This window comes from Pseudomonas sp. PB103, from assembly GCF_009764635.1.
Lineage (GTDB): Bacteria > Pseudomonadota > Gammaproteobacteria > Pseudomonadales > Pseudomonadaceae > Aquipseudomonas.
Genome location: NZ_RWIL01000130.1, coordinates 52,927 through 110,597 on the forward strand (window position 1 = coordinate 52,927; position 57,671 = coordinate 110,597).

At 60.3% G+C, this 57,671-nt stretch carries 49 protein-coding genes and 1 pseudogene (2 of these 50 only partly in view); 25 read left to right on the forward strand and 25 right to left on the reverse strand.

Going from position 1 to position 57,671, the window contains the following annotated elements; all coding sequences use genetic code 11:
* From EJA70_RS24010 to EJA70_RS24025, 4 genes are all read right to left on the reverse strand, one after another.
* Positions 1-125, reverse strand: the 5' portion of a protein-coding gene (locus EJA70_RS24010) for an FUSC family protein (RefSeq protein ID WP_178116969.1). Its footprint begins 916 nt before the window's first position; only the first 125 of its 1,041 coding nucleotides appear in the window; the start codon lies at positions 123-125; its stop codon lies off the left edge, out of view.
* 61 nt (positions 126-186) lie between these two features.
* The gene (locus EJA70_RS24015) at positions 187-1,146 is read right to left on the reverse strand and encodes an HlyD family secretion protein (protein ID WP_064391030.1); all 960 of its coding nucleotides are present in this window, start codon (positions 1,144-1,146) and stop codon (positions 187-189) included.
* A 5-nt stretch (positions 1,147-1,151) separates the two neighbouring features.
* Positions 1,152-1,502, reverse strand: coding sequence for a DUF3302 domain-containing protein (locus EJA70_RS24020; protein ID WP_158834014.1), 351 nt, complete (start codon positions 1,500-1,502; stop codon positions 1,152-1,154).
* Positions 1,503-1,632: 130 nt separating this feature from the next.
* Positions 1,633-3,258, reverse strand: coding sequence for an NADP-dependent glyceraldehyde-3-phosphate dehydrogenase (locus EJA70_RS24025; protein WP_158834016.1), 1,626 nt, complete (start codon positions 3,256-3,258; stop codon positions 1,633-1,635).
* Between the two features lie 369 nt (positions 3,259-3,627).
* On the opposite strand from EJA70_RS24025, the gene EJA70_RS24030 reads away from it, so the two are divergent.
* The 13 genes from EJA70_RS24030 to EJA70_RS24090 all read left to right on the forward strand — a co-directional run bounded on the left by EJA70_RS24030 (position 3,628) and on the right by EJA70_RS24090 (position 17,168).
* Positions 3,628-3,984 (forward strand): cytochrome c5 family protein, encoded by a 357-nt coding sequence (locus EJA70_RS24030; RefSeq protein ID WP_158834018.1) that lies wholly within the window; start codon positions 3,628-3,630, stop codon positions 3,982-3,984.
* Positions 3,985-4,060: 76 nt separating this feature from the next.
* A complete protein-coding gene (locus EJA70_RS24035) occupies positions 4,061-5,389 on the forward strand; it encodes a D-arabinono-1,4-lactone oxidase (protein ID WP_178116972.1) in 1,329 nt (442 codons plus the stop codon).
* Positions 5,390-5,463: 74 nt separating this feature from the next.
* Entirely contained in the window at positions 5,464-6,672 is a 1,209-nt protein-coding gene (locus EJA70_RS24040) for a DSD1 family PLP-dependent enzyme (RefSeq protein WP_178116974.1), read from the forward strand.
* Positions 6,673-6,954: 282 nt separating this feature from the next.
* Complete coding sequence (locus EJA70_RS31430; RefSeq protein ID WP_007915478.1) at positions 6,955-7,566, forward strand: transposase; 612 nt, start codon at positions 6,955-6,957, stop codon at positions 7,564-7,566.
* A 56-nt stretch (positions 7,567-7,622) separates the two neighbouring features.
* Positions 7,623-9,221: a ShlB/FhaC/HecB family hemolysin secretion/activation protein gene (locus tag EJA70_RS24050; RefSeq protein WP_158834024.1), complete on the forward strand. Its 1,599-nt coding sequence runs from the start codon at positions 7,623-7,625 to the stop codon at positions 9,219-9,221.
* A gap of 14 nt (positions 9,222-9,235) precedes the next feature.
* Positions 9,236-11,032, forward strand: coding sequence for a DUF2341 domain-containing protein (locus EJA70_RS24055; RefSeq protein WP_158834026.1), 1,797 nt, complete (start codon positions 9,236-9,238; stop codon positions 11,030-11,032).
* Positions 11,033-11,043: 11 nt separating this feature from the next.
* Positions 11,044-11,469, forward strand: a complete 426-nt coding sequence (locus EJA70_RS24060) for a biopolymer transporter ExbD (RefSeq protein WP_007915482.1) — start codon at positions 11,044-11,046, stop codon at positions 11,467-11,469.
* Positions 11,470-11,472: 3 nt separating this feature from the next.
* Positions 11,473-12,177 (forward strand): energy transducer TonB, encoded by a 705-nt coding sequence (locus EJA70_RS24065; RefSeq protein WP_158834028.1) that lies wholly within the window; start codon positions 11,473-11,475, stop codon positions 12,175-12,177.
* 52 nt (positions 12,178-12,229) lie between these two features.
* Positions 12,230-13,933 (forward strand): putative porin, encoded by a 1,704-nt coding sequence (locus EJA70_RS24070; RefSeq protein WP_158834030.1) that lies wholly within the window; start codon positions 12,230-12,232, stop codon positions 13,931-13,933.
* Between the two features lie 17 nt (positions 13,934-13,950).
* Complete coding sequence (locus EJA70_RS24075) at positions 13,951-14,580, forward strand: DNA repair protein (protein ID WP_158834031.1); 630 nt, start codon at positions 13,951-13,953, stop codon at positions 14,578-14,580.
* A 30-nt stretch (positions 14,581-14,610) separates the two neighbouring features.
* Positions 14,611-15,081 (forward strand): YbjN domain-containing protein, encoded by a 471-nt coding sequence (locus EJA70_RS24080; protein WP_008081531.1) that lies wholly within the window; start codon positions 14,611-14,613, stop codon positions 15,079-15,081.
* Positions 15,078-16,025 (forward strand): peptidylprolyl isomerase, encoded by a 948-nt coding sequence (locus EJA70_RS24085; RefSeq protein WP_158834033.1) that lies wholly within the window; start codon positions 15,078-15,080, stop codon positions 16,023-16,025. The genes EJA70_RS24080 and EJA70_RS24085 overlap by 4 nt, the downstream gene beginning before the upstream one ends.
* A gap of 162 nt (positions 16,026-16,187) precedes the next feature.
* Positions 16,188-17,168: a LysR family transcriptional regulator gene (locus EJA70_RS24090; RefSeq protein WP_158834035.1), complete on the forward strand. Its 981-nt coding sequence runs from the start codon at positions 16,188-16,190 to the stop codon at positions 17,166-17,168.
* A 43-nt stretch (positions 17,169-17,211) separates the two neighbouring features.
* On the opposite strand, the gene EJA70_RS24095 is transcribed toward EJA70_RS24090, so the two are convergent.
* On the reverse strand, positions 17,212-18,003 hold the full coding sequence (locus EJA70_RS24095; protein WP_158834037.1) for a hypothetical protein: 792 nt from the start codon (positions 18,001-18,003) through the stop codon (positions 17,212-17,214).
* 244 nt (positions 18,004-18,247) lie between these two features.
* Between EJA70_RS24095 and EJA70_RS24100 the strand changes: the two genes are divergently transcribed.
* Positions 18,248-18,766 carry a GNAT family N-acetyltransferase gene (locus EJA70_RS24100; RefSeq protein WP_158834039.1) on the forward strand — a complete coding sequence of 173 codons (519 nt, stop codon included), beginning with the start codon at positions 18,248-18,250 and terminating at the stop codon, positions 18,764-18,766.
* Position 18,767: 1 nt separating this feature from the next.
* Here the strand turns inward: EJA70_RS24100 and EJA70_RS24105 are convergent, their stop codons facing one another.
* From EJA70_RS24105 to EJA70_RS24120, 4 genes are all read right to left on the reverse strand, one after another.
* The gene (locus tag EJA70_RS24105) at positions 18,768-19,460 is read right to left on the reverse strand and encodes an aspartate/glutamate racemase family protein (RefSeq protein WP_158834041.1); all 693 of its coding nucleotides are present in this window, start codon (positions 19,458-19,460) and stop codon (positions 18,768-18,770) included.
* Between the two features lie 115 nt (positions 19,461-19,575).
* Positions 19,576-20,031, reverse strand: a complete 456-nt coding sequence (locus EJA70_RS24110; RefSeq protein ID WP_158834043.1) for a DUF2599 domain-containing protein — start codon at positions 20,029-20,031, stop codon at positions 19,576-19,578.
* Positions 20,028-20,996: a halovibrin HvnC gene (locus tag EJA70_RS24115; RefSeq protein WP_158834045.1), complete on the reverse strand. Its 969-nt coding sequence runs from the start codon at positions 20,994-20,996 to the stop codon at positions 20,028-20,030. The genes EJA70_RS24110 and EJA70_RS24115 overlap by 4 nt, the downstream gene beginning before the upstream one ends.
* Before the next feature lie 74 nt (positions 20,997-21,070).
* Positions 21,071-22,459, reverse strand: coding sequence for a hypothetical protein (locus EJA70_RS24120; RefSeq protein ID WP_158834047.1), 1,389 nt, complete (start codon positions 22,457-22,459; stop codon positions 21,071-21,073).
* A 211-nt stretch (positions 22,460-22,670) separates the two neighbouring features.
* On the opposite strand from EJA70_RS24120, the gene EJA70_RS24125 reads away from it, so the two are divergent.
* Positions 22,671-23,162: a hypothetical protein gene (locus tag EJA70_RS24125; RefSeq protein WP_158834049.1), complete on the forward strand. Its 492-nt coding sequence runs from the start codon at positions 22,671-22,673 to the stop codon at positions 23,160-23,162.
* A 148-nt stretch (positions 23,163-23,310) separates the two neighbouring features.
* Here the strand turns inward: EJA70_RS24125 and EJA70_RS24130 are convergent, their stop codons facing one another.
* Both EJA70_RS24130 and ccoN read right to left on the reverse strand, forming a co-directional pair.
* A complete protein-coding gene (locus tag EJA70_RS24130) occupies positions 23,311-23,529 on the reverse strand; it encodes a cbb3-type cytochrome c oxidase subunit 3 (protein WP_158834051.1) in 219 nt (72 codons plus the stop codon).
* A gap of 18 nt (positions 23,530-23,547) precedes the next feature.
* A complete protein-coding gene (ccoN, locus tag EJA70_RS24135; RefSeq protein ID WP_008081554.1) occupies positions 23,548-24,975 on the reverse strand; it encodes a cytochrome-c oxidase, cbb3-type subunit I in 1,428 nt (475 codons plus the stop codon).
* A gap of 262 nt (positions 24,976-25,237) precedes the next feature.
* Here ccoN and EJA70_RS24140 point away from each other — a divergent pair, with 262 nt between their 5' ends.
* From EJA70_RS24140 to EJA70_RS24150, 3 genes are all read left to right on the forward strand, one after another.
* Complete coding sequence (locus tag EJA70_RS24140) at positions 25,238-26,911, forward strand: nitrite/sulfite reductase (protein WP_158834053.1); 1,674 nt, start codon at positions 25,238-25,240, stop codon at positions 26,909-26,911.
* Positions 26,908-27,387 (forward strand): DUF934 domain-containing protein, encoded by a 480-nt coding sequence (locus EJA70_RS24145; protein ID WP_158834055.1) that lies wholly within the window; start codon positions 26,908-26,910, stop codon positions 27,385-27,387. The genes EJA70_RS24140 and EJA70_RS24145 overlap by 4 nt, the downstream gene beginning before the upstream one ends.
* Positions 27,388-27,608: 221 nt before the next feature.
* The gene (locus tag EJA70_RS24150; RefSeq protein WP_008079337.1) at positions 27,609-28,583 is read left to right on the forward strand and encodes a hypothetical protein; all 975 of its coding nucleotides are present in this window, start codon (positions 27,609-27,611) and stop codon (positions 28,581-28,583) included.
* A 150-nt stretch (positions 28,584-28,733) separates the two neighbouring features.
* On the opposite strand, the gene EJA70_RS24155 is transcribed toward EJA70_RS24150, so the two are convergent.
* Positions 28,734-31,097 (reverse strand): tetratricopeptide repeat protein, encoded by a 2,364-nt coding sequence (locus EJA70_RS24155; protein ID WP_158834057.1) that lies wholly within the window; start codon positions 31,095-31,097, stop codon positions 28,734-28,736.
* Between the two features lie 212 nt (positions 31,098-31,309).
* Here EJA70_RS24155 and EJA70_RS24160 point away from each other — a divergent pair, with 212 nt between their 5' ends.
* Positions 31,310-31,987: a DUF3313 domain-containing protein gene (locus EJA70_RS24160; RefSeq protein WP_158834059.1), complete on the forward strand. Its 678-nt coding sequence runs from the start codon at positions 31,310-31,312 to the stop codon at positions 31,985-31,987.
* A gap of 133 nt (positions 31,988-32,120) precedes the next feature.
* Here the strand turns inward: EJA70_RS24160 and EJA70_RS24165 are convergent, their stop codons facing one another.
* The 12 genes from EJA70_RS24165 to EJA70_RS24220 form a co-directional block, all read right to left on the reverse strand.
* Positions 32,121-34,625, reverse strand: a complete 2,505-nt coding sequence (locus EJA70_RS24165; RefSeq protein WP_158834061.1) for a fused MFS/spermidine synthase — start codon at positions 34,623-34,625, stop codon at positions 32,121-32,123.
* A 182-nt stretch (positions 34,626-34,807) separates the two neighbouring features.
* On the reverse strand, positions 34,808-36,388 hold the full coding sequence (locus EJA70_RS24170) for an arylsulfatase (protein ID WP_158834063.1): 1,581 nt from the start codon (positions 36,386-36,388) through the stop codon (positions 34,808-34,810).
* A gap of 73 nt (positions 36,389-36,461) precedes the next feature.
* Entirely contained in the window at positions 36,462-37,484 is a 1,023-nt protein-coding gene (locus EJA70_RS24175; protein WP_158834065.1) for an HAD family phosphatase, read from the reverse strand.
* Entirely contained in the window at positions 37,481-38,923 is a 1,443-nt protein-coding gene (locus EJA70_RS24180) for a BatD family protein (protein ID WP_158834067.1), read from the reverse strand. Before EJA70_RS24180 ends, EJA70_RS24175 begins: the two co-directional genes overlap by 4 nt.
* Complete coding sequence (locus EJA70_RS24185; protein WP_158834069.1) at positions 38,920-40,500, reverse strand: VWA domain-containing protein; 1,581 nt, start codon at positions 40,498-40,500, stop codon at positions 38,920-38,922. The genes EJA70_RS24180 and EJA70_RS24185 overlap by 4 nt, the downstream gene beginning before the upstream one ends.
* Before the next feature lies 1 nt (position 40,501).
* On the reverse strand, positions 40,502-41,494 hold the full coding sequence (locus EJA70_RS24190) for a VWA domain-containing protein (RefSeq protein ID WP_158834071.1): 993 nt from the start codon (positions 41,492-41,494) through the stop codon (positions 40,502-40,504).
* Entirely contained in the window at positions 41,481-42,056 is a 576-nt protein-coding gene (locus EJA70_RS24195) for a DUF4381 domain-containing protein (protein WP_158834073.1), read from the reverse strand. Before EJA70_RS24195 ends, EJA70_RS24190 begins: the two co-directional genes overlap by 14 nt.
* On the reverse strand, positions 42,053-42,988 hold the full coding sequence (locus tag EJA70_RS24200) for a DUF58 domain-containing protein (protein ID WP_158834075.1): 936 nt from the start codon (positions 42,986-42,988) through the stop codon (positions 42,053-42,055). The genes EJA70_RS24195 and EJA70_RS24200 overlap by 4 nt, the downstream gene beginning before the upstream one ends.
* The gene (locus EJA70_RS24205; protein WP_158834077.1) at positions 42,985-43,965 is read right to left on the reverse strand and encodes a MoxR family ATPase; all 981 of its coding nucleotides are present in this window, start codon (positions 43,963-43,965) and stop codon (positions 42,985-42,987) included. The genes EJA70_RS24200 and EJA70_RS24205 overlap by 4 nt, the downstream gene beginning before the upstream one ends.
* Before the next feature lie 23 nt (positions 43,966-43,988).
* The gene (locus EJA70_RS24210) at positions 43,989-44,939 is read right to left on the reverse strand and encodes a transporter (protein WP_158834079.1); all 951 of its coding nucleotides are present in this window, start codon (positions 44,937-44,939) and stop codon (positions 43,989-43,991) included.
* Between the two features lie 12 nt (positions 44,940-44,951).
* Entirely contained in the window at positions 44,952-46,364 is a 1,413-nt protein-coding gene (locus EJA70_RS24215; RefSeq protein WP_158834081.1) for a DUF1254 domain-containing protein, read from the reverse strand.
* A 10-nt stretch (positions 46,365-46,374) separates the two neighbouring features.
* The gene (locus tag EJA70_RS24220; protein WP_158834083.1) at positions 46,375-47,163 is read right to left on the reverse strand and encodes a hypothetical protein; all 789 of its coding nucleotides are present in this window, start codon (positions 47,161-47,163) and stop codon (positions 46,375-46,377) included.
* 647 nt (positions 47,164-47,810) lie between these two features.
* Here EJA70_RS24220 and EJA70_RS24225 point away from each other — a divergent pair.
* Positions 47,811-48,122, forward strand: a pseudogene (locus tag EJA70_RS24225) (DUF6124 family protein); the annotation flags it as partial.
* Between the two features lie 244 nt (positions 48,123-48,366).
* Here EJA70_RS24225 and EJA70_RS24230 read toward each other — a convergent pair.
* The gene (locus tag EJA70_RS24230; protein WP_158834085.1) at positions 48,367-48,792 is read right to left on the reverse strand and encodes a YciI family protein; all 426 of its coding nucleotides are present in this window, start codon (positions 48,790-48,792) and stop codon (positions 48,367-48,369) included.
* 132 nt (positions 48,793-48,924) lie between these two features.
* Here EJA70_RS24230 and EJA70_RS24235 point away from each other — a divergent pair, with 132 nt between their 5' ends.
* The 5 genes from EJA70_RS24235 to EJA70_RS24255 all read left to right on the forward strand — a co-directional run.
* On the forward strand, positions 48,925-49,368 hold the full coding sequence (locus EJA70_RS24235; RefSeq protein ID WP_158834087.1) for a polyketide cyclase: 444 nt from the start codon (positions 48,925-48,927) through the stop codon (positions 49,366-49,368).
* A 217-nt stretch (positions 49,369-49,585) separates the two neighbouring features.
* Entirely contained in the window at positions 49,586-50,086 is a 501-nt protein-coding gene (tpx, locus tag EJA70_RS24240; protein WP_008086450.1) for a thiol peroxidase, read from the forward strand.
* A 186-nt stretch (positions 50,087-50,272) separates the two neighbouring features.
* Positions 50,273-51,580: an MdtA/MuxA family multidrug efflux RND transporter periplasmic adaptor subunit gene (locus tag EJA70_RS24245; protein ID WP_008086448.1), complete on the forward strand. Its 1,308-nt coding sequence runs from the start codon at positions 50,273-50,275 to the stop codon at positions 51,578-51,580.
* A complete protein-coding gene (locus EJA70_RS24250; protein ID WP_158834089.1) occupies positions 51,577-54,678 on the forward strand; it encodes an MdtB/MuxB family multidrug efflux RND transporter permease subunit in 3,102 nt (1,033 codons plus the stop codon). Before EJA70_RS24245 ends, EJA70_RS24250 begins: the two co-directional genes overlap by 4 nt.
* 142 nt (positions 54,679-54,820) lie before the next feature.
* Positions 54,821-57,671: the 5' portion of an efflux RND transporter permease subunit gene (locus EJA70_RS24255; RefSeq protein WP_158834091.1), read on the forward strand. It continues 257 nt past the right edge of the window; 2,851 of the gene's 3,108 nt are visible here — the first part of the coding sequence; it begins with the start codon at positions 54,821-54,823; its stop codon lies beyond the right edge, outside the window.

The following is a 57,671-nucleotide window of genomic DNA, read 5'->3' on the forward strand; positions in this document are numbered from 1 at the left end:
TTGATGCCGGTGGTCAGCAGGATCGTTGCCAGCAACCCGAGGGCAACGCGCACCGCATGAATCAGCCGCGCGTGCCGGTAGCGTCGATAAGGATCAAGCAACGGACGCAGGACACGGCGCAGCAAGGGCGGAAGTCGATGGGTGCTGTAAGTACTCAGTGCGGGCCTCTCGTGATTGGGCTTCAGATCAATGGAAAGGGAAAATGTAATTCATCCATGCTGCCATACGCAGGAGGATTTTGCGCATCGTGCCAATGTGGTGGAAATGCTGACTGTACAACGCGGCCTGCCCGTAAGCACCGCCCGGCATTAGCTTGCTGTATTGGGCGAATTCCGGATCGGTGATTTCGATGATCACCGGCACACGCCCGGCCGGCGGCGAACCGGTATAGCCGATCAGTGTGCCGGAAGGTTGCACCTGACCTTCGGCAATCACCCCGATGACGTTTTTCACCCGTCCGGCGAACACCTTGCCGGGAATGCCGTCGAACGCGACTTCCGCCTCGTCGCCGACGGTCAGGCGCAGGAGGCTGTTCTGGCGCATCCACGCGGCGAAGTATTGGCCTTCCTCGGGAATGAACACCATTGAGGGACGCAACGGCAACTTGCTCGCCATCATCCCCGGCCTTAGCGAAACATGGGTGACGAAGCCTTTGCTCGGCGCGCGGACGGTGGTGTTGTCCAGCTCGAACTGGGCGTTATCCAGTTGCGCCTGCAGATCATCGGTGCGGGCGATGGCGGCGTCCAGCTCTCGCTGGGTGCCGAAGTTGCGCCGGATCAGTTCGGTGATGCGATAGCGATCACCCTTGGCGGCCACCAGTTGCGCTTTGAGCGACTTCATGCGGTTTTCAAACGGTGTGGGGTCGATGCGAAACAGCACATCGCCTTTTTCCAGCGGCTCGTTACCCTTCACCGGCACGTCGATCACCTGGCCGCTGACGATGGGAATCACCGGCACAGACACGAAGTAAGTGCGCGCCACCTCGGAGTAGGGATGGTTGTAGTTCATGGTGAAAATCAGGGCGCCGATCATCAGGATGCCGCCCAGTACGGCGGTGGGCACCGTCCATTTGTTCAGCGGGATACGGAAGATCTTGAACACTGCGACGCAGAACGCGGCGTAAGTCAGGATGAGCAGCAGATCCATGGCGTTCAGCCCTCCCGGTTTTGGGGGGCGGTGGCATTCAGCGCTTCGAGTCGTTCGAGGCGTCCTTGCAGTTCGACCACCTGTTGCTCCAGGCGAACCACATGGTTTTGCACGGATTTACCGTCACCGAAGCCCCAACCGCGATCTTCTCGATAGGCCATCGCCCAGATCCACAGGAAAGGCCAGAGCGCATGCAGCGTGAACAGACTGACCCAGCCAGTGGCATGGATTGCATCCTGATGCGGGTGGTTACGATGAACGGCAATCTCATAGGGAATGTCGTGCAACACGATGATCCCGTAAAACAGTACGAGCCCGGCAAACACCAAAACCCCTAGCGCAAAGTAATCCAGCATGGTCAAGCTCCCGGCATCCAGCACAGTGCTGGGATCAGTGTAGACACTGATTGGCCGGGCGCTTGGCCACTTTGGATCATAATCGGACGCTGTCTCCTTTTTGCTTATTTGCGATCCGGGCGACGGTTGCTCAGAAAATATAATCGGTGGTCAGGAAGCTCGAATCACGGCCGCGAATGATCTCGCTGATCAAATCCTTGTTGCTGTCCTGGAACTTGGTTGCCACCAGCGTACGGATCGAGAATACCCGCAACGCATCGTGTACCGAGAGCGTACCTTCGGCGGAGTTCTTGCGCCCGTTGAACGGGTAAGTGTCCGGGCCGCGCTGGCACTGGGCATTGAGGTTGATCCGCCCGACCTGGTTGGCGAACGTATCGACCAGACGACCCACCGCCACCGGGTTGGTGCCGAAGATGCTCAACTGCTGACCGAAGTCCGACTCCAGCACGTAGTCGATCACGGTGTCGAGATGACGATAGGGCACGATCGGCACAACCGGGCCGAATTGTTCTTCCTGATACACGCGCATCTGCGGGTTCACCGGGTACAGCACCGCCGGGTAGAAGAACGACTCGCGGGATTCGCCACCATTGGGGTTGACCACTTCGGCACCTTTGGCGCGCGCGTCGGCCACCAAACCATGCAGGTAATCGACCTTGCCCGACTCCGGCAATGGCGTCAGCGACACGCCGCTGTCCCACGGCATGCCCGGCTTCAGCGTGGTCAGTTTGGCGTTGAATTTCTCGATGAAACTGTCGACGACATCTTCGTGGACGAAGAGGATTTTCAGCGCGGTGCAGCGCTGGCCATTGAATGACAGCGAACCGGTGACGGCTTCGCTGACGGCGTTGTCGAGATCGACCTCCGGCAAGACGATGCCCGGATTTTTCGCATCCAGACCCAGCGCTGCACGCAAGCGGTGTGGTTTGGGGTGCAGCTTTTTCAGGTCGCTGGCGGCCTTGTTGGTGCCGATAAACGCGAAGATGTCGATCTTGCCACTGGCCATCAGCGCGCTGACGGTTTCGCGGCCACTGCCGTAGATGACGTTGATCACGCCGGTCGGGAAGCTGTCGCGGAACGCTTCCAGCAACGGACGAATCAACAGCACGCCGAGCTTGGCCGGTTTGAACACCACGGTGTTGCCCATGATCAGCGCCGGGATCAGCGTAGTGAACGTCTCGTTAAGCGGATAGTTGTAAGGGCCCATGCACAGCGCGACGCCGAGCGGGACGCGGCGGATCTGGCCGAGGGTGTCCTGTTCCAGCTCGAAACGGCTGGAACGGCGGTCGAGTTCCTTGAGCGCATTGATGGTGTCGACGATGTAATCGCAGGTGCGATCAAACTCTTTTTCCGAGTCCTTGAGGTTCTTGCCGATTTCCCACATCAGCAACTTCACCACCGCGTCACGTTGCTGACGCATGCGCCCGAGGAACGCTTCGACGTGCTGGATGCGTTCGGCCACGCGCATGGTCGGCCACAGGCCCTGGCCACGGTCGTAGGCGCGCACGGCGGCGTCAAGGGCGGTGAGCGCGGTGTCGGCGTCGAGCAGCGGCGTACTGCCGAGGATGACTTGTTCGTCGCCGTTTTCGCCGTGCAGATAGACAGGGCTGCGCACGGTGGCGAGCGGGCCGTCCCAGCGGCGCAATTGGCCGTCGACGAGATAATCGCGTTGCTCGACCTGACCGTCGAGGCGGTATTTTTCCGGGATGTCGCTGACAGAAGGGAACAGGTTGCCAAGGATGTTTGCTGTGGTCATGTCGCTACCCCGTGTTGATGTCCGCATGCAGAGCTAAAAGTCTTTACAGGTTATACGCCTGAATGCGCCGAAATTTAAACCCGCAAATGTCACCCGAATGTCACGCAAACGCGCACAGCAGAGCGGGCAGCAACACCGCAAACTCTGTGGGAGCTGGCTTGCCAGCGATGTGGCCGGTACTTTCAATACTTTCAGTGCCTGACACACCGCTATCGCTGGCAAGCCAGCTCCCACAGGGTTTTTGTGTTTGTAGCCGATTCTAAGGTAAATCCTGCCTGGCCCCGTTTGCCCCCCTCACTGTCCCGCAATGCCCTCAACCCGCTGTTGTCGCTGCCTTAAGGTGTGGGCATAACAACAAGCGAGGCTTTTATGCGGGCAATCCGACTCACTTTGCTGCTGGCCTTGGCCATGGCGCTGCCTGGCTGCGGCGAAGACCCCAAACCCCCAGCCAGCGCCAACAGCAACGCCATGCCCAAAGACCCGGCGCTGGCACAGATCTACGCCAACAGTTGCCAGTTGTGCCACGCCAACCCCGCCGCCAACGCACCGCTTACCGGTGACCGCAAAGCCTGGGAGCCGCGCATTCAGCAGGGCACCGACACGCTGCTCGACCACGCCATCAATGGCTACAACGGCATGCCGCCGATGGGCCAGTGCGTCGAGTGCAGTGAAGAACAATTCCTGCAATTGATCGGCTTCATGGCCGACCAGCCCCTCCCACAATAAGGTGCCCGGCATGACCATGGATCTGACACGGCGTCAGTTGTTGCAACGGGCAAGTATTGTTGGTGCGTTCAGCGCATTGGCGAGCCATCCGGCATTGGGCCAGTTGATGCGCGCGCCACGCCTGATCCCGTGGCGCAATTGGTCGGGCGGGCAGAATTGCCTGCCGGCGGCGCGGCTGGCACCGAAGAATCTCGACGAGCTGACGACGATCATCAAACAGGCGCAAGGCAAGATTCGCCCAGTCGGTTCGGCGCATTCGTTCAGTGCGCTGGTGCCCACCGACGGCACGCTGTTGTCGCTGAGCTACTTCAACGGTTTGCTCGAGCATGACGCGAAAACCCTGCAAGCCGAATTCGCCGCCGGCACGCCGATGTCACGCATGGGCGTGCCGCTGAAAGATATTGGTCAGGCCCTGCAAAACATGGCCGACATTGATTACCAGACCCTCGCCGGGGCGATCTCGACCTCGACCCACGGCACTGGCAAAAACTTCCAGTCCTACTCGGCCCACGTCTGCGGCATGCAACTGGTAACGGCCAGTGGCGAGGTGCTCGACTGCGATAGCCAACGCCATCCCGAAGTATTCAGCGCCGCGCGGGTTTCCCTTGGCGCCCTCGGTGTGGCGACGAAAATCCGCCTGCAAAACCGCCCGGCCTATCGCCTGCGCGAACGCCAATGGATCGCCAAGACCGAAGAGCTGCTCGAAGATATCGACAAGAACACGAGGGAAAACCAGCACTGGGAAATGCTCGTGGTCACCCATTCCGACTACGCCTTGTCCATCGCCCTCAACGAAACCGACGACCCGGCCACGCCGCCGATCAGCCCGGAAGAAGAGGGCGGCAACGAGTTCGTCACCCTGATCGCGAAGATCGACAAGTACGGCAGCGACTTCCCTGACCTGCGCCGCACAATGCTCAACAGCCTGCGTCATCTGGCCAGTTTCGATGACCGTGTGGGCGACTCGTTCGACATCTACGCCAACGTGCGCACCGTGCGTTTCAACGAGATGGAATACTCGGTGCCGGCTGAACATGGCCCGGCGTGTCTACGCGAGATTCTCAAGCTGATTCAGGACAAGGACCTGCGCACCTGGTTTCCCATTGAGTACCGCTACGTCAAGTCTGACGATATTCCGCTGAGCATGTTCGAGGGCCGCGACAGTTGTTCGATCTCGGTACACCAGCATTACCAGATGGATCATCACAACTTCTTTGCGGCGGTTGAGCCGATCTTCTGGAAGTACAACGGCCGTCCACACTGGGGCAAGTTGCACACGCTCAACGCGAAGAACCTGCAACCGCTGTACCCGCGCTGGCGTGAATTTGTCGATGTACGCCAGGCGCTCGATCCCAGTGGGCGCTTTCTCAATGCGCATCTGTCGTCGATTCTGGGGGTGAGCTGATGGCCGTTAATCGACGCAGTTTTCTGCTCGGCACGTTGGGGGTTGGCGCGTTGTTGGCCGGCGTTGGCGCATGGCTGCGACCGGGGGATCGCGGCGCGCCGTACGACGATTATTTTCGTGCGCTGAACAATGAGTTGAAGGGTAAAGGTCCGATGCGTCCGGTGCTGCTGATTGATCTGGATCGCCTCGATCACAACATCGATGTGGTGATGCAATCGGTCAAGCGTGGCGGCAAACAGTTACGGTTGGTGGAGAAGTCACTGCCATCGCCTGGGTTGTTGAGCTACATCGCGCAACGTGCCGGGACGCAGAAGCTGATGTCGTTCCATCAGCCATTTCTTAATCACGATGCTGTCACGTTCCCCCAGTCCGACATTCTGCTCGGCAAGCCGTTGCCGGTGCGTTCGGCAGAGCTGTTTTATCAATCCCACAAAGGCCCGTTCGATCCCGCGAAGCAACTGCAATGGTTGCTCGACGGACCCGAACGTTTGCAGCAATACCTGCAACTCGCGCAGGGCTTGGGCACGCGGATGCGCATCAACATCGAGCTGGACGTCGGCCTGCATCGCGGCGGCGTCAGCGACTTGAATAGGCTGGGGCAGATGCTCACGTTGATCAGCGCCAATCCACAGCATCTGGAATTCGCCGGATTCATGGGTTACGACCCGTTCGTGGGCATGGGCGTGCCGGGCATTCTCGGTTCGCCCGAGGAACTGTTCGCCAAGGTCATGGTGATTTATCAACGTTGCGTCGATTTCACCCGCCAGCAGTTTCCCGCGTTGTGGCATGACGGCTTGTGCCTGAATACCGCCGGCAGCCCGAGTTACCGCATTCACGAAAACGAAAAACTCAGCACGGAAGTGTCGGTGGGCACGGCAATGCTCAAACCGACGCACTATGATTTGCCGTCGCTGACCGAGCACGTGCCAGCGACCTACATCGCCACGCCCGTGCTGAAAAGCACCGGCGCGGTGAACATCCCGGCGCTGGATGACAAGTCCAAGCTGTTCTCGTGGTGGGACGCCAACCAGCGCCAGACCTTCTTCATCTACGGCGGCAACTGGATGGCCGAATTCGAATCGCCAGCCGGTCTGCAAAGCAATGGCGTCTACGGCCGCAGCTCCAATCAAGAGATGGTCAATGGCTCCAGCGCTGTCGGCCTGACGATAGAAGATCAAGTCTTCCTGCGCCCGACCCAGACCGAAGCCGTGCTCCTGCAATTCGGCGACCTGCTGGCGGTGCGCAACGGCAAAATCGTCGACACCTGGCCCGTTTACGCCTGACCCAAAATCCCCCAAACACCGCAAAAACCTGTGGGAGCTGGCTTGCCAGCGATAGCGGTCTGTCAGGCGAAGTAAAGGGTTGCTGACATGACGCCATCGCTGGCAAGCCAGCTCCCACAGGGTTATCGGTGTCTGTCCCACCTCATTGCCAAATTCGGTAATGAAGCTTTTATGACAAAAGTTCGGTAGCACATCGCCAGTCCGGTCATGCCTATGTAACGCGCTTGAGGAGCCCAACGGGGCGCTTTTCACAAGCCGAGGCGGGACGCCGGGAGTGAGGCAATGGGGACTATGGAACGCTACTCGAAAGTGGGCATGCAGGAACTCGATCAACGGCTGTCGAAGATCGTCGAAGCCGCGCGCAAGAAGCCGGTTTCGGTGTATCGCTACGGCGCGCCGTGGGTCTGGATCGTCTCGCAGGATGACTGGCAGGGCGCCTTGAAAGAGGTCTCCAGCTACATTCCGCCGGGCCATTCGCTGGTGTTGCTGCGCCCACAGATCGACGACTTGCTCGACGCCCACCGCGAGCTCCTGCACGACCTCAATGCCGAACCCGGCATGCTGATCCCCGCGCAAACGGTCATGCACATCCTGCTTCTGCAACTGCTGTATTCGGTTCCCAGCGAGCAACAACTGTATGAACAGCTCAATTACAACCTGTTGTTCCGCTGGTTCGTCGGGCTTGGCCTGAACCAGAAAGTCTGGAGCTTCAACGCCCTCAGTCGCGACATCGCCACGCTGCTCAACGAGCCGCGCGCGGTGCTGCTCATCCAAAAAATCATCGGCGAAGTGTTCTGTGGCGCGTTGCTGCAAATGCCCGAGTTCTCGCTGAACTTCGCGCTTTTGCACACGTGGCTGGGCAAACACGCCTGCGCCTCGACAGCCAGCAATTGACGCCATACACACGGCGCTCGAAGCGCCAACAGGTCATCGCGAATTCAGGGGGTAGTGTGGAACCGATTTTCAAGTCACGGCTGGCGCTGTGGGGCTGGCTGCTGGTGACGGCGGGCGCGCAGCCGGCGCTGGCCGAAGAGGCCGCCGGGCAAGCGGCGCCGCAGCGTCTGGTCGACGTCAACGAATACTTCGTGCGCGGCAATACCGTGCTCGATGCGCGGGCGATCGAAGAGGCGGTGTACCCGTTTCTCGGTCCGCAAAAAGCCCTCACGGATATCGAAGGCGCGCGCGACGCGTTGCAAAAAGCCTATCAGGAGCGCGGCTACCAATCGGTGTTCGTCGAGCTGCCGGAGCAAGCCGTCGCCGACGGCATCGTTTACCTGCAAGTCAGCGAAACCAAGGTCGGCCGCGTGCGTGTGGTCGGCGCCAAACACTATTCGCCGCTGGACATTCGCGACGACGTCCCGGCGCTGAAAGAGGGTGAGGTGCCGGACTTTGCCAAGGTTCAGGGTGAACTGGCGCAGCTCAATAAAACCCCGGGCCGGCAAGTCATGCCGCTGGTGCGCGAAGGTCAGCGCCCCGGCACCATGGACGTCGATCTGCAGGTCGAAGACCAGAACCCGTGGACCGCCAGCGTCGGCCTCAACAACGATTACAGCGCCGACACGGAAAAGCTGCGCACCGTCACCAGCCTCGGCTACAACAACCTTTGGCAACTCGGCCACAGCGTCAACCTGACGTTCTTCACCGCGCCACAGGAAACCGACAACGCCAAGGTCTGGTCGGGCTCCTACAGTGCGCCGCTGACCGATCGCTGGAGCGTGCAGTTCTCTGGTTACCAGTCCGACAGCAACGTCGCCACCATCGGCGGCAGCAACGTACTCGGCAAGGGCCACAGCTACGGCGTGTCGGCAATTTATACGCTGCCGTCGAGCGGCAACTGGTCGAATTCGCTGTCGGCCGGCATCGACTTCAAGGACTTCGACGAACGCCTGACCCTCTCCGGCGAAAGCGACAAAGTCCCACTGCAATACGCGCCGTTCACCTTCGCCTACAACGGCTACCGCTACACCGAGAAGAGCCAGCTCGGCCTCGGTCTGAGCCTGGTCGCCGCCACCCGCAGCATCTTCGGCTACGGCAGCTCCGACGAAGACTTCGACTACAAACGCTATCGCGCCAAACCGAGCTTCGCCGTGCTCAAGGGCGACACCAATTACACCTGGACCTTCGACAGCGACTGGCAGAGCGCAAGCAAAGCCGCGTTCCAGCTCGCCTCCGGGCCGTTGGTTTCCAACGAACAATTCTCCGCCGGTGGCGCCACTTCAGTACGCGGCTATCTGGCTGCCGAACGCACTGGCGATGACGGTTTGCTGCTCAGCCAGGAAGTGCGCACGCCATCACTGGCCAAGTACGCCGGCACATGGATGCAGGACTGGCGTTTCTACGCCTTTGCCGAAGGCGCGCAACTGTACCTGCGCGACGAGCTGCCGGATCAGGACGCCAGTTATGCCTTGGCCAGCGTCGGCCTCGGCACCCGCGCCAGCCTGAGCAAATGGCTGTCCGGCAGCCTCGACTGGGGCTACCCGCTACTCGAAGGGCCGAACACCTCGAAACAGGAATCGCGCCTGCACTTCAACCTTCAAGCCACTTTCTGACAAGGAGCACGTTCATGCAGCGCCTCTTCCTTTCGTTGTTGATCTGCCTGGGCTTCGTGCTCCCGGCCACGGCTCAGGCCTGGTGGCAGGACGACTGGCACTACCGCAAACAGATTGCCGTCGACACCACGCCACAAGGCGCGGCGATCAATCAGGCCCTCGGCCGTACCGCGCTGTTGGTGCGCCTGCACACCGGCAACTTCACCTTTGACGGCGTGAAAGAGGACGGCTCGGACCTGCGCTTCGTCGCCGCCGATGACAAGACCGTGCTCAATCATCAGATCGAAAGCTTCGACGCGCTGATGGGCATGGCGCTGATCTGGGTCGATGTGCCGAATGCCGAGGGCGGTCAGCGCCAGGACATCTGGATGTATTACGGCAATCAAAAGGCTCCGGCGACCGGCAACGGCCAACTGACCTTCGACCCCAATTACACCGCGCTTTATCACTTCGACGGCGCCACCGGCACCCCGGCCAAAGACACCACCGCCTATGGCAACACGGCGCAAAGTGCGACCGGCGCGGCGATTGACGGTGTAGTAGGGCGCGCGTTGCAGTTCAGCGGTCAGCCGTTGTTGTTGCCGGCCAGCCCTTCGCTGCAACACAACGCTGGCAGTGCGTTCACCTTCAGTGCCTGGCTGCGACTGGATCAGGCCAATGGCGAGCAACTGATTCTCGCCCGTCGTGAAGGCGCCAACAGCCTGCTGATCGGTGCGAACCAAGGTGTGCCGTTTATAGAAATCGATGGCCAACGTGCCGTCGCCACCCAAGCGCTGAATCCCGGCCAATGGCAACACGTTGCGCTGACTGCGGAAGGCGCCAAAGTCACCCTGTACATCAATGGCCGCGAGGGCGCGACCCTCGCTCAGGCGATGCCGGCCTTCAACTCGGTCATGGCCATCGGCGCCGATCTGCACGAAGGGCCATTCCAGCCGTTCGTGGGCGCGATCGACGAACTGCGCTTGTCGAAAGTCGCCCGTCCGGCGCCGCTGTTGCTGGCCGACGCTACCTCGCAAGGCGCCGAGTCGAAACTGGTCGCTTACGGTGTCGACGAAGAGCAGTCCGGTTTCGGTTTCGGCAGCCTCGGTTTCCTGCTCAACGCCGTGCCCATCGACGCCTGGGTGATCATCGCCGTGCTGGTGCTGATGATGTTCCAGTCGTGGATCATCATGCTGCGCAAGAACCGCAGCCTCAGCCGCGTGTCCGCCGCCAACGAAGACTTCCGCGTGCAATTCGCCAAGGTCGGCACACGTCTGGAGATGTTCGCCGACGACGCGCAACTCGCCCAGCGCCTGCAGCATTCGTCGCTGTGGCGCCTGTACCTGGTGGCCGTCAAAGAGATCCGCACCCGCCGCGAGCAGGGCGCTGATACCTCGTCGGTTTCCGCAGCGACCATCGAAGCGATCCGCTGCTCGATGGACGGCGTGCGTACCCGCGAAAACCAGCAACTCAGCTCGAAGCTTTCGACCCTGTCCAACGCCATCGCCGGTGGCCCGTACATCGGCCTGCTCGGCACCGTGCTGGGGATCATGGTGGTGTTCCTCGGCACCGCGATGGCCGGCGACGTCAACATCAACGCCATCGCGCCGGGCATGGCTGCCGCGTTGCTCGCCACCGCCATGGGTCTGTTCGTCGCGATCCCGGCGCTGTTTGGCTACAACCGCCTGATCACCCGCAACAAGGAAGTCAGCGCCGACATGCGCGTGTTCGTCGACGAGTTCATCACCCGGCTGGCGGAGATGCACGGCGAGAGCCAGTTCAGTGAGGCGTCGCATCGCGGCCATCACGCCAACCATTCCGTACCGGCCTGAGGAGCACTGACATGGCGTCCGTAAATGCCTCCCACGACGATGACGAAGATGCCGCGGTGGACAGCATCAACATTACCCCGCTGGTCGACGTGCTGATGGTGGTACTGGTGATGTTCATCCTCACCGCCACCGCGCAGGTTTCCGGGATTCAGATCAACTTACCCAAGGCCAGCGCTTCGGTGTCGCTGTCCGAGGCCAAGACCAAGGCGATTTCGGTCAACGACGGCGGCCAGGTGTTCCTCGACGCTTACCCGGTGACCCTGGCCGAGCTGGAAGAACGCCTGCGCATCGAGAAGGCGCAAAGCCCGGACTTCCCGGTGATCGTGCGCGGCGACGCGACGGTGCAATACCAGAAAGTCATCGAAGTGCTGGACCTGTTGCGCCGGCTCGAACTGTCCCAGGTCGGTCTTGTGACCGGCAAACCGAGTCAGGGCTGAGTCATGACTGCACAACTCCCGATCGAGCCGCTGCCGGTGAAAAAACCTGGGTTGCGCTACGTGAAATGGGCCGCCGGGTTGGTCATCGCTGGGATTGCCGCGTGGTTCCTGTGGCAGTGGGCGAATGACATGAGCGGCATCCGCCGCGAAGCGCCCAAGGTGCCGACGATCATTCCGTTGCCGCCACCACCACCTCCGCCGCCGGAGAAACCGCCGGAGCCGGAAACCCCGGTGGAAGAAAAAGTCGTCGAGCCGGAACCGACACCCGAGCCAGAAGAGGTGAAGCCCGAAGAAGAAGCCCCGCCATCACCGGCGGACGATCTGGCCAACCCGATGCAAATGGACGGTGACGCTCAGTCCGGCAACGACGCTTTCAACATCGGCGCGGGCAAGGGTGGCGGCATGGCCGGTACCGGCGGCGGACGTTTGGGCACGGGGACGTACAGCCAGTTTCTGGCGTTCACCTTCCAGCGTTTGCTGCGCGAGAACCCCGAGCTGCGCAACCTCGCGTTTTCGTTGCAGGCCGATGTGTGGCTGAGCAGCGTCGGCGAGATCACCCGCGTCGAACTGATCAAGTCCAGTGGCAATCCCGAGATTGATACGCAGGTGCTGGCCGCGCTACGCGGTGCCCCGGCCCTGAGCGAACGGCCCCCGGCCTCCATCACTTTGCCTGTGCGCCTGTCCCTGCAAGGGCGGCGTCCGGGTTAACCGATTATTTATTGCCAAGCCTTCAAGCTTTGCCAAAAGGAGTTGTGTGCAGATGATTTCCAACGTGAATCGATTGTCCCTGGCGGTCGGCATGGTCATCGCGACCCTGGTCGGTCAGGCGGCGGCAGCGCGTGCGCCCGCGCCCTCGGAGAACGCCACGATCAATCTGATCCGCTTGCTGGTCGAGCAGGGCATTTTGAAACAGGACAAGGCCGACGCACTGATCGCTCAGGCGCAGAACGAAGCCGCGCAAGCCAAACAGGCTGCGGCATCCACCGCCGTAGCCGCCGGCCCGGTGGCGGCGCCGGGCGATGTGCGTGTGCAATACGTGCCGGCCGCAGTGCGCGACCAGATCCGCGATCAGGTCAAGGCCGAAGTCATGGCCACCGCCAAACAGGAAAACTGGGCAGCGCCCAACACTTTCCCGGAATGGGCGGCGCGCATCAGTTTCGACGGCGACATTCGCCTGCGTGACGAATCGCGCTACTACTCGGATAACAACAGCAACGAGATCGTCGACTTCGCCAAACTCAACAACAACGGCCCGTACGACGTAAACCCCAACAGCAGCACCAGCCTGCCGCCGCTGCTCAACACCCGCGAAGACCGCACCAATCAGTTCCGCATCCGCGCACGGCTGGGCATGAAAGCGGTGATCACGCCGGAATGGACCGCCGGTATTCGCATCGGCACCGGCTCGGACAACAACCCGGTATCGACCACGCAAAGCCTCGGCGGTGGTTTCGCCAAGAAAGACATCTGGCTCGATCAGGGTTACCTCAACTGGAAGCCGACGGATGAGCTGACCTTGACCGGCGGGCGCTTCGCCAACCCGTTCATGTCCACCGACATGCTCTATTCCAACGACTTGAATTTCGACGGCGTGGCGGCGATTTTCGACCACAAGCTCAACCGCGATTGGGGCGTGTTCGGCACCGTCGGCGCGTTCCCGGTGGACTACACCAACGACACCACCAGCAGCAACGGTTTCGACAAGGAAGAGAGCGACAACAAGTGGCTGTACGGTGCGCAAGTCGGCGCCAAGTGGGCGATCAACAGCAACAACCGCCTGAAGGGCGCACTGGCTTACTACCGTTTCGACGACATTCAGGGCGAACGCTCCAGCCCTTGCGAACCGTGGGCCGGCGCGCCGGGTTGCGACAGCGATGGCAGCCGCACAGCGTTCATGCAGAAGGGCAACAGCGTGTTCCTGCTGCGTGATATCACCCCGAACCCGCTCAACCCGAGCACCACGCCGCAACCGCAATACGTCGGCCTGGCCTCCGAATTCAACCTGCTTGATCTCAACGTGGTGTGGGACGCCGACCTGCCGCAAGACTTCAAGCTGCGCAGCCAGGGCAACTACATTCACAACCTCAGCTACGACGAAGGCGAGATGCGCAAGCGTTCCGCCGGGCAGATCGTCAACAACCTCGACAGCAACGGCAACATCGAAAGCGGCGCCAATGCGTGGATGGTGCAGTTCACCCTCGGCAGTGCGCTGGAGCTGAAGAAGCAGGGCGACTGGAACATGTTCGCCGGCTACAAATACATCCAGCCGGATGCCTTGCCGGACGGTTTCAACGACTCGTCGTTCCACCTCGGCGGCACCAACGCCAAGGGCTATTTCATCGGCGGCAACTACGGTCTGGCGAAGAACGTTTATGCGACGGGTCGCTGGATGAGCACCGAAGCGGTGTACGGCGCGCCGTTCGACATCGACGTCTTGCAGCTTGAGCTCAACACGCGCTTCTAAGGCGCCGGGAGAGGGTTATGAAAACGCGTTTGTTATCGCTTGGGCTTGGGTTGTTGATCGCCACCGGGGCGAGTGCCGAAGGCATGGAAGAGCGCTTGCGCACTCAGTTGCGCAGCACCGCCCAGCAGTTACAGGCCCTGCAAAGCCAGCAGGCCCAGGCCAGCGCCGCGCAGCTGGCTGCGCAGAACGAGGTCAAGGCGGCGCAGGCGCAGATCAAGCAATTGACCGCCGAACTGGCCAAGGCCAAAGGCGTCGCCGAGCAACTCGCCGGGCAGCAACAGAGCCTGCACAGCCAGGCGCAGGCGCAAGTGGCGGCCAGCGCCGAGCAGACCGGCAAGTTCAAAAAGGCTTATGGCGAGCTGTTGGTCATGGCCCGTGCCAAAGAGGCAGAACGGTCTAAGCTTCAAGCGCAATTGACTGAACGTGACACACAAGTGCAGCAATGTTCAGTCAAGAATCAGCAGATGTACGGCGTCGCCAAACAGATCCTCACCGCCTACGAAAACATCGATGTGGCCGAGGTGATGAAGATCCGCCAGCCCTTCGCGGGCAGCGCCCGGGTCAAGTTCGATGAACTGGCCCAGGGGTTCGGTGATGACCTTTACAAGACTCAATTCGACGCGCCGCAAGCCGCGCTCTCGCACTGATTTAAAAGACGGATAAACAAGGAAGAAACGATGACTCAATTGATCACCCACGTATCGCCAAAATCCCTGACCGAAGTCCTGCAAGCCGCCGGCTATCGCGTCAACGAAACCGAGCAGAACGGCATCGTCCAGTTGCTCAGCGCCAGCCAGGGCATTGGTTACGCCGTGCGTTTCGGCAATCCGGCGGTGGAGCAGGGCAGCTACGTCGATTTCACCTTCAGCTGTGCACTGCGCGTACAGGGTGAGTTGCCCAAGGGAGTGGCCGAGCAGTGGAACGCCACGCGCCGTTTCGCGCGGTTGTCGTTGCAGGGCGAGTTTCTGGTGATGGAAATGGACGTGGTGGTGGCCGCAGGTGTGAGCAACGATCACCTGCGCGGCAATCTGGAACTGTGGGATCGCCTGTTGCAGGAGTTCATCGTTTATCTGCGTGATTTCACTCAGGCCGGTACGGCGCAAACCGCGAAAGTCGCCGTCGCCGAGCAAGAGGAAGTCGCGCTGTGAAAAAGCCTGCCATGGTGATCAGCGCCGCTGCGGTGGCGCTGTTGGTGGTGGCCGTGGTGCTGGTGGTGCGACCGGGCAGTGACCCGGTCGCCGCGCAGCAATCGTCGCCACTGGCGGCGGTTGCTACGGGGCCAGCGGTGGCGCGTTTGGGTAATCAGCAGGTGTCGCCTGAGGAATTGCAGGCATTGCTGGCGACAGTTCCACCGGAAACCCGCGAGCAATTGCGCGGTAATCGTGAAGCGCTGGAACGCTGGATTCGCACGCGTCTGGCCGAGAAAGCGGTGCTGGAACAGGCCGATGCGCAAGGCTGGGCACAGCGTCCGGATGTGGCGCGGCAGACCCGGGCAGCCACCGAGCAGATCGTCTTTCGTGATTACTTGCGCTCGGTCAGCGAAGTGCCCAAGGACTACCCGAGTGCGGCTGAATTGCAGCAGGCCTATGACGCCGGCAAAACGAATTGGCAGACCCCGGCGTTGTACCGGGTCAGTCAGATTTTCCTCGGGGTGAGCGATCCGCAAGCGCTGGAAGCGGTGCGCAAACAGGCTACGGAGTTGAGCAAAAAAGCTCAGGCGACGCCGGCGGAATTTGCTGCACTGGCGACTGAATATTCGCAGGATCGAGTGACCGCTGAACGCGGCGGTGATAGCGGTTTGCAGCCGTTGCAACAACTGGTGCCGGAAGTACGTGGCGTCGTTGCTCGGCTCAAGGTCGGCGCCGTTTCCGATCCCGTGCAAAGCGCTGCCGGGTTTCACGTGATCAAACTCACCGAGCAACAACCGGCGCGCACGGCGAGCCTTGATGAATTGCGCGATCAACTGACCCAGGCTCTGCGCGGGCAGCGTCAGGAGCAGATCGCCCAGGCCTACCTGGACGGCATGCTCAACACCGCCACGCTGAGCATCGACGGCGCCGAACTCAACAAAGTCCTCGAGGCAAAACGCTGATTTCGCCATCACAGCATCCCCCTGTGGGAGCTGGCTTGCCAGCGATGGCGGAGTGTCAGGCACAAGTGAAGTTGGATGTGCCGACCTCATCGCTGGCAAGCCAGCTCCCACATGGGGATGTGTGGACATCCAAAAAATACAAAGATCGACAGGGAGTCATCGATGTCATTCACCGAACCCGCAGGACGACAGGGCAGCGCCGAGTATCGTTGGGCGCAGGACAAAGGCGATTGCTGGCTGGAGCATGCCGCAACGATCAATGCCGAGATTGCGCAATATTTTCTGGTCAGCGCCCGCTGCGGCTGCTTCATGCAGGCGGCGCGCAGCCTCAACGTGCGTTCGACCCTGCTGCGCAAACAACTGGCGCAGCTCGAACAAGACCTGCAGCACTCGTTGTTCAGCTTTCAGGGCAGTGCCCTGAGCCTGACCCGCGAAGGTCAGCAATTGCAGGCCAGACTGGTGGCGTTGGCCCACGAGCGCACATTGCCGGTGGTCGAACAACCGCTGATTCGCCTGGCCGTTGCCGAATCGATCCTGCATGACATCCTCGGCCGTGATCTGATCGCTTTGCTGCGCCGCAACGCCAGTGTGCGTCTGGACATCATTGCGCTGGACAGCGAGTTGTCCTTGCGCGCGGTCAGTGCCGACGTCGTGCTCTGGCTGGCCCACGGTGAAACCCCGCATCCCGGCCCGACCTTCGCGACGGGCGCGGCGCAACGCCTGGCGCGCCTGGACTATCTGCCGCACATCGCCAAACGCTACTCCCGCGTCACCGCGCGCCCGGACACTACCGACGATCTGGCCGATTTCATGCTGGTGCAATGGCAACATGATCGACAGATCGACAGCTTTCGCCCCTGGAATACGCTGGTTGAACAACGGCTGGCCGGCGTGGTGCAAATGCAATCCTACGAGCTGATGCTGGAAATGATCCGCTGCAGCGCGTGCATCGGTTTACTGCCGACCTACATGAGTCGCTTTGATCGGGGACTGGTGGCGTTGCCGGGCCTGTTCGACGAACCCATGCAGTTACAGGCATGGCTGGCGGTGAATGCCGAATCCGAGCGGGTACCCGAGGTGCAAACCCTGATCGAGTTGATCCACCACACCTTCAACGAGCGCCGGGAATGGTTTCAGGCCTGAAGCCGGTCGTGGTTGTCCGACGCCGGCGTCAGTCACCTGGCAATCAGTGGCCGCCGAGGTTTTCGTCGACCGTCTGCACGGCCGACCACGGCGTATCGGGGTCTGGACCATTACCCAGTTGATCGGTGACGGTGAAGGAGAAGCTGAGTTTGCGATCCACACGCCTGGCCTTGTCGAGAAACGCGCGCTCGACAGTCAGAAAAATACTCGTAGGCACTGCCGAGCCGGGGTTCGGCGGCTGCGGCGCTTCGTCTTTGCTCACGCTGACGTTGAGGTGTTCATCGTTGCATTTCAGGCTGATGCGGTCATAGGCGCGGCAGTAGGGGTAGGACACGCGGATCGGCGCGCTGACGAAATCTGCGCCGACGCCGTTTTTGATGGCGTCGGGAAGCACCAGGGCCAGTTCGGAGTGTCCGCCCGGGTAGAGCGTTTGATGTTTCAGGCCTGGGCGGATGGCGTTGTAAAGAACCCTCAATGCAGGTTCGGAAGTGCCGATGTGCTGGCGCTTGCGCTCGACCGTGTAATACAGCTCGTTTATCCGGTCAGGCTGTAACCGACCGGTGGGAATACGCAGAAAAATACAAGCGTCCGGGTTCTCAACCGTTTGTGCGCTTAGCAAGGCGGCTTCCCCTTGCAGCCACAGGGTCATGACATCACCTGATTTGAGTGTGCCTGACAACGGCGGATCGACCTTGACCTCGGCACCTTTGCCATCACTGACCAAGTCGTAGGCGTTCAGCGGCACACCGATATGTGCGCCTTTGACGGGAGTGGTATGGCCCTTGACCTTTGGCGGGTAAAAAATGGTGACGACAAACGTATTGGATGTGCTCACTGAAAGACGCTCCTGTGTTTGCGCGGCAGGACTTATCAAAGCGTTTTTTGCGAGGGAATGCACCTGTCAGGTCTGACAGGTGGGGCGAGTTTGTGCCCGGCAGTGAACTGTTTTGAGATGAGAGTCTTGATTTTTTAGAAGTCGGATCAAACTATCGCAGCCTTCGGTAGCACCTGCCGTTTGTGCGGGTTTGAGGTTACGGTTTAGAGTGGTTGGCCATACAGCGACCACGGAAGGACCTGCCATGCCTGAGCACACCGCCGCCATTCATATCGAGCGTTTCAACGAAAGCCACGTCGAGGGCATCACTGCGCTGTACAACGACCCGTTCGTGACCCGGCAGGTGCTGCAAATGCCGTTTCAGTCCACCGAGGTCTGGCGCAAACGCGTGATGCCGGACAATGAGCGAGTGGTGCAACTGGTGGCGCTGCATCAGGGCGTGGTGATTGGCAATCTCGGGCTGGAAAACTATTCACGGATTCGGCGCAGCCACGCCGGCAGTATCGGCATGGGTGTCGCCGTGGCATGGCAGCGCAAAGGGGTCGGTTCCCGGTTGCTGGCGGCGGCGCTGGAGGTGGCCGACAACTGGATGAATCTGCACCGCGTCGAACTGTCGGTGTACGCCGATAACGAGGCGGCGATCGGTCTCTACCGTAAATTCGGCTTCGAGACCGAGGGGCTGTTCCGTGACTACGCGGTGCGCGACGGGCAATGGGTGGACACCTTGAGCATGGCCCGCCTGCGCCACGTCGCCAAAGCCTGAATCAGTCGCCCAAGCCGAACGCCACCGCCGACTGCGCATGCAGTTCGGTGGTGTCGAGCAGGGGCACAGCGCTGTGTTCGGGTTTGATCAGCAGGCCGATTTCCGTGCAGCCGAGAATGATCGCTTGAGCACCGCGCGCGGTCAGCGATTCAATCACCTGCCGGTAGGTCTGGCGCGATGTCTCGCTGATGACGCCCACGCAAAGTTCTTCATAAATGATCCGGTGCACGTCCTTGCGCTGGGCGTCGTCCGGTGTCAGCACGGTCAAACCCTGGGCAATCAAGCGCTGCTTGAGGAAGTCCTGCTCCATGGTGAATGCAGTCCCCAGCAGGCCGACGGTCCGTGCTTCGATATCCAGCGCCGCTTGGGCGGCCGGTTCGGCAATGTGCAGAAACGGAATGGCGATCGCCGCCTGAATCTGTTCCGCGACCTTGTGCATGGTGTTGGTACACAGCACCACGCACTCCGCACCGCCTGCTTGCAGCCTGCGGGCGGCGTCCACCAGAATCGCTGCGGCATCGTCCCAGCGCCCGGCGTGCTGGGCTTGTTCGACCGGGCCGAAGTCGACGCTGTACATCAATAGCTGTGCAGAGCGCAGTGGCCCGAGGCGGTCGCGCACTTGCTGATTGATCAGTCGATAGTATTCAGCGCTGGACTCCCAGCTCATGCCGCCGATCAGGCCGATGGTACGCATTGAAACTCCTCGGGCAATGACCCGGCGGGTATGTCCGGGCCTGCCCGCAGTGTCCATGTGTTCAAGGCGTGTTGCCAGCGCCAATCAACTGTATCGCTGATCTTTTACCCAAGTGTCATGGTGCGGGCTCCGGCAGCGGCTCCGTGTGGTTGCAACCTGCTGCCAAGGTTTTGTCATAGCCGACATCCGGACGACCCGGCTCGATAAACCATTGCGGTTTGTCGCGAGCGATCGCCAGATGGCAAATCACCTGATGGCGCATGCCATGGGTGTTGGCCCAATAGCGGCTGTTGGAGTAGTCGCGCGTCAGTTCATCCCACAGAAACGGTGTCGAGTCGGGTTGGGTTTCACGGCCGCAGGGCGTCGGTGTAATCGCAAACGACCATTGGTGGTCCCGGTAAACCCACTTGGCGCTTTGAATGTATCTATCGCAGCGCACAACGGTGATCGAGGTGCGGTCGGAGGCCGTTGTCAGCGCTTGCGCCTGTGCAACTGAACCGAGCCCCATGATCAAACCGGTGCTTGCCGCCGCGTACATCAGGCCATTTGCAAACGTGCTGGAGCGGCTCATTGCGTCACTGCCTGATCGGCTGCATCGTAGGTGAACGTGGCGGTGCCGGTATTCGCGGCAGAGGGGGTCAGACGGATGATCGGCACGACGATTTTCGGGTTGGTCGAATTATGAAAATCCTTCTGGTTGTATTGGGCGTCGGCCAGGCCTTTGTTGTCCCCACCGTAGACATAGAAGAAGGCCATGAGCGGAAACTGGTTCGGGGGGGCACTCTGTGTGCATGATTTTTTCGGATCGGTCGAGGTCGGATCGCACCAGGTCTTGACCAGCAGTTCGTTGTGTTCATTGACGCCACTGACGCCTGCCAGGCCTCTGGCGCGTATGGATTGATAGAAGGCTGGCGCTGCCAGGTGATTGCGACCATCACTGACGTCGAAGGCGCATTGACGCTGATTGGGGTTGCCACCGGGTATCGACCAGACCGCATACCATTGCTCTGCGGTGGTTACGCCAGCGTTTTGGCAAAGTCGGCTCTGGGTGGGGTAGTCAGGGTGAGCAACGCAGACGGCACTGGTGTTGCGGGTTGTTGTCCAGGCGTCATATGGATAAGCGCACAGGTAGTCGAGATCGTATTTTTCCTTGGGGGCGCCGAAGATCGGAAAGATGATATAGCCGTTATTGTTCCCCCATGCCAGGCGCTCGAAGTTGGCATCCTTGCGCAGATAGGAAAAGGACACGCCGCCACTTTTCACAGAGGTGGGGCTGGGATCCCAGACCTTGTACTTCTGGGCCGGGTCTTTCTCGGTGACCCTCAGAGTCACGCCTGAACAGAGAAAGGCTGGTCGCGAATCAATGCCATTGCAGTTGGCGGATGTCAGCCCGTAAAGCCGGGTGAGCTCTGTCGCGACAGCGGCGCCATCGAGGACTTGAATGTCGCGGGTGCTGACGATCTCGGGCGGTTGGTTCGCGGTCTGTACGCACCCGGCCAATAAAGCGATTACCAGTAAACCGAATATTTTACGCATGACGAATTCCTTGTCGTGGCGGGACAATGTTTTCAGAGACTTTCAGTGAGCGATTTACGCGTTGTCGAGTACCGTTACAGCGTGACTCGCAGGCACCACGAAAAAATGATGGGATCAGTGCTGCCCACCCGTTTCAGCGTGTAGTTGAACAACACGTCCTTCCCCCGGTTCTCCGTGAGCCACGCCGACGGAACCGCAACATCGGTGTAATTCGCCTGCCCGATGTACGTTTCGTCGCCATAACGGGTCGTGACACCGTGCAGCGCGATCCGGTATTTGTAAGTGGCTTCAAGTGCTGGGTAATTAATTCGCAGATTGGTCTTGGCAGCGTTCAGAGTCGGTTCCGGGAGGGCGTGTTTTTGCGCTGTGATTCGAAGATCGAGCACTTTGGAAGGGACGTCGGTGGTGGTACCTGGCAACTGAACCGTATACGAAACCTTTGCATTGCTGCGGATGCTGTCGACCACTTCCAGTCGCGGCACTTTGAAGGTCAGGATTTGTCCAGGCGTGTTGACTGTCTGGGCATCACTGATCCATCTGAAATTACGACCGGCGAATATGGCTTTGACGCTTTGCCCGGTGTTGGAGCCGGTGTACGCAACCTCGACAGTGGCGAAATCCTCTCGATAGAAATCGCGCTCGAAATTGATGGCCGTGCCATTTGCGTCCTTGGCTTCCAGCACTTTCGGGGCGGTCAGGTCGAGGTCGACGCGTTTGACGTGGACGTCGATGTGGGTTGTCGGCGACCAGATGGCATCCGGACCTGAGGAGTTGCCAAGGACGTCCGTCACCCTGAAGCGCAATGCGAACCGAGGATTGTCCTGCCAGAATTCAGCGGTGGTCAGTGTGATGACGATTTGCTGGGCAGCGGTTTCGGCAGCGGTCACGGTGTGTTTTTTGTCGCCGGGTTTGCCGTCAAGGTAGAGCGTAATGACATCGCCCAGGCGCATATGAATGTATTGCAGTGTGACATCCACGCCCTGACTGGCGCGATCGGCATTGACCCCACTGGCGACCACATCGGCCGGTAGTGTCATGATCAGGTTTGGGTTATCGCCGGAACCTGTCACTTCGCTGCCAGGGCGCGGTGTGTGGAAGAGAATTTTCAGGTCGAGAGAGGTTTCGGGTTGTTGCGGGGGTCTTGTCACGCGCAAGCGCATCAGGTTGATGCCGTTCGCGAGCTTGGTGGTTTGAAGATCCAGAGGGAATGATTTGTTCTCTTCACCTGCCCCGATGACTTTGCTGGCATCCGCCGTATTGGAGCCGTTAAGTAACACTTCCGCGTTGTCATTCTGGGCCTGGGATGACCAGGGCTCGATCACCAGAACGATTTTGCCGTCATTATCCAGCGAAAGCGGAATGCCAACGTCTGGATTATCCGGATGGATGATTGATGGAATCGAACCGGGGATTTTCGGGGGGAAAATGTCCGACCGTGGTTTACCGCCATTTGCGCCTGCCATGTCACCCGCTCCCGTTATCTGCCGTTGAGCAGTCATCTAATCCGCTGTGGCGCTTTGTGCCTACTGTCAGATCTGACAGGGGAGGTGCCGAAATCCATACCGTTCGTCGCTGCGAGCCATTGCCGGGAACAATGGCGTTTGCAGGATTAACGTACGGGCGTCCCTCGATCTGCCACTATCAAGCTTCGCAAGCTCCCCGAGGATCGTTCCAATGAATGACGTACAACAACTGGGCGAGATGCTTCGTCACTACGCCGAAAGCGAAGCGCACAAAAAACAATTGTTCGAGACCCAGTCGGCGACGTGGGCAGCGCGGATTGCTGAGCTGTTTGCGCAGATTCAGCAATGGCTGGAACCGGTGCAGGCGCCTCATCTGCTGGAAGTGAGCCGTGAAGCCTATGTCGCCTTCGGACCGAGCACGCCGGTGGAAACCTCGACCTTCAAGACCGAAAAGCTGAGCATCGTGATTGCCGGCAAACCGGTGGAGTTTGTGCCCGATGTGATGGGCAGTGCGGGCCAGATCTCCCTGGCGGTGATGGGCCTGACCGCGGCGCGGTACGGCAGTATTTCGCTGGTGGGGTTGGCGGACGGTCAGTGGCAGTGGCGCAAGACCAACGGGCTGAAAGACCCCGACACGTTTGTGTTTGACGCGAACTTCCTCGCGCAGCAATTGCAAAGCCTGATCCCGCGCGACCGCAACTGAGTCAGAACCTGAATTTGCACGCAAACCTGTAGGAGCTGCCGCAGGCTGCGATCTTTTGATCTTGGGACGCAGAGCGTCCTCGGCTGCATTCCCACGCAGAGCGTGGGAACGATCGATCGCAGCCTGCGGCAGCTCCTACAGGGGGGAATTACATGTCGAGGTTGATCCAGCCGGGTTTGGCCACCTCTGGCGCCACCGCTTTCACGGTTTTACCAGTGGCCCGCTCAACCCGTCGTGCCACTTCCGGGTCATCGGCAAACGGCACCATGCTCGCCTCATCCAGACTGTCCGAGGTCTCCCGGCGCAAGCAGTACTCCACCGCCAGCCACAGAAACACCACGCCCAACACATCAAAGAAAATCTCCATCACGAGCGGCTCCCTGCCTCAGGCGATCTGTGCTTCACGGTGGGCCAGCGCGACGTCCGCAACCCGCACCGTACGCCACACGTTGTAGGCCATCAGCAACATCCCCGTGAGGAAGAACACCCCGCCGGCAAAGCGCACGATGAACCCTGGATGACTGGCCTGCAGGGCTTCGACAAACGAATAGGTCAGTGTGCCGTCCTCGTTGATCGCCCGCCACATCAGGCCCTGAGTGATGCCGTTGACCCACATCGAGGCGATGTACAGCACCGTACCAATCGTCGCCAGCCAGAAGTGCAGGTTGATCAGCGGTGTGCTGTACATCTGCTCGCGGCCAAACACTTTCGGCACCATGTGATAGGTCGCGCCGAAGGTGATCATCGCCACCCAGCCCAAGGCCCCGGCGTGTACGTGGCCGATGGTCCAGTCGGTGTAGTGGGAGAGGGCATTGACCGTTTTGATCGCCATCATCGGCCCTTCGAAGGTCGACATGCCGTAGAACGCCAGCGACAACACGAGGAAGCGCAGGATCGGGTCGGTGCGCAACTTATGCCAGGCGCCGGACAAGGTCATCATGCCGTTGATCATCCCGCCCCAGCTCGGCGCGAGCAGGATCAGCGACATCGCCATGCCCAGTGACTGTGCCCAATCCGGCAGCGCGGTGTAGTGCAAGTGATGCGGGCCGGCCCAGATGTACAGGGTGATCAGCGCCCAGAAATGCACGATCGACAACCGATACGAATACACCGGGCGGTTGACCTGTTTCGGCACGAAGTAATACATCATGCCGAGGAAGCCGGTGGTCAAGAAGAAGCCCACCGCGTTGTGCCCGTACCACCACTGCACCATGGCGTCGGTGGCGCCGGCATACACCGGATACGACTTGAACCAGTCCACCGGTATCGACAGGTGATTGACCACGTGGAGCATGGCGATCACCAGAATGAACGCGCCGAAAAACCAGTTGCCGACGTAGATGTGCTTGGTCTTGCGCTGCACCACGGTGGTGAAGAACACCACGGCGTAGGCGACCCAGACCACGGCCATCCACACCGCGCCAGAGAATTCGATCTCGGCATATTCCTTGGTGGTGGTGTAGCCCAGCGGCAGGGTGATCAGCATGATCACGATCACCGATTGCCAGCCCCAGAAAGTGAACGCGGCGAGGGTGTCGGAATACAGTCGCACCTGGCAGGTACGCTGCACCGCGTAGTAACTGGCGGCGAATTGCGCGCTGCCGGCGAAGCCGAAAATCACCAGGCTGGTGTGCAAAGGGCGCAAGCGGCCGAAGGTGGTCCACGGCAGGTCCAGGTTCATCTCTGGCCACACCAGTTGCGAGGCGATCAAAACCCCCATCGCCATCCCCACCACACCCCAGAAAATCGTCGCGATGACGAATTGGCGGACGACCTTGTAGTTGTAAGCCTGTCCGATTGTTGCTGTGCTCATGGTCAGTTCATCCACGGTTGCAAAGTCTTGCCAGGCCACCCGGTCTGGCATGAGCTGCACTGTAGAAACCCCACCAGAAACAAAACAGGCTCAGGAATCTTTCATTTGTGCGGATCAGATTGAAGTGCTGGCTGCGGCGTTCTGCCGCGCCCTGATATGGTTTTTATCGCTTCAGGTGAATCTGTAACGTGCTGCGCTGCATCGGCATAGTGCTATCAAAATCTGTAGGGAATTGTGTGCGTCCTGATGAGGTGGCAGTGGCATGTATCAATACGATGATTACGACCGGGCGCTGGTGTTCGAGCGCGTTGCGCAGTTTCGCGATCAGGTCGAGCGCTTCCTGGCCGGGGAGTTGAGCGAAGAAGAGTTTCTGCCGCTGCGCCTGCAAAACGGCCTGTACATGCAGAAGCACGCCTACATGCTGCGGGTGGCGATTCCCTACGGCACGTTGAGCGCCGAGCAGATGCGCACCTTGGCGAGCATCGCCAGCGATTACGATCGCGGTTACGGCCACTTCACCACGCGGCAGAACATGCAGTTCAACTGGATCGAACTGGCCGAGGTGCCGGACATCCTCGAACGCCTCGCGCAGGTCAACATGCACGCGATCCAGACCTCCGGCAACTGCGTGCGCAACATCACCACCGAAGCCTTCGCCGGGGTGGCGGCAGACGAATTGATCGACCCGCGCCCGCTGGCCGAGATTCTGCGCCAGTGGTCGACGATCAATCCGGAATTCCTGTTTCTGCCACGCAAATTCAAGATCGCCATCTGCTCGGCGAAGCAGGATCGCGCGGCGATCATGATGCATGACATCGGCCTGTATCTTAATCCTGGCCGCGACGGGCAGATGTTGCTGCGGGTCATCGTTGGCGGCGGTCTGGGGCGTACGCCGATCCTTGGCTTGCAAATTCGCGAAGGCTTGCCGTGGCAGCATTTGCTGTCTTACGTCGAGGCCGTTTTGCGCGTGTACAACCGCCATGGCCGGCGCGACAACAAGTACAAGGCGCGGATCAAGATATTGGTCAAGGCGCTGGGCATCGAGGCGTTCGCCAAGGAAGTCGAAGAGGAATGGCAGCACCTCAAGGATGGCCCGGCGCAGTTGACCGAGGTTGAATATCAGCGCGTCGCCAGCGCCTTCGTGCCGCCGAACTATCGTGTACTGGCCGGCACTGATCTGGACTTCGGCACGCACCTGGCCGAGAGCCCGGCGTTCGCCCGCTGGGTCGCGCGCAATGTGCATCCGCATAAAGTGCCCGGCTACACCAGCGTGGTGCTGTCGACCAAACCGGGCATGGCAGCGCCACCGGGGGATGTCACGGGCGGGCAGATGCTGGCGGTGGCCGACTGGTCGCAGCGCTTTGGTTTTGGCGAGATCCGCATTGCCCATGAGCAGAACATTGTCCTGCCGGATGTGCCCAAATCCGAGCTGTTTGCGCTGTGGCAACTGGCGTGCAAACACGATCTGGGCAGCGCCAACGTCGGCTTGCTCACCGACATCATTGCCTGCCCCGGCGGTGATTTCTGTGCGTTGGCCAACGCCAAGTCGATCCCGATCGCCCAGGCGATTCAGGCGCGTTTCGACAACCTTGATTACCTGCACGACCTGGGCGACATCAGCCTGAATATCTCCGGCTGCATGAACGCCTGCGGCCATCACCACATCGGCAATATCGGCATTCTCGGTGTCGATAAAAACGGCAGTGAGTGGTACCAGATCACCCTCGGCGGCGCCCAGGGCAAAAACAGTGCGCTGGGTAAAGTCATCGGCCCGTCGTTCAGCGCCGCTGAGGTGCCGCAGGTGATCGAGCGGATCATCGGCACGTTTGTCCGCTATCGCGAGCACGAGGAATTGTTCGTCGACACCGTGGCGCGGATCGGCCTGGAGCCGTTCAAGGAGCGGGTCTATCCGAAGACGCTGGAGGCGACAGCATGAACAATCTGTTGCGGCTGGAGCAGGGCGTGGTGCGGATCGTGACGGATGATCCGTGGACGCTGGTACGTGAGCCCTCGATGCCGAGGCCGCAAGGTTTGCTGATGTTGCCGCTGACACACTGGCTGGAGTCACCCTCGACCCACGCCGTGTGGCTCGGCCCGGACGATGAGGTCGAAAGCCTGGTGCCGTGGCTGGCGTCACTGCCGTTGATCGCCCTCGACTTCCCGAGTTTTCGCGATGGCCGCGCCTACAGTCAGGCGTATCTGCTGCGCAGTCGATTCGGTTGGGCCGGGGAGTTGCGCGCGATTGGTGATGTGCTGCGTGATCAGCTCAGCCATATGCGTCAGTGCGGGTTTGACAGTTTTGCGGTGCGTGAGGACAAATCGGCTGAGGATGCGCTGAAAGGATTGGCTGGCATGAGCGTGTTGTATGGGCGTTCAGTGATCGAGCCGCGTCCGCTTTTTCGTCGGCGTTGACGGTTAAAAAAGATCGCAGCCTTCGGCAGCTCCTACATGAGGTCGATTGTAGGAGCTGCCGCAGGCTGCGATCTTTTGATCTTGCTTTTACCACCGGGGAAACCCTTAGAAACCTCACCCGTCGGGCATTTTTCCTTGGGTCACTGATGGCCTTTTGGTAGAGTCGCCGTCGCCAGCGGGTTTTCGGCTGGACGATGGAACCGAAGAAGGGAGTCTGATCAGTGAGTCCGGGCAAAAAAATTCTCGGCCTCACAGCGTTTCTTTTGCTGTTGACGCTGTGGGCCAGTTACTTTTACGTATTCAAGGAAAACAGCGGCGGCCAGCTTGGCGGTGTCGGCGAAAGCACCGCGTGGTGCGGCACACCGCCGTCCACTGAAGCCGCGCTGCTGGGCAAGGATCAGTTGACCTTGCGCGTCACCAACAACCTGCGCGGCGAGTTCATGCTCAGCGGTTCGCTGGTGGTCTCGGAACGCACCTTCAACCGATATGACTTGGGCCGCAACGAGCTGCGTCTGCGCCTGGAGCCGTTGCAGTGGTCGTACGGCGTCACGCCGATCTTCCTTGAGCAGGTCAAGCTGCAGCCACTGAGCCGCAACTTGTCCGCCACCAACAAAAGCGCCTCCGCCGAGCTTGAGCCACGCCCGATCGGCGTGCAGGGCCAGGTCACCGAATTTCCGTTCGACACCTATCGCTACGGCTACAAACCGGTGCTCTATTACCTCAAGGGCAGCGAGCGCATCGACCTGCGCTTCAAGAACATCACCACATTGATGGAGATGTCCAACACCTTTACGCCGATCCAGAAGTACAACCGCGTCGACTACATCAACGAGAAAAACTCGATGATCCGCGACGACGACTACAAAGCGTACGGGCCGCACGAATGCGCGTTCAGTGTCGAGCGCAAGGGTTCGTTCAAGGTGGTTGTGCTGTTGCTGCTGCTGGTGCTGTGCCTGCCGTTGTTGCTGGTGTTCTACCGTAATGAGCCGGGGATCGACTTTCTTGCCACGCTGTTGGGCGCTGCGATCGTGCGGGTATTGCTGATCGGTCCGGTGCAGGACTTCCAGCTGTACAACATCGATTTCCTCTTGGGGGCGGCGATTTTGCTGGTGGGCACGGTGTCGCTGATCAAGGCGATGCACATCAACAGCCGCCGCGAGATGGCATTGCGCAGTGGCGAAACCTCCTCCTGGTAAATCTGCGCTGAACCTGTAGGCGCTGCCGCAGGCTGCGATTGATCGTTCCCACGCTCTGCGTGGGAATGCAGCCGAGGTCGCTCGGCGTCCCAAGATCAAAAGATCGCAGCCTGCGGCAGCTCCTACATTGAACATTGCGGCCCAAAGGTTTTATTTCAGGGCCGGGTCGCCCATGTTCATTTTCTTCCAGCCTTGCAGCAGCACCTGCGCCTTCGGCTCTTGCCCGCTGTCGAGGTACCACTGGATCAGCGACAGCCGCGCATTGCGGTTCGCCGGCTGAACCTTGAGCAGGCCTTCGAGTATTTCGCACGCCTCATCGACCTTGCCACTTTCATGCAATGCCACCGCGAGCACGTAGCCGTACTGCGCGTTCTGTGGCTCCAGTTGCGCGGCTTTCTTCAGCGCTGACATGGCCTCGGCAGCCTTGCCAGCGCGGATCAGCGACAGGCCTTGGGTGTGCTGCAACAGTGCGGCGTCGGGGTGGTCCTTGAGACTGTCCGCCAGCAGTTGCTGCGCCTCTTGCCCGCGACCATTGGCTTCCAGCCACTGCACCAGTGTGACCAGTGCCGGGTAGAAATCCGGATCGCGTTTGAGGGCTGCGCGCAGCAAGTCTTCGACTTCCGAGCCACGACCGCTGGCCTGATACAGCATGGCCAGATTCAGATTGGCCTCGGCGCGTTCCAGAAGACTTTTCTGCACCGCTTCGTACTCGGCAATTGCCGACTCCCAGTGGGCTTGCGCTGCGCCGAGCGCGTTGCTGCGGGCGACCCCGAGCAAGTCCCGCGCCGCGACAATGCGCACCGCCTTCACCTGATCGCCCAGCAGCGGCAATAACAACGGCGCGCGTTCCGGTGGCGGCAAGAACGCGCTGATCGCCCGCACCGCGCTTTCACGAACTTGTGGTTGTGAGTTTTTCAGGCCCTGTGTTGCCAGCTTTAACGCTTGCTCGCTTGGATACATCGGCAGTTCCGCCAGCAATGTCGCCCGCTGAATCGCTGGCAGATCGCTGCGCTGCAACTGCTCATACAGCGCATCGGCGGCGCCGGGTTGACCATTGCGAATCAGCCACAGGCTTTCGTCGTAACGCGGTGCCTGCGGGGCGGTAGAAGCGCTCCACAATTTGAACTGCGCCGTGACCTTGTCGCCGGCCTTGCCTTGATGGCAGGTCAGGCAGGCGTCCGGTGTGCCGAGCTTCTGCGCGCGTTCCGGGTTGGGAATACTGAAACTGTGGTCGTGGCGCAAATCGTTGCCCATATAGAACTTGCCGGGCATGTGGCAATCCACGCATTGCGAACCGGGCTGCCCCAAGGTGTGGCGGGTGTGTTCAATGGAGTCGTAGTTTTTTGCTTGCAGGCCTATGCCATCCACGCCTTCGCCCGAGGTTTTGCCGGCGGTGTTGTGACATTGCAGGCACACCGCGTTACCCGGTGCTTTCAGTTCGTTGCTGTGCGGGTTGTGGCAGTTGCTGCAGCGCACGCCCTTGTCGAACATTTTGCTTTGCAGGAACGAGCCGTGTTCGAACACTTCATCCTTGATCTTGCCGTCCAGCGCATACAGTTCACGGGTGAGGGTGCTCGGCAGGTAATCGTCCATCAGCCGTTTGCCGACGGTGTAGCCATCGCCCAGCGGTGCGCGGCGCGCGTGGCAGCGGGCGCAGGTTTCGATTTCGACCGCGGCGTTTTTATCCTTGAGATCGACGTCGAAGCCCTGATGAATCAGATCGCCTTTTTTCTTCGTCCATTCGAGGTGATTGGATGCCGCACCGTGGCAAGCCTGGCAACCGACCCCGAGACTGTTCCACTGACTATTGAAGGTATTGCTCGCGGCATCGAAATTGCGTTTGAAACCGGTGGTGTGGCATTCGACGCACATGAAGTTGGCGTTCTGGCTTGGCTTGCTCCAGTGCAGCGGATTCTTGAAGTTCACGCCCTGGCCGGGATAGAGATGAAACCAGCGGTGCTTCTCGGTATCCCACGCCACACCGAGGGCTTGCAGGCGACCTTCGCCGACGTCGAGCAGGTATTGCTGCAGCGGCGCGATGCCGAAGGTGTAGGCCACTTTGAAGTCGGCATTCTTGCCGTCGATGCCGGGCGTGTTGACCCAATATTCATCGCCCTTGCGCAAGAAACGCGTGGTGTCTTTTTCCGCCTTGAAGGTGACGTTGTTGAAGTCGCCGAGCATCGTCTCGGTGTTTGCCGCTTGCATCGCCAATTGGTGATGCGAGCCTTGCCAGTCCTTGACCTGCTCGGTGTGGCAGCCCTGGCATTGTTGCTCGTCGACCATCGTTGCCGGCTTCAGCGCCACCGCTTCGGGCTTGGCTGGAGCAGGGGCTGGTGCGGGCGCAGTGATCGGCGGCGCCTTGACCGGCACCGGTGCAGGGCTGAACAGAAACCAGCCGATGCCCGCCACGGCGGCCAGCAGCACACCAATGGTCAGGGGGAAAACATAGCGTGAAAAAGAAGGTTGAGACGAATCAGGGTCAGGTTGTGCTGTTTTATTTTTATGCTTGGGCATTGCGACTTCCGTAGTCCAGGTGCATTTGCCGTCTGGCGTGCGTTCAAGCTCGGTGCAGCTTTGCCGGATGCCCGGCGTCTGTCAAATGACGGTTGTGATCCGCCGCGCAGCCTTGCGTGAATTTTGTGATTCGCCGTCGCAAATACTGAGGTTTTAGCTATACCTGTAACTCCCCCAGGCAAAGTTTTCGGCCTTCTGACAGGAGTTACAGCATGAAGCTAGCAGTAATGATGGGCACGCTGTGTTTTGCCACCCTCGCCGTAGTGGGCTGCTCCAGCAAAACCGTCGACCCGAAAGAGTATTCGGGCTTCCTCAAAGACTACAGCCAACTCAAGGAGGCCAAGTCGACGTCCGGTGCTGAAGTGATGCGCTGGATGGACCCCAAGTTCGACATCAACAAATTCACCAGCGTCTACATCGAACCGAGCCAGCTCTACCCCAAACCGCAACCGACCGCGAAGATCCCGCAGCAGACCCTCAACGGCATCACCAGTTACTACGACCAGGCACTCAAACGTGAAATCGGCAAATCATTGCCACTGGCCAGCGGCCCTGGCCCGGGTGTGATCGTGGTGCGTCCGGCAATCACTGCAGTGAGCAGCAAGACGGAAGGCCTGCACGCCTATGAAGTGATCCCGATTGCCTTGGTCGCTGCCGCAGTGAGTACTGCGAGCGGTATCCGCGATCAGGAAACCACCCTCGCCACCGAAGCGGTGTTCATGGATGGCGGCAGCAACAAGGTCGTAGCCCAAGTAGTGCGTAAAGGTACCGGCAAGCCGCTGGAAAACGACTCGCAGGTGATGAAAGCCAGTGACGTCAAAGCGGTGATCGACGGCTGGGCGGTGGACATGCATCAGATGTATCTGAAACTGAAGTCTGAATCCAAATAATGCATCGAGGCTGATGGCCCCATCGCGGGCAAGCCCGCTCCCACATGGATCGCTGTGAATCAATAATCGCATTCACAACACAAATCCCTGTGGGAGCGGGCTTGCCCGCGATGGCATTCGCAAGGGCGCTACATCATTGCCCGGTAAACCAGCGGTAATACGGATTGCCGCCATCCCAGCGCATCACCTCGCGCATGTCCCGCCCCCACGCATCCCGATCGCCGTCATACGCATGCAGACTCGCCCGATAAAACTGCATCAGACGCTGGCGATGGGTTTCCATGCGCTCTGTGAACCCGGCATCGGCGTTCACCAGCGGCGGCGCCTGATACAAATCCAGTAACGCCGGCAGCACGCGGGTGATCTCCTTGCTGCGCACCCACGGCGCGTATTCGATCCTCGGTTGGTCGTCAGTCACGGCGGGGGCATCAGCAGCGAAGCGTTCCAGGCCTGCACGATCGGTGACCCAGGTCGCCATTAACGCAGCGGCCGAACCGATGCCGACATCCTGCAAGGTGCTGCGCACGCCGTCCTGTTGGAAGCGCTCGGTGATCTTCGCTGCATCCAGTTGCATCGGCGTCATTGAACCGACCAGCAGCATCTCGTGGAACTCGCTGGTCCATAGCGAGGCATACGGAAATACGTCGAGGAAGCTGCGCACCAGGGAACGCGAGTCATCGATGTTCTGCGTCGGCAATGGCAGCCATTGCGCGACGATGCCTTTTTCCTCAAGGCGACTGGCCGCCAGTTGATAGAAGTCCCGCGAATACAGATTGACCACGCCGGCAGCGGAGGGCGGTGGCGGTTCAAGAGTGATCAGGTCGTAAGTCTGGGCGCTGCGCAGCAGTTCCTGGCGGCCATCGCGCAGGCGTACATCGACACCGGGATCGCTGGCGGCATTGAAGTTACCCTTGAACAACGGCGCCGCTTTAACCACCGAGGGCAGCAGCTCGGCGACCACCCGGTGCTCCAGCCCCGGATAGCGCAGCATCGCACCGGCGGTGATGCCGGTGCCGAAACCGATCACCAGCGTCGAGCGCGGTTCGCCGTTGTGGATCAGCAGCGGCAGCAGCGCCTGAATGCGCATGTAGCGTAACGACGGCATGGCGTCACCGGTGTTCGACACTCCCTGAATGTACAAGCGATGGAAGTTGTTCTCGCCGCGACCTTGTGCGACCACTGCGACGGTGCCGCCACGGCCTTCTTCGTAGAATGCCAGCGTGCCGTTGCGCGCACCGGGCAACAGGCTGGCGAGTTTGTCGACCGGGGTCAGCAGGGCCACGGCAACCGAGACCAGCCCGAGCGTGACGACGAGCTGGCGCCGACCTTTCTTCACGTGGTGGCCTTTGCGCACGGCACAGTAGCCGACAACCGCCGCGATGATCGCCAGCAGACCCAAGGTCCGCACCAGCCCCAGCAGCGGAATCAGCAGGAAGCCACAGAGCATCACCCCGACAATCCCGCCCAAGGTATTGAACGCCACCACCGCACCGACATCGCGCCCGACACGCTCATGGCCGACGCTCAGGCGCAGGGCCAGCGGAAACGCCGCGCCCAGCAGCAACGTCGGTACAAACACGATGCTCAGCGCCGCTACGGCAAAGCGTGCGCTCATGCCCGCCAGTTCGCTGACGCCCAGGCTCAGCAACCACATTTCGGTCTGGGTCTGGGCGAGGACGAGCCAGCGGCCGAGCAGGGCGATTTCCAGCAGCGCGACCAGCCCGGCGCCGGCGATCAGCAGGCCGAACACACCCCACGGATCACGAATGCGCTCGACACGACGGGCGAGCAGGGCGCTGCCGATAAACAGTCCCGTCAGGTAGGTCGCCAGCACCACCGCGAACGCGTAGGTGCGCGTGCTCATGAACTGCACGATCGATTGCGACCAGACCACCTCATACCCCAGCGCCACGCCACCGGCGATGGCATACAACCAGAGTGCGGTGCGATCCGTGGCTTTCTCGCTGTGCGGTTTGCTCGCGGCTGCCACGGGCAAGGGTTGTTGCCGCGCAAACCACAACGCGCCTACGGCGGCCAGCAGGTTGAGCATCGCCGCGAACAGCGCGCTGCCACGCACGCCGAGCGTGGCGATCAACACAAACGCGGCGAGCAACGTGCCGACAATCGCGCCCAGAGTATTGGCCGCATACAACTGACCACCGGCCTTGCCCGGGTCAGTCGCCAATGAACGCACCAGCACCGGCAGCGTGCCGCCCATCAGCACCGCTGGCAGGCCCACCAGCGCAAATGGCAGCAGCCAGGCCAGCAGGCCGACGTGACCTTGCAGCCAGGCAAACGGACTGGCCGCCAGGCTCATGGCAACCGTTGCACCTACGCCGAGGATCGCCACCAACACTTCCAGCCCGGCATACAGTAGAACCGGCTGCTGCAAGCGATCTGCAAAGCGTCCGAACAGCCAGCCACCGATCGCCAGTCCGGCAAAAAACGCGCTGATGCCGGTGGTGATCGCGTATACCTCGACGCCGACCACCAATGACAGTTGCTTGATCCACAGCACCTGATAGACCAGCGCAGCAGCACCGGAGATGCACAGCAGCAGGGCGGGAATGATCAGCGCCGGGGCGGCCGATAGCGAGACGGGTACGGCCGACGGCTTGCTGGCGATACGTGAGGACATACCAATTGCCTTATACAAAATAACCGGCCACCCCCTGTAGGAGCTGCCGCAGGCTGCGATCTTTTGATCTTGATCTAAAAAACAAAGATCAAAAGATCGCAGCCTGCGGCAGCTCCTACAAGGGCTCCGTCCGGTTTGGGATAGAGGCTGCCCGCCGGTAAGGGCGGGCGGCAGTCTTGCGGTTACTGTGCAGCTTTCATTTTTTCTTCAATCTTCGCATCCACTGCAGCTCGGATCTGGTCGATGCTGAAGCTCGCCGGTTTCTGGCTGGGCGGGTACTCGATGAAGGTCTGGAGGAAGCGCGCTGCCTTGGTCGTTGCTACGGCGACGAGGTAAACGTTCTTGGTCGACCAATCGTAGTATTGATCGGACACCACATCGGCCCGCTCATACGGGTCCATTCTCAGATTGAATATCTTTGGCACACGCAACGGCGTGAACGGGTTGCTCCATACGGCGAAACCACCTGGGGCACGCTGCTCGGCGAATACGGCTTTCCAGTTGCCAAAGCGCATCGAAACCAGCATGCCGTCGTCGTTGAAGTAGTAAAACTCCTTGCGTTCACCGTTGGGTTGCTGGCCGGTCAGGTAAGGCAACTGGTTGTAACCGTCCAGATGCACTTTGAAGGTGTTGCCGCCGCTTGACGGCGCCCAGCCTTTGAGCAGCTTGCCGGTTACATCGGTATCGCCCGCTGCGGCCAACAAGGTCGGGAACCAGTCCAGGCCCGAGAACATTTCGTTGGAAACTTCACCCGGTTTGATCTTGCCCGGCCAGCGAATCATTGCCGGCACGCGGTACGCGCCTTCCCAGTTGGAGTTCTTCTCGTTGCGGAACGGCGTGGTCGCCGCGTCCGGCCAGGAGAACTGGTTCGGGCCGTTGTCGGTGGTGTAGACGACGATGGTGTTGTCGGTGATTTTCAGGTCATCGAGGGTTTTCAGCAGCTTGCCGACATCGCCGTCGTGCTCAAGCATGCCGTCTGCGTAATCGTTGCCGGGCATGCCGCTCTGGCCCTTCATCGAGTCACGCACGTGGGTGAACAAGTGCATACGCGTGGTGTTCATCCAGACGAAGAACGGCTTGTCAGCCTTGGCCTGTTTTTCGATGAACGCCTGCGCGGCAGCAGTCGTTTCGTCGTCGATGGTTTCCATGCGCTTGGTGGTCAGCGCGCCGGTGTCTTCGATCTTGCCGTCGGCGAAGCTGTGAATGACACCGCGTGGCGAGTTGGCCTTGACGAAGTCCGGGTCATCCTTGGGCCAATAGGGGCGTTCAGGCTCCTCTTCGGCGTTAAGGTGATAGAGGTTGCCGAAGAACTCGTCGAAACCGTGGTTGGTCGGCAGGTATTCGTCCTTGTCCCCGAGGTGATTCTTGCCAAACTGTCCGGTGGCGTAACCCTGAGACTTGAGGGCCTGAGCGATGGTGATATCACGCTTTTGCAAGCCGACAGTAGCGCCCGGTGCGCCGACTTTCGACAGCCCCGTACGCAACGGCGTCTGCCCGGTAATGAACGACGATCGTCCAGCCGTACAGCTGTTCTCCGCATAGTAATCGGTGAACATCATGCCTTCTTTGGCGATTCGGTCGATGTTCGGCGTCTTGTACCCCACCACGCCCATGGAATAGGCACTGATGTTGGTCTGGCCGATGTCATCGCCGAAGATCACCAGAATGTTGGGTTTTTCAGCCGCTGTGGCGGTTGCCGACAGCGCCATCACCGAGGTTGCCACCAGGGCGAATTTCGGTAGCCACTTGCGTATGCGAGTCATCTGACTTGCTCCTTTTCGCGGGGGTCGTTTATTGCGACTTACGTTTATTGCAGTCCTGCAGCACGCTTTTTTCTTATTGCACCTGCTCGGTTGCGGGTGGCTCGAACGGGTAAATGCGGCGCCATTCGGACGCCATGTCCACCACGGTCCAGCCGCGGGAATTTGCTTCATCGAGAGCCTTGTCGAGGCGCCCGATATCGGATTGACGGTCGTAGGCCCATTCACGCCTGGCGTCGGTGTGATGCACCAGGCCCATGAAACGTTTGCCGGAACCGGCGGCGGTCCACTGAAGCATTTGCAGGTCGCCGTCGGAGTTGCCGAAGGCGAGGATCGGTCGGCGACCGATCACCGCATCAATGCTTTCCGGTTTGCCCGGGCCGTCGTCGTTGTGCGCCAGTTTTGGCGTGCGCACGATCGAGGCCTTGCCGTCCTTGTATTGAAATGAAGTAATGAACGTGGTGCCGATCACCTGCTCCGGCGGGATGCCATAGACCTTTTCGGCGAAGGCACGCATGAAACCGGTGTCGCCACCGGAAACGATGTAGGTCTTGAAGTCCTGGCTGCGCAGGTAATCGAGCATTTCCAGCATCGGCTGAAAGATCATCTCGGTGTAGGGCTTGCCGGTTTTCGGATGGCGCGCCTGGCTTAGCCAGGTCTTGGCGTAGTCATCGAACGCTTCGGTGGTCATGCCGGTGTGGGTGGCGCCGAAAATCTTCAGTAAACCGTCCATGCCCGCCGCCGCGAGCGCTTTGTGATCATTTTCGATGACCGCCTTGAATGGCTGGGTGGTTTTCCATTCTGGATGCTGCGCTGCAGTGCGCTTGACCTCGTCGAAGGCGAAGAGCAATTCGAAGTACGCCGGTTGCTCGCTCCACAGGGTGCCGTCGTTGTCGAACACGGCGATGCGCTCAGCGGGTTTGACGAAGTCCTTGCTGGTCTGGTCGGTGACGGCCTGGACGAATTCGATGATGCTTTTTTTCGCCGGGCCGTCGTTCCACGATGGCAACGGCTCACTGGCTTGGGCCAGCAGCGGCAGAGCGAGCGCAAACAACAGCGCCAGATTGAAGCGTTGACGGTGCTGTGGCGGGTTCGTCATGGGAAATTCTTCTCGTGAACGGGGTTGAGCGGGCGCAGGGCCGAGGCCGGTTTCGCCTGCTGCTGCTCGGCCTGACTGTGAAGCGTAGTCAACGATTGGCGCAGTTGAACGAGTGTTTGCTCGGTGCTCGGTTCGCGGCCGTAAAGGCCACGTAACAGGCCTTGCAGGCGTGGGCCGGCAGCGACCAGTTTCAGCCCCAGGCGACTGCGCCGCAGCCACAGGTATAAGGCGCTCAACTGTGGCGGTCTGGCGTCGAGTTGCGGGGCGATTTTTTGCCAGGCGCAGTCCGCCGATTGCTGCCAGGCCACTTGCCGCGCGAGCTTGCGCGCTTGCCATTGCTGGCGGGCACGGGTGAGAGCAGGGCGCAGCAGATAAAAGGCGCCAATGGCCACCGCCAGTAAGCTCAGCCACAGCAACCAGCGGGTGGAAACGTGCAGGCGATTCTGACCGAGCTGCCTGAGGTCGTCGGCGATCGAAAACACCGGTTTGTAAGCCGCGTCAGCGACGGCCTCGAACGTAACCGCCGGGACTTGCGTGGTGCGCAATTGCCGGCTGCTGGCATCCCACCATTTCACCTCGATGGCCGGCAAGGTGTGCGAGCCAGCCTGGTCGATACGGTAAGTCACGCTGTCGACACGCTGCCCGCCGAGAATATCGCCGCGACCGTCATCGAGGCTGCTGACTTGCGGGGTTTTGGTATAGCGGCTCAGGCCGGCGGCATCACCCAGTGTCGGTATGGGCAAGGCCATGGCCAGCGCGCCGTCCGCTTGCAGGGTCAGTTGGCGGGTAATGCTGTCGCCGACTTTCAGCGGGTTGGCCGAGTGCGTGACAGTCTGGGTAAACCGCACAGCGTTGGCCACCAACGGGGTTTCCCCCGGTTTGAAACCGGGGGGGTGTGCCGCGATGAATTGCACAGGTTGGCTCTGCGCGCTGATTTGCGTTGTCGCCTGACCGGGCGTGGCGCGCACGGTCAGGGCGGGGATGGCGAAAGTGCGCGCGACGTTCGGAGTGATCAGGTAGCTGTAACGCAAACCGCTGAATGCCTGGCCCTCGATGGTCTGATTGAGGTGCTGGGCCTGACCGTCCGGTGGCATCACCAGTGCACCATCGAGTTTCAGCTCGGGCAGGGTGGCGGCGCTGGTGAACCAGGTGTCGGTGAGCACGTCGAGTTGCAGCTCGATCAGGCCGCCGACCATGGCGCCTTCGGCGGGTTGCAGGTGGGCCTGGACCTTGAGTTGCGGTTCGGCTGCAAAGGCATTGAAGCTGACTGCGCTGGCCAGGAGTAAGGCGCTGATTTTTTTGCTGATTGATCCGGCCCCATCGCTGGCAAGCCAGCTCCCACAGGTTTCTTCGGTGTATTCACCGATTTTGGCAGTACCGCAAAACCCTGTGGGAGCTGGCTTGCCAGCGATGGCCGCGCCGCGGTTCAAAGGGATCATGGCTTGGCCCCCGCCTGATCCTGCAAGTTGAACTTCTGCTTGAGAAATTTCGCCGGTGAGGTGGTCAGGTTCTGCAACCACAGCGCGTCGGACGCGGCCTGTTCGGTTTCAACCTTTTTGCTCTGACCCTTGCCCGGTGCCTTATCGAATTTCACCTCGTCGGGCTTGGTTTCCGGGGCATTCTTTTCTGCGCTTGCGGTGTCTTTGAGCAATGCCTGGGCCAAGGCCAGATTGGCCGTGGCTTCCGGGAACTGTGGCTGTAGCTTCAACGCCTGGGTGTAGGCGGCGATGGCTTCATCGAACTTGAAGCGCCGCACATAAATATTGCCCAGATAGAAATACGCTTGCGGTGTGTCCAGCCGCGCGAAAGTCGCCAGCGCGAGGTCGTAATCGGCGGCGTGATAGGCCGCAACGCCTTTCCAGTATGGGTCGACGAACAACGTCGCGGCTTGCGGGAAATGTGCGTGCTCGAACGCCCAGCGCCCTTGTTGATCACGGGTGAAGAAGGCGTCGCTCAAGGCATTTGCCTGTGCTGGCGCCGCTGGCCAGCCAAGACCTGCGGCGAGCAAGAGCGCCGGCATCCAGTTCACGCTCCAGCCCTTGCGCACACCGAACAATGCCAGCACCAGCAACGGCCAGCACAACCAGTATCCGGCGTCCTTCCAGTGCAGTTCGCGCTGTTCGGCGCTGGCGCTCTGAAAATGTTGCTGAGCGTGCAGCTCGATCCAGTCCAGATCATCGTCATTCAGGGTCAGGCTGCCGAGCGGTGCATCGACCGCCGACGCCAGTTGTTTGAGCGCCGCCTGATCGAAGCTGCCGAGGATCGGACGGCCATTGCTGTCGATTTTCGGCTGGCCACCGGCGCCCTGGACAACCCCGCCGTCCTCGCTGCCAACCGCCAGCACCAACACTTGCAGCTGACTGTCGTGCAGGCGTTTGTCGAGCCCGTCGAGTCGCGAGGTGTCAGCACCGTCGGTGAGCAGCAGCAGGCTGCCCGGGGTTTTCTCGGCACTGAGCAGGCGTTTGGCTTGATCGATCACCGCACCGACATCTTTGCCCGGCTTATCGATCAGCCCGGTGCCGAGGGCTTGAATGAACGTGTCGAGCAGCGCCGGATCATCCGTCGGCGGCAGCACCAGATGCGCGCTGCCGGCGTAGGCGATCAGCGCAGTGCGTGCACCGGCACGGCGCTGGATCAAGTCGTGAAGTTTGTGTTTGGCCGCTTCCAGTCGGGTCGGTTGCACATCGTTGGCGTCCATCGACGGCGACAGATCCACGGCGACGATCAATGGCGCGCGGTTCTGCAGAAAGTCCGGGCGGTCCTGCTCCCAGGTCGGCCCGGCCGCTGCCACCGCGCCAAGGATCATTACTGCGCACAGCAGATGCACCGGCCGCAGCCGCTGATGATCCTGTGGGGTAATCAACAAGTGCGGCAACAGATGCTCGGCGATGTTGCCGCGCAGCCGTCGTTGCAGGTCACGGCTGCGGCGCCAGATCAGCGGCAATGCAGCACCGAACAGCGCGAGGATCAGCCACAGCGGTCGCAGGAAATGGAAGTCACCGAGATTGATCTCCATCTCAGGCCTCCTGCCGTTGACGCGCGAGCGATAAACGCGGACGCAGCAGCGCGCCGAGGTGATACAGCGCCAATAGCGCCATGGCGGCACCCAGCGGCCAGTAGAACAGTTCCCGTTGCGGCTGGTGGCTGAGGGTTTTCACCTCATGTGGCGTCAGCCGATCAAGCGTGCTGTAGACCTGATCCAGCGCGGTGCGGTCTTCGGCGCGGAAGAATTGCCCGCCGGTGGTCTTGGCAATCTGCTCCAGCCCCGCCAGGTTGACCTTGGCTTCGCCCGATGCGCTCGGGTCGCCGATGCCGATGGTGTGGATGATCACGCCCTTGTTGGCGGCCATTTCGGCGGCGTGATCCGGGGTGATCGCGCTGCTGGTGTCGTTGCCGTCCGTGAGCAGGATCAGCACTTTTTCCTGCTCATGCGCCTGATCCAGCAGCTTCAGACTCAAGCCGATGGCATCGCCGATCGCGGTGTTGGGCCCGGCCATGCCGATGCCGGTGTCTGCCAGAAGCAGCGACAGGCTGGCATGATCGAGGGTCAACGGTGCCTGCGGATAAGCGCCGCTGCCGAATACGATCAGCCCGAGACGGTCGTCCTTGCGCTTGTCGATGAAGCCTTGCACGACTTCTTTGACCGCCGCCAGGCGATTGATTTTCACACCGCTGGCGTTGGTGAAGTCTTCGGTTTCCATTGACTGCGAGATGTCGATGGCCAGCATCAGGTCGCGCACCGGTTGTTGGCGTTCGATCGGCTTTTCGACGAACACCGGGCGTGCAGCGGCCAGCAGAATCAACGCCCACAGCAGAACATTCAACAGCAATTGCCAGTGATTGCGTCGACTGCCGACAGTGCCGGGTGCTTCACCGACAGCCCGGCTCATGGCGTTGAAAAACGGTACGCGCACGGCGCTGCGGGCCTCGTTGTAGGCGGGCAGGTAGCGGTACGCCAGCCAGGGCAGCGGCAATAGAAGCAACAACCATGGGTAATCAAGCTGCCACATGGTGATGCTCCACCCAGTGTTGGCAGGTGTCGAACAACGCCTTGCGCTGCGGCGCGGGCAGGGCACGCAAAGTCTCGTCGGGGGCGTAAGCGAGTTGCGCCAGTTGCGCGCTGAAATCAGCCGGCAAAAGCCTTTTGCTGTGCTGCTGCAAGAAGCCTTGCCAATCCTCCCTCCCCAACGCCCCGACCCTGTGGGAGCTGCCGAAGGCTGCGATCTCTTGATTGTGTTTTTTAAAGACCGGAGCAAAAGATCGCAGCCTTCGGCAGCTCCTGCATGAGGTCGGCGTGGGCATCGAGAGGGCGACGCGTTTGAGCAGTTCGGGCAGTTCGCGCAGGGCATTGAGGTCATCACTGCGGCTGCGCAACTGCGCCAGCCGCGCCAACGCTTCACGCCGATATTGATCGCGTTGCCATTGCCGATAGCGACTGATGGCGATAGTCAGCGTGAGCAGAATCAAAACCCCGAGCACCACCCACCAGCCCCACGTCTGCGGCGCATAACTGACCGGCGTCGGCAGGCCCAACTCCTTGAGTTGCTCGATGCTCGGGATATTCGGATTCACCGCCGTGCTCCGGCGCTCTTGCCGAGTTCGGCGCGCAATTGCGCATGAGCCTCTTCGGCGGTGCTGATCATCATCAACGGCACCTGACTGCGGCGCAGCAGGGTGGCGACGTCCTTGAGCCGGCCGCTGAGAAAATCCCCCAGCGGTTGATGCACGTTGCGTTTTTCGATGGCCAGTTCCACCTGCAACTCACCTTGCGTCACCAGCAGCCGACCGTTGGCCGGCAGCTTCAGCGCCAACGGATCGTAGACTTGCAGGGCGATCACGTCGTTGTGCGCTGACAGTTGCCGCATCAGTTGCAAGGTGCGCTCACCGGCACCGGCGAAGTCGCTGACGATGCAGATCAAATGATCGTGGCCGGCGAGGGCGAGGCAGCGCTGCAAGACCTTATCGAGTTGATCCTCGTCCTCAGCGTCAGGACTGCCCGCGTTCAGTGCTCGGTTCTGCTCGGCGATGCGGCTGAGCAAGGCCTCCACGCGTTTGCGGCTGCGCAACGGGGCGACGCTGTCGATGCGTTGATCGTTGAACACCAGGCCGCCGACCCGGTCGCCGGCATGGAACACCATCCACGCAGCCAGCGCGGCCAATTCGGCGGCCACGGCGGATTTGAAACTGCGTTGCGAGCCGAAAAACATCGACATGCGTTGGTCGACCACGATCAGCGCGGGGCGGTCGCGCTCCTCGGTGAAGGTGCGCACCACCGGTTTGCCGGTGCGCAGGGACGCACGCCAGTCGAGATGGCGCAAGTCGTCGCCCGGTTGATAACGGCGCAGCTCATCGAAGTTCAATCCACGGCCGCGCAGGCGTGAGGCATGGTTGCCGGCGAGGATGCTGCCCTGTGGTTGGCGAGCGAGAAAGCTAAGGTCACGGGCCTTGAACTCCAGCGCCATCAATTGCGCGAGAGAGACGTAGACCAGACCTTCGTCGTTCATGCCGGAATCGCCACTTTATCGAGAATGCGATCAAGCACCTGATCGGCGCTGACGCCATCGGCCACCGCGTCATAGCTCAGTTGCAGGCGATGACGCAGCACTGGATGCACCACCGCCCGCACATTGTCCGGCGAGACAAAATCCTGACCCTGCAACCACGCATCGGCGCGCGCACAACGGTCCAGGCCTATGCCGCCACGCGGGCTCGCGCCGATTGAAATCCAGCGGGCGAGGTCTTCGTCGTAATCGGCGGGGTGGCGGGTGGCGTTGATCAGGTCGATCAGATAGTTGTCGATGGCGGGCGACACATGCACCGCGCTGACTTCCTTGCGTGCGGCGAAAATGACCTCCTGCGACAGGTTGAAGCCCTTGGCAGGGGTGGTGTTGGCGCCTTGGGCGAACTCTTCGTTGCGTAGCAAACGCAGCACTTGGCTCTCGTTTTCTGCGCTCGGGTAATCGAGCAGCACCTTCATCAGGAAACGGTCCATCTGCGCTTCCGGCAGCGGGTAAGTGCCTTCCTGTTCGATCGGGTTCTGCGTGGCCACGACGATAAACAGCTCGGGCAGCACATGACTGTTACCCGCCACGGTGATCTGCCGTTCTTCCATGGCTTCGAGCAACGCCGCTTGCACCTTGGCCGGCGCGCGGTTGATTTCGTCAGCGAGGATCAAGTTGCCGAACAGCGGGCCGGGCTGGAAGCGGATTTCGTTCCTGCCTTCGACCTGATGCAGCACCTCGGCACCGGTGATGTCCGACGGCAGCAGATCCGGGGTGAACTGGATGCGGCTCATCTTCGCGTCAAGGTGTTTGGCCAGCGCCTTGACCGTGCGGGTCTTGGCCAGCCCCGGCAAACTTTCCAGCAGCAAATGGCCGTTGGCCAACAGACCGAGGAGGATCTGCCGGATGACTTGATCCTGGCCGAGCACCGCTTCGGCGATGCTGGCTTGCAGGGCGTTGAGGTCGGTAAGAGCAGTCATGGCAGCAATCCTTTGTGTCCGGTCTAGAAAAATGCCAGGGTCAGGTTGACGCTGAAGCCGTTGCCTTCTGGGCGGTTCTTGGTGTCGAATTCGGGCACCCAGCGCGCACTGATGTTGGCCTGGGCGTCGGCGAATTTGCCGGCCCAGCCAATCACCGGGCCGGCACCGACCGAGCGCCCGCGATAGCCATGCAGGAAATCGGCAGTGTCGCCTTTGTCATCGGTGATCTGCTGGATGTAGCCGGCCGCCAGCCCAGCACTCCAGCCACTGCCCAATCCGTGGGTCCACAGCGCATCGAGGGTGAAGATGTTGCCGTTGCGATAATCCGTGGCGCGGTTCTCGGTGTAGAACTCAAGCCCGCTGGAAAGGGTGAATTCGCCACCCTTGCCGTCGAGATGAGTGAAGGCCACGGTCGGCATGAACGTGTAATTGTTCTGCCCGGGGTTGGCCAGCCGGTCTTTGTTGTAAGCCCCGGTGGGCACATAAATCGGCAGAGAAAACGCGATGTGGTTGAGTTCGTCGAAGTGATAGCCGGCGGCAATCGGCGTGATCAGCGGGTCGGCGAATTGCGTGCCGGAATCACTGGTGCCGAGGGTCCGCCCGCGAGGGCCGGTGATGGCCGCATCAATGTCGGTGTACTGCAGCGGTATGCCGATAGCAGAGGCGAAATTCCATGGCCCCTTGCCGGTGTCCCACACATGCGTCAGGTTGGTCATGGTGTAAGACACCTTCAGGTCGAGCCCGGTGCTGACTTCACCGGAAATCGGCGCACCACGGCTGCCTTTCAGCGAGCCGTCGTACCAGATGCTGGTCACCGAGACTACCCAGCCCGGCTCGGGTGGGACGATCCCGGCATTGGAAAACACCTGTTGACCGGTGATCGGTCGGCCGACGCCGCCCTCAGCTGCGTAAAGCAGAGGACTGCCGATCATGCACAGCGCCAACAGCGGGCGCACAACGTTGGGCTTGACCATTACAAACTCCGCTTATTGTTTTGAGTTGACCGGGGTCAGTGGCGGCATTTTCCATGCGCCGCTGGCCACTTCCGGTTTTGGCAGATAAAGACGCAGGATCCCGTAGAACGGCCCGTTGGGCGCTGGCAGCCAGTTGGCCTGTTTGTCCTTGCCGGGGTTGTTGTGCTGCACATACAGCGTCAACCCGCCATCGGCATCGAGCTTCATGCCCGGCAACATCGGCGAGTTGATCAGGTAGCGATTGAGCGGATTACTCACCAGCAACTTGGTCTTGGCGTCGTACATCGTCAGTGACCAGAACGCGTCGGCCGGGGGCAGGGCGCCTTTGTCGAAATGCACGGTGTAATCGCGTTTCGAGGCATCGGCGGGTTGCCCGTCCTTGTCGACGAAATAGCTGAAGTAACTGGCTTCTTCGGCACTGTTGCCGAAGATGCCCATGTTGGCGCCGGCGTAGCGGTACAGGTAATCGCCTTTGAGGCGGTCACGGGTGCCAAAGAAATCACCGCTTTCGACTTGATGTGTATCGATTTTGTTTTTCTTGAATTCAGCGAACTCTGCCTGACCGTCGTGGATACCGTCCTCGAGGGCCTTACGCTGCTCTGGGCTGAGCTTTTTCAGGTCAAACGGCTGGCCGGCACCAATGCCGATTTTGGCGAAGCGCGCCAATAGATCCTTTTCAACATCCTGCGGCGGGGCGAAGGCAAGCATGAAATTCAGGTAGCGGAACAGCTCAGGGCTCTCACTCATGCTCGCCGTCGGCTTCGGCCAGCTGACCTTTGGCGCAGGTGCGGGAGCTTTCTGTTTGACGTAATGGCTCAGCGGTTCGACTTTGTAACCTTGCTGGATCTTTTTGACCTTGCCCAGATCCTTGTCGTCGAGCAGCTGTGTACGGTAAAGCGCATAGGCAATGTTGCTTTCGCTGCGCACCATCCGGTCGATATTGACCGGTTGCTGACCTTGCCAGTCCGGGCCGGCAATCATGAAGCGACCGCCATTGTTACCGGTGCTGCGGGTGCCCAGATACGCAAAGTTCTGGGTATACAGATCGATCAGTTGCACCGAGTAATAACGATGCTCTTCGATCGACGGCAAGGTCAGCACCAACGGCTCTGCGCGCAAGTCCATCCAGATGAACGAGTAAGGCGTGTCGGCGTTTGGCGTGATGACGGCCGTGTCTTTGGGTGTGAAGGTCTTGGCGGTGTTGCCGATCTGGTTAAAGGGTTTTTTGTAATTCGGGTCTTTGCTGTTCAGGGCCTGTGAGTACAGCACCTTGTACATCTCCACCACGGGGAAGCCGTAGAGGTAAGCCTCTTTGGCAATCGCCCGGGCTTCTTCGGGGCTGGCGGTGAAATCCTGGGCACCGACGCCGCAGCTGACAAACATCGTCATCAGGCTGTAACCGGCGGCTTTGAGGGCTGCATGCATAGCGATTTCCTTACTTGCCAAACGTCACGTTGAGACCGGCATAGAGGGTGAACTGCGGGAGATCATCGCCCTTGCGGTCGACCGTCCACTGCGGCTCGACGAAGGCGTTGAGAATGTTGCTGCCAGCCTTCCACGCCTTGCCGACACCGAGGCCGATCGGGATGTAGTGGGTGTCGTTTTTCAGGTCGAACGTCCAGGTGCCGGTGGAGCGCAGGTACCAGCCTTTTTCCAGGTTGTGGATGATGAATGGCTGCAGCGTTGCGCTCTCGACGTGCGGGCGATCGTTGTCGCCGGCAAACGAGCTTTGATATTGCACTAGGGCGCCGAGCAGACCGCGCGGCGAGGCATCGATGGCCACGGCGGCGAGGCCACCTTGCCATTTGCCGGTGCCGAGTTCGTCCTGTTCGGCGGTCGGCGCGGTGATCAAGGGGCCGACGCCCAACTGCACGCCCTCGGTCTTCAGGATGAAAATATCGAACAGGTTCAGATCGCCGATGCCGGTGCTGTAACCGTTGTGCGGGTCGGGGCGGGTGCTGATCGGCAGTGTGGCGCGAACCAGTTGCGGCACGCCGATGAAATCGTTCGGAGCAATCGGCAGGGTGCCGCGCAGCAGCACGTCATTGGTGTGCACGTTGCTGTCGTAAAGTCTGGGTGTGTAGTAATCCTGCAGATTCGCGCCCGGTGCGATGTTCAGCGGGTTGTTGCTTTTGTTCGAATCCTCGGCGTTATCCGCTTGCGCGCAACACGCAGCCGCCAGCGTACTCGCCAGAAAAAGAGTCTTCCCCACTCTATTGAACATCTTCCCCGATTCCCTGGTGGCTTATGGATACTCGGCACTTCTCGGCCGTTACGGCGTAATCCCTTTCTTATCAAGCCTGTAGGACACGTCTGAATGACGCTAGCAGCTAATCGGCAGTTAGCCAGTCGAATGGATTAATTCTTTGGTTTTGTGTACGGGTTCACAGGTAATTGTGTACTAACCATTCCATTGTTCATGGTGTAGGAGCTGTCGAGTGAAACGAGGCTGCGATCTTTTGACTTTGCTTTTCAAGATCAAAAGATCGTCCGATCGCGGCCCGAGCCTTCGGCTGCTCCTACCTATGCGTATTTCAATTCGGGATGTTTAATGTTGTTTGGAATTTGCGGAACGTTCCTACAAGGTTTTCAGGTTGTCCGTCGGACGTAGGGTCTCTAGCCTGTCTTCGTCGCTGCCAAATCAGCGACCGGGACTGGAAACCCCGGGGGAAAACTGAACGCAACAGCACCGTTCATGACGTATGCTTGCGCACCTTTTTTGGTGCGTACTTAGTTATGGCGGCTGTGCGTGGGGGACCTTCGGGTCGTCCGGGTTTCTCTATCCCCCGGGTTTCCAGCCTGCGTACAGCTGCCACCCATTCGACCGGAAGCCGAATGGACCAGCTCCACCGTTCGGATAGAGAAAACACCATGAAAAAACCAACACCCAACCCCCCAGAATCAGACGCCGACAGCACATCGCCTTACGCCTCAGTCGACAGTAAAAAACTTCACGAAGCCGCCGACCGCGCCCTCGACTACTACCTCAATCCCGCCGCTCGCATCATGTCCAGTGCCAACGAGCCGGAACCCATGTACCTCGCCAATCCCGGCTACAACACCGAATCCCTGCTCGCCAACGCCAGCGAAACCCTCGGCTCGGCCAGCGAAATGCTGATGAACTTCGCCGCTTCGCTGGAAACCTCTCAGCGCAAGACTGCACTGGGCATCGCACAGGTCGTGAATGATCGTTCCCACGCGCAGCAAAGGAATGCAGCCCTTGACGCTCTGCGTCAAATTCGCGAACTGGAACGCAGGGCGTCCCTTGAGGCATTTCCACGCAGAGCGTGGGAACGATCAAGATCCGCTCTATGCCCGACTGATCCATTCTGTAGCTGTCGAGTGAAATGAGGCGGTGATCTTTTGCTAACGCTTTTCAAGATCAAAAGATCGCAGCCTTCGGCAGCTCCTACACGGGATATCCGGTTTAGCCGTTTTTCTTGGCCTGATCGCGAACGCGTTCTTCCTGCGCACGCGCTTCGGGGGTGAATTCGGCGCCGAAGTCTTCGGCAGAAAATATCTGGCGGATTTCAATATCAGAATCGCCTGACATTGGGTTAGGGCAGCGCTTGACCCATTCAATGGCTTCTTCTTTGGATTTCACCTCCCAGATCCAGTAGCCCGCCACCAGTTCTTTGGTCTCGATGAACGGCCCGTCGATGACCGTGCGTTTGTCCCCGGAGAAACGTACGCGGGCGCCTTTGCTGCTCGGATGCAGGCCATCGCAATCGATCAGGATGCCGGCCTTGACCAGTTCTTCGTTGAAGTTGCCCATGGCGGTGATCAGTTCTTCGCTGGGCATGATGCCGGCTTCCGAGTCGACGCTGGCTTTTACAAGGATCATGAATCGCATGGCGGGTACTCCTTGAGTTTGGTGGGATTCATTGCTTAGTCGAACGGGCCGGTGTTGAATCGACAGGCTTGTAAATAAAAGATGCAGACCTGCGTTTTAACAAGCATCCCCTGCATACGGAATGTGTCGGCCATGCCAATCCTCGAACTCAGCACATTGATCCCCGCCCGCACGCCGGCCGAGGTACTCGACTTCTGCCTTGACGGGGTGAATTTTCCGAAGATCTTCCCGGAACGCATCACGCCGCTGGGCGATGTCGGCCTGCACGATCTACGGATCGAAGCCGGGCGGCAGTTCCGCTTTCGGCACTGGATGTTCAACCTGATTCCGGCGACCTGGACGGTGCTGATCCGCGAAGTGGGTGAGGCACATTTCATTGATGAAATGCTCAAGGGGCCGTTGCGTGCCTTTCGTCATGAACATCGGGTAGCCGCGGGAGAGGGCGGTACGCTTTATACCGACAGGGTGACGTACTCGGCGATTGGCGGAGCGTTCAGCGAGCGCGTGTTGGTGGACGCTTATATGCGGCGGATTTTTCGGGCGCGGCATCGCAACATGCTGCAACTGCTCATGTAGGAGCTGCCGCAGGCTGCGATCTTTTGATCTTGTCGTTAAAAACCAACATCAAAAGATCGCAGCCTTCGGCAGCTCCTACAGGGAGTGTCAGGTTGTATACAATTTTTTGTGCTGTCGCCCGACAATTTTCAAACGGGGCATAGGTCGTCGGACAATTTCGTGGTTAACTTCGGCCTCTTGCATGCTTTCCAATCAAAACATCAGAAGGACTGAAGTCATGGCTCAAGTCACCCTCAAAGGCAATCCGGTTCAAGTCAACGGCCAATTGCCACAAGCCGGTTCCAAGGCGCCAGCCTTTTCCCTGGTTGCCGGCAATCTGTCCGACGTTACCCTGAAAGACTTCGCCGGCAAGCGCAAAGTCCTGAACATCTTCCCAAGCGTCGACACCCCGACCTGCGCGACTTCCGTGCGCAAGTTCAACGCTCAGGCCAACGAAGTGGCAAACACTGTAGTGCTGTGCATCTCGGCTGACCTGCCGTTTGCCCAAGCGCGTTTCTGCGGCGCCGAAGGCCTGGAAAACGTGCAGAACCTGTCGACCCTGCGCGGCGCCGAGTTCATCGAGAACTACGGCGTGGCCATCGCTGATGGCCCACTGAAAGGCCTGACCGCCCGTGCCGTGGTAGTTCTGGACGAAAACGACAACGTCCTGCACAGCGAACTGGTCAAGGAAATCGCTGAAGAGCCGAACTACGACGCTGCTCTGGCCGTACTGAAGTAAGCTCTGCTACAACGCGTTTACAATTGTTAACGGCCTGGCCCTGTCCAGGCCGTTTTCATTTGTGTATCAGTGTTTTGCCTCACACCTTGAAACGTAAGTTGAAGGTAAATTGCCGGTAAAGCTGCTTTGCTAATTCCCCACCAGTGCTTATCGTTCAGCCTCCCGTAAAAGAAGCCCACGCGCCCAATGGTTAATCATTCCATGCAATCGTCCCCACGCAACTCCCGTCGCTGGCTGATCAGCCTGCTTGTCTTGTTGGTTATCGCCGTTCTGTGCTGGAAATTCTGGCCTGCCGGCTCAGCCCACAAGGAGGGCGGAGAGAAAGCGGCCGCCGGGCATACCGGGCGTTCGGGCATGATGCGGCCGGGCTTCGGCGGTGGCGCCGGGCCGATACCGGTGCGCGTGGCACCGGCGGTCACTGGGGACTTCCCGCTGTATTACAAGGCGCTGGGCACGGTCACCGCACTCAATACCATCAATGTGCGCAGTCGAGTTGGCGGCGAACTGGTGAAGATCAATTTCGAAGAAGGCCAGATGGTCAAGGCCGGCGACCTGCTCGCCGAGATCGATCCGCGTCCTTACCAGAATGCCTTGCTGCAGGCCGAAGGCACCTTGCTGCAGAATCAGGCGCAATTGAAAAACGCTCAAGTCGATGTCGAGCGTTATCGCGGCCTGTTCAAAGAGGACAGCATCGCCAAGCAGACCCTGGACACCGCCGAAGCGCTGGTCGGCCAGTACCTGGGCACGGTGAAAACCAATCAGGCGGCCGTCAACGACGCCAAGCTCAATCTCGAATTCACCCGAATTCGCGCGCCGATTGCCGGTCGTGTCGGCCTGCGTCAGGTCGATGTCGGCAACCTCGTTGCGGCCAATGACACCACGTTCCTCGCAGTCATCACCCAGACCCAACCGATCAGCGTCGCCTTCACCTTGCCGGAAAACAGCCTCGAAACCGTACTCGCCCGCTACCGCAGCGGCGCGAAACTGCCGGCCGAAGCGTGGGATCGCGGCGATACCAAACTGCAGGCGACCGGCGTGCTGCAAAGCCTCGACAACCAGATTGATGTCGCCACCGGCACGCTGAAATTCAAGGCGCGTTATGAAAACCGCGATCAGTCGCTGTTCCCCAATCAGTTCGTCAACGTGCACCTGCTGGCAGACACCCTCAAGGGCGTGATTCTGGCACCGTCTGCGGCCATTCAATTCGGCACCAACGGCACCTTCGTCTATGCGCTGGACGGCGACAAGAAAGTCACTATTCGCCAACTGAAGATCGGCGCCAGCGATGGCAATAACACGGTGGTCACCGAAGGCCTGGCTGCTGGCGACCGCGTTGTGCTCGAGGGCACCGACCGCCTGAAAGAGGGCAGCGAAGTGGAGGTGGTCAACGACAGCAACCAGGTCCCGACCACCCCGACCGAACACCTGCAGGGCAAATCGGCCGCCAACCCGACGGACGCGGCAGTGACTGACAAGGCCAAGAAGGGCGCATGAACATTTCGCGGCTGTTCATCCTCCGTCCGGTAGCCACTACCCTGAGCATGCTGGCCATTGTCCTGGCCGGCTTGATCGCTTACCGTCTGTTGCCGGTTTCGGCGTTGCCGCAGGTCGACTACCCGACCATCCGCGTCATGACCCTGTATCCCGGCGCCAGCCCGGACGTGATGACCAGCGCCGTCACCGCGCCGCTCGAGCGCCAGTTCGGGCAGATGCCGGGCCTGACGCAAATGGCCTCGACCAGTTCCGGCGGCGCCTCGGTGCTGACCCTGCGTTTCAGCCTCGATATCAACATGGACGTCGCCGAGCAACAGGTGCAAGCCGCCATCAACGCGGCAACCAACCTGCTGCCGAGCGATCTGCCGGCACCGCCGGTGTACAACAAGGTCAACCCGGCCGACACCCCGGTGCTGACCCTGGCCATCACCTCGAAAACCATGTTGCTGCCCAAGCTCAATGACCTGGTCGACACGCGCATGGCGCAGAAAATCGCCCAGATCAGCGGCGTCGGCATGGTCAGCATCGCCGGCGGCCAGCGTCAGGCCGTGCGGATCAAGGTCAACCCCGAGGCACTGGCGGCCAACAGCCTGAACCTGTCGGATGTGCGCACCCTGATCGGTGCCTCCAACGTCAACCAGCCGAAAGGCAACTTCGACGGCCCGACCCGGGTATCGATGCTCGACGCCAACGACCAACTGACGTCGCCTGCGGATTACGCCAACCTGATCCTTGCCTACAAGAACGGCGCACCGTTGCGCCTCAAGGATGTCGCGGAAATCGTCGATGGCGCCGAAAACGAACGTCTCGCCGCGTGGGCCAACCAGAATCAGGCCGTCCTGCTGAACATTCAACGCCAGCCGGGCGCCAACGTCATCGAAGTGGTCGACCGCATCAAGGCGCTGCTGCCGAGCATCACCGACAACTTGCCGGCCGGTCTCGATGTCACCGTGTTGACCGACCGGACGCAAACCATCCGCGCCTCGGTTACTGACGTCCAGCATGAATTGCTGATCGCCATTGCGCTGGTGGTGATGGTCACGTTCCTGTTCCTGCGCCGCGCCAGTGCGACGATTATTCCCTCGGTGGCCGTGCCTTTGTCGCTGATCGGCACCTTCGGGGTGATGTACCTGGCCGGCTTCTCGGTCAACAACCTGACCCTGATGGCGTTGACCATCGCCACTGGTTTTGTGGTCGACGATGCCATCGTCATGCTGGAAAACATCTCCCGATTCATCGAGGAGGGCGACAGCCCGATGCAGGCGGCGCTGAAAGGTGCCAAGCAGATCGGCTTCACCCTGATCTCGCTGACCCTGTCGCTGATCGCGGTCCTGATTCCGTTGCTGTTCATGGCCGACGTGGTCGGGCGCCTGTTCCGCGAGTTCGCCATTACCCTGGCCGTCGCCATCCTGATTTCCCTGGTGGTCTCGCTGACCCTGACGCCAATGATGTGCGCGCGTCTGCTCAAGCGTGAACCGGAAGAGCACGAACAGGGCCGTTTCTATCGCGCCAGTGGTGCGGTGATCGACTGGATGATTGCCGAATACGGACGGATGCTGCGTTGGGTGCTGAAACACCAGCCCCTGACCTTGCTGGTGGCGATTGGCACCTTGGCATTGACCGTATTCCTTTACATGGTCGTGCCAAAGGGCTTCTTCCCGGTGCAGGACACCGGGGTGATCCAGGGCATTTCCGAGGCGCCGCAATCGATCTCCTTTGCCGCGATGGGTGATCGCCAACAGGCACTGGCGAAGATCATTCTTGAAGACCCCGCGGTTCAGAGCCTGTCGTCCTACATCGGTGTCGACGGCGACAACGCGACGCTCAACAGTGGCCGCTTGCTGATCAACCTCAAACCGCATGGCGATCGTGATCTCACGGCCAGTGAAGTCATTGCGCGGTTGCAGCCGCAAGTCGACAAACTCGTTGGTATACGGTTGTTCATGCAGCCGGTGCAGGACCTGACCATTGAAGACCGTGTCAGCCGCACGCAGTATCAGTTCAGCATGTCTTCGCCGGATTCCGAGTTGCTCAGCCAATGGAGCGGCCGTCTGGTCGAGGCGCTGGCGCAGCGTCCGGAACTGACGGACGTGGCCAGTGATTTGCAGGACAAGGGTTTGCAGGTGTATCTGGTGATTGACCGTGATGCGGCCTCGCGTCTCGGCGTGTCAGTGGCGAACATCACTGATGCGCTGTACGACGCTTTCGGCCAACGGCAGATTTCGACCATCTACACCCAGGCCAGCCAGTACCGCGTGGTGCTGCAGGCTCAGGCCGGTGAGAAGATCGGCCCGCAGGCGCTGGACCAGATTCACGTCAAGACCACGGACGGCGCGCAGGTGCGCCTGTCGAGTCTGGCCCACGTCGAGGAACGCCAGGCGCAACTGGCGATCACCCACATCGGCCAGTTCCCGGCTGTGATGATGTCGTTCAACCTTGCGCCGGGTGTGGCGCTGGGGCATGCGGTGGACGTGATCGAGCAGGTACAGAAAGACATCGGCATGCCGGTGGGCGTGCAGACGCAATTCCAGGGCGCCGCCGAGGCGTTCCAGGCATCGCTGTCGAGCACCTTGCTGCTGATTCTGGCCGCCGTGGTGACCATGTACATCGTGCTCGGCGTGCTTTATGAAAGTTACATTCACCCGATCACCATTCTTTCGACGTTGCCATCGGCCGCCGTTGGCGCCTTGCTGGCATTGCTGCTCAGCGGCAACGACCTGGGCATGATCGCGATCATCGGCATCATTCTGTTGATCGGTATTGTGAAAAAGAACGCGATCATGATGATCGACTTCGCCCTCGATGCTGAGCGCAACCAGGGCATGGCGCCGGAACAGGCGATTTACCAGGCGGCGCTGCTGCGCTTCCGGCCGATCCTGATGACCACGCTGGCGGCATTGTTCGGTGCGGTGCCGCTGATGCTGGCCACCGGTTCTGGCGCCGAGCTGCGTCAACCGTTGGGTCTGGTGATGGTCGGCGGCTTGCTGGTCAGCCAGGTGCTGACGCTGTTCACCACCCCGGTGATCTACCTGTACTTCGACCGTCTCGGCCGACGCTTTGGCAGAACCAATGCCGACGCCGAAGAGGTCTCGGTATGACCGTCCGTACACATAACTCCTGTAGGAGTGAGCCTGCTCGCGATGAGGCCAGCCCCTGCAACATCAATGTAAACAGACACACCGCTATCGTGAGCCGGCTCATTCCTACAGGGGATTGGTGTGACGTTGGGGATAGCGTGCGATGAATCTGTCCGGTCCTTTCATCAAGCGTCCGGTAGCGACCATGCTCCTGAGTCTGGCAATCATGCTTCTGGGCGGTGTCAGCTTCGGCTTGTTGCCAGTGGCGCCGTTGCCGCAAATGGATTTCCCGGTGATCGTGGTGCAGGCGAGCCTGCCCGGTGCCAGTCCGGAAGTCATGGCGTCCACGGTGGCGACGCCGCTGGAACGCTCGTTCGGTGCCATCGCTGGCGTCAACACCATGAGCAGCCGTTCCAGCCAGGGTTCGACCCGGGTCATTCTGCAATTTGACCTCGACCGCGACATCAATGGCGCAGCGCGTGAAGTGCAGGCCGCGATCAACGCCTCGCGCAACCTGTTGCCAAGCGGGATGCGCAGCATGCCGACCTACAAGAAGGTCAATCCGTCGCAAGCGCCGATCATGGTGCTGTCGCTGACCTCGGACGTGCTGGAAAAGGGCCAGCTGTACGATCTGGCCTCGACCATTCTGTCGCAGAGCCTGTCGCAGGTGCAGGGCGTCGGTGAAGTGCAGATCGGCGGCAGTTCGCTGCCGGCGGTGCGTATCGAACTTGAACCGCAGGCGCTGAACCAGTACGGCGTGGCGCTCGATGATGTGCGCAAGACCATCGCCGATGCCAACGTACGTCGGCCCAAGGGGTCGGTCGAAGACAGCCAGCGGTTGTGGCAGATTCAGGCCAATGATCAACTGGAAAAAGCCAAGGATTACGAATCGCTGATCATCCACTACGCCGATGGCGCCGCGCTGCGCCTGAAGGATGTGGCCAAGGTCAGCGACGGCGTCGAAGACCGTTACAACAGCGGTTTCTTCAACGATGATGCAGCCGTCTTGTTGGTGATCAACCGGCAGGCCGGTGCCAACATCATCGAGACCGTCAACGAGATCAAGGCGCAACTTCCAGCGCTGCAAGCGGTATTGCCAGCCAGTGTGAAGCTCAATCTGGCGATGGATCGCTCGCCGGTGATCAAGGCGACCCTGCACGAAGCCGAGATGACCTTGCTGATTGCCGTGGCGCTGGTGATCCTGGTGGTGTTCCTGTTCCTTGGTAACTTCCGCGCCTCGCTGATTCCGACGCTGGCCGTGCCGGTGTCGCTGGTCGGTACCTTCGCGGTGATGTACCTCTACGGATTCTCGCTGAACAATCTGTCGTTGATGGCTCTGATTCTCGCCACCGGGTTGGTGGTCGACGACGCCATCGTGGTGCTGGAGAACATTTCCCGGCACATCGACGAAGGCGTCAAACCGATGCAGGCTGCGTACCTCGGAGCCAAGGAAGTCGGCTTCACCTTGCTGTCGATGAACGTGTCGCTGGTCGCGGTGTTTTTATCGATCCTGTTCATGGGCGGGATTGTCGAGAGTCTGTTCCGTGAGTTCTCGATCACGCTGGCTGCCGCAATTGTGGTGTCACTGGTGGTTTCCCTGACGCTAACACCGATGCTCTGCGCACGCTGGCTCAAGCCGCACACGCCGGGCCAGGAAAACCGCCTGCAACGCTGGAGCCGGCGGACCAACGACTGGATGGTCGGCAAATACGCCACCAGCCTGGATTGGGTGCTGCGCCACCGCCGCCTGACGTTGCTGAGTCTGCTGATCACCGTCGGGGTGAACGTCGCACTGTACGTCGTGGTGCCGAAAACCTTCATGCCGCAGCAGGACACTGGCCAATTGATCGGTTTCGTGCGCGGTGATGACGGTCTGTCATTCAGCGTGATGCAGCCGAAAATGGAAGTTTTCCGCCGCGCCGTGCTCAAGGACGAAGCCGTGGAAAGTGTTGCCGGGTTCATCGGCGGCACCAACGGCACCAACAACGCCTTCATGCTGGTGCGGCTGAAACCGATCAAGGAACGTCAGCTGTCGGCGCAGAAAGTCATCGAACGCCTGCGCAAGGAAATGCCCAAGGTCGCCGGTGCACAACTGATGCTGATGGCGGACCAGGATCTGCAATTTGGCGGAGGCCGCGAGCAGACTTCGTCGCAGTACAGTTACATCCTGCAAAGCGGTGATCTGGGTGAGTTGCGCAAGTGGTATCCAAAAGTCGTGGCCGCGCTTCGAGCCTTGCCCGAACTGACCGCCATTGACGCCAGAGAAGGGGCGGGTGCGCAGCAGGTGACGTTGATTGTCGACCGTGACCAGGCCAAACGCCTTGGCGTGGACATGGACATGGTCACGGCGGTGCTGAACAACGCTTACAGCCAGCGGCAGATTTCGACGATCTACGACAGCCTCAACCAGTACCAGGTGGTGATGGAGGTCAATCCGAAATACGCCCAGGACCCGGTGACGCTCAAGCAGGTGCAGGTGATCACCGCTGACGGCGCGCGGATTCCACTGTCGACCTTCGCGCATTATGAAAACAGCCTGGAAGACGACCGCGTCAGCCACGAAGGCCAGTTCGCCTCGGAGGACATTGCCTTCGACATGGCCGAAGGCGTCACGGTGGAGCAGGGCAGCGCGGCCATTGAACGGGCGATCGCCAAGGTCGGCTTGCCGGAAGATGTCATTGCGAAAATGGCCGGTACTGCCGACGCCTTTGCCGCCACTCAGAAGAGTCAGCCGTTCATGATCCTCGGTGCGCTGCTGGCGGTGTATCTGGTACTCGGCGTGCTGTATGAAAGCTATATTCACCCGCTGACGATTCTCTCGACCTTGCCGTCGGCAGGTGTCGGGGCGCTACTGTCGATCTATGCGTTGGGTGGCGAGTTCAGCCTGATTTCATTGCTCGGCCTGTTCCTGCTGATCGGTGTGGTGAAGAAAAACGCCATCCTGATGATCGACCTCGCCTTGCAACTGGAGCGTCATCAGGGCATGACCCCGCTGGAATCGATCCGCAGCGCCT

Excerpts from the sequence above, each read along its gene's own strand:
- EJA70_RS24160 (WP_158834059.1), top strand. The coding sequence starts at position 31,310 with ATGAAGCTAGCAGTAATGATGGGCACGCTGTGTTTTGCCACCCTCGCC.
- EJA70_RS24140 (WP_158834053.1), top strand. The coding sequence starts at position 25,238 with ATGTATCAATACGATGATTACGACCGGGCGCTGGTGTTCGAGCGCGTT.
- EJA70_RS24250 (WP_158834089.1), top strand. The coding sequence starts at position 51,577 with ATGAACATTTCGCGGCTGTTCATCCTCCGTCCGGTAGCCACTACCCTG.
- EJA70_RS24230 (WP_158834085.1), bottom strand. The coding sequence starts at position 48,792 with ATGCGATTCATGATCCTTGTAAAAGCCAGCGTCGACTCGGAAGCCGGC.
- EJA70_RS24185 (WP_158834069.1), bottom strand. The coding sequence starts at position 40,500 with ATGGAGATCAATCTCGGTGACTTCCATTTCCTGCGACCGCTGTGGCTG.
- EJA70_RS24210 (WP_158834079.1), bottom strand. The coding sequence starts at position 44,939 with ATGGTCAAGCCCAACGTTGTGCGCCCGCTGTTGGCGCTGTGCATGATC.
- EJA70_RS24115 (WP_158834045.1), bottom strand. The coding sequence starts at position 20,996 with ATGCGTAAAATATTCGGTTTACTGGTAATCGCTTTATTGGCCGGGTGC.
- EJA70_RS24155 (WP_158834057.1), bottom strand. The coding sequence starts at position 31,097 with ATGCCCAAGCATAAAAATAAAACAGCACAACCTGACCCTGATTCGTCT.
- EJA70_RS24145 (WP_158834055.1), top strand. The coding sequence starts at position 26,908 with ATGAACAATCTGTTGCGGCTGGAGCAGGGCGTGGTGCGGATCGTGACG.
- EJA70_RS24130 (WP_158834051.1), bottom strand. The coding sequence starts at position 23,529 with ATGGAGATTTTCTTTGATGTGTTGGGCGTGGTGTTTCTGTGGCTGGCG.
- EJA70_RS24090 (WP_158834035.1), top strand. The coding sequence starts at position 16,188 with ATGTCATTCACCGAACCCGCAGGACGACAGGGCAGCGCCGAGTATCGT.
- EJA70_RS24215 (WP_158834081.1), bottom strand. The coding sequence starts at position 46,364 with ATGCATGCAGCCCTCAAAGCCGCCGGTTACAGCCTGATGACGATGTTT.
- EJA70_RS24200 (WP_158834075.1), bottom strand. The coding sequence starts at position 42,988 with ATGAACGACGAAGGTCTGGTCTACGTCTCTCTCGCGCAATTGATGGCG.
- EJA70_RS24220 (WP_158834083.1), bottom strand. The coding sequence starts at position 47,163 with ATGTTCAATAGAGTGGGGAAGACTCTTTTTCTGGCGAGTACGCTGGCG.
- EJA70_RS24125 (WP_158834049.1), top strand. The coding sequence starts at position 22,671 with ATGAATGACGTACAACAACTGGGCGAGATGCTTCGTCACTACGCCGAA.
- EJA70_RS24165 (WP_158834061.1), bottom strand. The coding sequence starts at position 34,625 with ATGTCCTCACGTATCGCCAGCAAGCCGTCGGCCGTACCCGTCTCGCTA.
- EJA70_RS24065 (WP_158834028.1), top strand. The coding sequence starts at position 11,473 with ATGACTGCACAACTCCCGATCGAGCCGCTGCCGGTGAAAAAACCTGGG.
- EJA70_RS24060 (WP_007915482.1), top strand. The coding sequence starts at position 11,044 with ATGGCGTCCGTAAATGCCTCCCACGACGATGACGAAGATGCCGCGGTG.
- EJA70_RS24235 (WP_158834087.1), top strand. The coding sequence starts at position 48,925 with ATGCCAATCCTCGAACTCAGCACATTGATCCCCGCCCGCACGCCGGCC.
- EJA70_RS24080 (WP_008081531.1), top strand. The coding sequence starts at position 14,611 with ATGACTCAATTGATCACCCACGTATCGCCAAAATCCCTGACCGAAGTC.
- EJA70_RS24015 (WP_064391030.1), bottom strand. The coding sequence starts at position 1,146 with ATGGATCTGCTGCTCATCCTGACTTACGCCGCGTTCTGCGTCGCAGTG.
- EJA70_RS24120 (WP_158834047.1), bottom strand. The coding sequence starts at position 22,459 with ATGGCAGGCGCAAATGGCGGTAAACCACGGTCGGACATTTTCCCCCCG.
- EJA70_RS24070 (WP_158834030.1), top strand. The coding sequence starts at position 12,230 with ATGATTTCCAACGTGAATCGATTGTCCCTGGCGGTCGGCATGGTCATC.
- EJA70_RS24030 (WP_158834018.1), top strand. The coding sequence starts at position 3,628 with ATGCGGGCAATCCGACTCACTTTGCTGCTGGCCTTGGCCATGGCGCTG.
- EJA70_RS24055 (WP_158834026.1), top strand. The coding sequence starts at position 9,236 with ATGCAGCGCCTCTTCCTTTCGTTGTTGATCTGCCTGGGCTTCGTGCTC.
- EJA70_RS24110 (WP_158834043.1), bottom strand. The coding sequence starts at position 20,031 with ATGAGCCGCTCCAGCACGTTTGCAAATGGCCTGATGTACGCGGCGGCA.
- EJA70_RS24170 (WP_158834063.1), bottom strand. The coding sequence starts at position 36,388 with ATGACTCGCATACGCAAGTGGCTACCGAAATTCGCCCTGGTGGCAACC.
- EJA70_RS31430 (WP_007915478.1), top strand. The coding sequence starts at position 6,955 with ATGGGGACTATGGAACGCTACTCGAAAGTGGGCATGCAGGAACTCGAT.
- EJA70_RS24245 (WP_008086448.1), top strand. The coding sequence starts at position 50,273 with ATGGTTAATCATTCCATGCAATCGTCCCCACGCAACTCCCGTCGCTGG.
- EJA70_RS24180 (WP_158834067.1), bottom strand. The coding sequence starts at position 38,923 with ATGATCCCTTTGAACCGCGGCGCGGCCATCGCTGGCAAGCCAGCTCCC.
- EJA70_RS24100 (WP_158834039.1), top strand. The coding sequence starts at position 18,248 with ATGCCTGAGCACACCGCCGCCATTCATATCGAGCGTTTCAACGAAAGC.
- tpx (WP_008086450.1), top strand. The coding sequence starts at position 49,586 with ATGGCTCAAGTCACCCTCAAAGGCAATCCGGTTCAAGTCAACGGCCAA.
- EJA70_RS24105 (WP_158834041.1), bottom strand. The coding sequence starts at position 19,460 with ATGCGTACCATCGGCCTGATCGGCGGCATGAGCTGGGAGTCCAGCGCT.
- EJA70_RS24190 (WP_158834071.1), bottom strand. The coding sequence starts at position 41,494 with ATGTGGCAGCTTGATTACCCATGGTTGTTGCTTCTATTGCCGCTGCCC.
- EJA70_RS24205 (WP_158834077.1), bottom strand. The coding sequence starts at position 43,965 with ATGACTGCTCTTACCGACCTCAACGCCCTGCAAGCCAGCATCGCCGAA.
- EJA70_RS24175 (WP_158834065.1), bottom strand. The coding sequence starts at position 37,484 with ATGACGAACCCGCCACAGCACCGTCAACGCTTCAATCTGGCGCTGTTG.
- ccoN (WP_008081554.1), bottom strand. The coding sequence starts at position 24,975 with ATGAGCACAGCAACAATCGGACAGGCTTACAACTACAAGGTCGTCCGC.
- EJA70_RS24020 (WP_158834014.1), bottom strand. The coding sequence starts at position 1,502 with ATGCTGGATTACTTTGCGCTAGGGGTTTTGGTGTTTGCCGGGCTCGTA.
- EJA70_RS24075 (WP_158834031.1), top strand. The coding sequence starts at position 13,951 with ATGAAAACGCGTTTGTTATCGCTTGGGCTTGGGTTGTTGATCGCCACC.
- EJA70_RS24025 (WP_158834016.1), bottom strand. The coding sequence starts at position 3,258 with ATGACCACAGCAAACATCCTTGGCAACCTGTTCCCTTCTGTCAGCGAC.